39 protein-coding genes are annotated in these 43,865 nt (G+C 45.4%); 10 read left to right on the top strand and 29 right to left on the bottom strand.

Annotation, left to right across the window (positions count from 1 at the left end):
- A partial coding sequence (gene rlmM, locus R7E42_RS22600) for a 23S rRNA (cytidine(2498)-2'-O)-methyltransferase RlmM (RefSeq protein ID WP_318073011.1) occupies window positions 1–1,017 on the top strand: 1,017 nt, incomplete at its 5' end.
- Window positions 1,018–1,125: 108 nt separating this feature from the next.
- On the opposite strand, the gene xni is transcribed toward rlmM, so the two are convergent.
- From xni to queF, 5 genes are all read right to left on the bottom strand, one after another.
- Complete coding sequence (gene xni, locus R7E42_RS22595) at window positions 1,126–1,908, bottom strand: flap endonuclease Xni (RefSeq protein ID WP_005381982.1); 783 nt, start codon at window positions 1,906–1,908, stop codon at window positions 1,126–1,128.
- 58 nt (window positions 1,909–1,966) lie between these two features.
- Complete coding sequence (gene ppnN / locus R7E42_RS22590) at window positions 1,967–3,343, bottom strand: nucleotide 5'-monophosphate nucleosidase PpnN (protein ID WP_005383611.1); 1,377 nt, start codon at window positions 3,341–3,343, stop codon at window positions 1,967–1,969.
- Between the two features lie 291 nt (window positions 3,344–3,634).
- Entirely contained in the window at window positions 3,635–5,200 is a 1,566-nt protein-coding gene (locus tag R7E42_RS22585; protein ID WP_005381978.1) for a sensor domain-containing diguanylate cyclase, read from the bottom strand.
- A gap of 98 nt (window positions 5,201–5,298) precedes the next feature.
- Complete coding sequence (locus tag R7E42_RS22580) at window positions 5,299–7,581, bottom strand: tetratricopeptide repeat protein (protein ID WP_318073010.1); 2,283 nt, start codon at window positions 7,579–7,581, stop codon at window positions 5,299–5,301.
- A gap of 164 nt (window positions 7,582–7,745) precedes the next feature.
- Window positions 7,746–8,591 (bottom strand): NADPH-dependent 7-cyano-7-deazaguanine reductase QueF, encoded by an 846-nt coding sequence (queF, locus tag R7E42_RS22575; protein ID WP_213970754.1) that lies wholly within the window; start codon window positions 8,589–8,591, stop codon window positions 7,746–7,748.
- A gap of 108 nt (window positions 8,592–8,699) precedes the next feature.
- Here queF and syd point away from each other — a divergent pair, with 108 nt between their 5' ends.
- On the top strand, window positions 8,700–9,245 hold the full coding sequence (gene syd, locus R7E42_RS22570; protein ID WP_239932062.1) for a SecY-interacting protein: 546 nt from the start codon (window positions 8,700–8,702) through the stop codon (window positions 9,243–9,245).
- Between the two features lie 2 nt (window positions 9,246–9,247).
- Complete coding sequence (locus R7E42_RS22565) at window positions 9,248–10,024, top strand: Zn-ribbon-containing protein (protein WP_005383605.1); 777 nt, start codon at window positions 9,248–9,250, stop codon at window positions 10,022–10,024.
- Window positions 10,025–10,150: 126 nt separating this feature from the next.
- On the opposite strand, the gene R7E42_RS22560 is transcribed toward R7E42_RS22565, so the two are convergent.
- From R7E42_RS22560 to metN, 3 genes are read right to left on the bottom strand one after another with little or no spacing between them, the layout of a single operon-like run.
- Window positions 10,151–10,960 (bottom strand): MetQ/NlpA family lipoprotein, encoded by an 810-nt coding sequence (locus R7E42_RS22560; protein ID WP_005381966.1) that lies wholly within the window; start codon window positions 10,958–10,960, stop codon window positions 10,151–10,153.
- Window positions 10,961–10,992: 32 nt separating this feature from the next.
- Complete coding sequence (locus R7E42_RS22555) at window positions 10,993–11,670, bottom strand: methionine ABC transporter permease (RefSeq protein WP_005383604.1); 678 nt, start codon at window positions 11,668–11,670, stop codon at window positions 10,993–10,995.
- The gene (metN, locus tag R7E42_RS22550; RefSeq protein WP_318073009.1) at window positions 11,660–12,694 is read right to left on the bottom strand and encodes a methionine ABC transporter ATP-binding protein MetN; all 1,035 of its coding nucleotides are present in this window, start codon (window positions 12,692–12,694) and stop codon (window positions 11,660–11,662) included. Before metN ends, R7E42_RS22555 begins: the two co-directional genes overlap by 11 nt.
- Before the next feature lie 341 nt (window positions 12,695–13,035).
- Between metN and gmhB the strand changes: the two genes are divergently transcribed.
- The 4 genes from gmhB to treC all read left to right on the top strand — a co-directional run bounded on the left by gmhB (window position 13,036) and on the right by treC (window position 17,983).
- Window positions 13,036–13,587: a D-glycero-beta-D-manno-heptose 1,7-bisphosphate 7-phosphatase gene (gmhB, locus tag R7E42_RS22545; protein ID WP_005381961.1), complete on the top strand. Its 552-nt coding sequence runs from the start codon at window positions 13,036–13,038 to the stop codon at window positions 13,585–13,587.
- 74 nt (window positions 13,588–13,661) lie between these two features.
- The gene (gene treR / locus R7E42_RS22540) at window positions 13,662–14,609 is read left to right on the top strand and encodes a trehalose operon repressor TreR (protein ID WP_213987433.1); all 948 of its coding nucleotides are present in this window, start codon (window positions 13,662–13,664) and stop codon (window positions 14,607–14,609) included.
- Window positions 14,610–14,785: 176 nt separating this feature from the next.
- Window positions 14,786–16,210: a PTS trehalose transporter subunit IIBC gene (gene treB / locus R7E42_RS22535; protein ID WP_005381959.1), complete on the top strand. Its 1,425-nt coding sequence runs from the start codon at window positions 14,786–14,788 to the stop codon at window positions 16,208–16,210.
- Window positions 16,211–16,297: 87 nt separating this feature from the next.
- Window positions 16,298–17,983: an alpha,alpha-phosphotrehalase gene (gene treC, locus R7E42_RS22530; RefSeq protein ID WP_262638939.1), complete on the top strand. Its 1,686-nt coding sequence runs from the start codon at window positions 16,298–16,300 to the stop codon at window positions 17,981–17,983.
- Window positions 17,984–18,071: 88 nt separating this feature from the next.
- On the opposite strand, the gene R7E42_RS22525 is transcribed toward treC, so the two are convergent.
- The 3 genes from R7E42_RS22525 to R7E42_RS22515 form a co-directional block, all read right to left on the bottom strand.
- Window positions 18,072–18,971 (bottom strand): hypothetical protein, encoded by a 900-nt coding sequence (locus R7E42_RS22525; protein ID WP_318073007.1) that lies wholly within the window; start codon window positions 18,969–18,971, stop codon window positions 18,072–18,074.
- Window positions 18,972–19,102: 131 nt separating this feature from the next.
- On the bottom strand, window positions 19,103–20,623 hold the full coding sequence (locus R7E42_RS22520) for a transcriptional regulator (RefSeq protein ID WP_318073006.1): 1,521 nt from the start codon (window positions 20,621–20,623) through the stop codon (window positions 19,103–19,105).
- Window positions 20,624–20,713: 90 nt separating this feature from the next.
- Window positions 20,714–21,316, bottom strand: a complete 603-nt coding sequence (locus tag R7E42_RS22515) for a YitT family protein (RefSeq protein ID WP_017635671.1) — start codon at window positions 21,314–21,316, stop codon at window positions 20,714–20,716.
- A gap of 347 nt (window positions 21,317–21,663) precedes the next feature.
- Here R7E42_RS22515 and glyA point away from each other — a divergent pair, with 347 nt between their 5' ends.
- Window positions 21,664–22,914: a serine hydroxymethyltransferase gene (glyA, locus tag R7E42_RS22510; protein WP_318073005.1), complete on the top strand. Its 1,251-nt coding sequence runs from the start codon at window positions 21,664–21,666 to the stop codon at window positions 22,912–22,914.
- A gap of 447 nt (window positions 22,915–23,361) precedes the next feature.
- Here the strand turns inward: glyA and lipA are convergent, their stop codons facing one another.
- From lipA to leuS, 12 genes are all read right to left on the bottom strand, one after another.
- Window positions 23,362–24,327 (bottom strand): lipoyl synthase, encoded by a 966-nt coding sequence (lipA, locus tag R7E42_RS22505; protein ID WP_005391329.1) that lies wholly within the window; start codon window positions 24,325–24,327, stop codon window positions 23,362–23,364.
- The gene (gene lipB / locus R7E42_RS22500) at window positions 24,324–24,986 is read right to left on the bottom strand and encodes a lipoyl(octanoyl) transferase LipB (RefSeq protein ID WP_005384137.1); all 663 of its coding nucleotides are present in this window, start codon (window positions 24,984–24,986) and stop codon (window positions 24,324–24,326) included. The genes lipA and lipB overlap by 4 nt, the downstream gene beginning before the upstream one ends.
- 176 nt (window positions 24,987–25,162) lie before the next feature.
- Window positions 25,163–25,441 (bottom strand): DUF493 family protein YbeD, encoded by a 279-nt coding sequence (gene ybeD / locus R7E42_RS22495; protein ID WP_005384135.1) that lies wholly within the window; start codon window positions 25,439–25,441, stop codon window positions 25,163–25,165.
- Window positions 25,442–25,580: 139 nt separating this feature from the next.
- Entirely contained in the window at window positions 25,581–26,759 is a 1,179-nt protein-coding gene (locus R7E42_RS22490) for a serine hydrolase (RefSeq protein WP_318073004.1), read from the bottom strand.
- Between the two features lie 91 nt (window positions 26,760–26,850).
- On the bottom strand, window positions 26,851–27,654 hold the full coding sequence (locus tag R7E42_RS22485; RefSeq protein ID WP_017635670.1) for a septal ring lytic transglycosylase RlpA family protein: 804 nt from the start codon (window positions 27,652–27,654) through the stop codon (window positions 26,851–26,853).
- 2 nt (window positions 27,655–27,656) lie between these two features.
- The gene (rodA, locus tag R7E42_RS22480; RefSeq protein WP_005373004.1) at window positions 27,657–28,778 is read right to left on the bottom strand and encodes a rod shape-determining protein RodA; all 1,122 of its coding nucleotides are present in this window, start codon (window positions 28,776–28,778) and stop codon (window positions 27,657–27,659) included.
- Window positions 28,778–30,694, bottom strand: coding sequence for a penicillin-binding protein 2 (mrdA, locus tag R7E42_RS22475; RefSeq protein WP_262653806.1), 1,917 nt, complete (start codon window positions 30,692–30,694; stop codon window positions 28,778–28,780). Before mrdA ends, rodA begins: the two co-directional genes overlap by 1 nt.
- A gap of 29 nt (window positions 30,695–30,723) precedes the next feature.
- The gene (rlmH, locus tag R7E42_RS22470) at window positions 30,724–31,194 is read right to left on the bottom strand and encodes a 23S rRNA (pseudouridine(1915)-N(3))-methyltransferase RlmH (RefSeq protein ID WP_017821762.1); all 471 of its coding nucleotides are present in this window, start codon (window positions 31,192–31,194) and stop codon (window positions 30,724–30,726) included.
- A gap of 4 nt (window positions 31,195–31,198) precedes the next feature.
- Window positions 31,199–31,516 carry a ribosome silencing factor gene (gene rsfS, locus R7E42_RS22465; protein ID WP_005373015.1) on the bottom strand — a complete coding sequence of 106 codons (318 nt, stop codon included), beginning with the start codon at window positions 31,514–31,516 and terminating at the stop codon, window positions 31,199–31,201.
- 88 nt (window positions 31,517–31,604) lie between these two features.
- A complete protein-coding gene (holA, locus tag R7E42_RS22460; RefSeq protein WP_033905862.1) occupies window positions 31,605–32,624 on the bottom strand; it encodes a DNA polymerase III subunit delta in 1,020 nt (339 codons plus the stop codon).
- Window positions 32,625–32,629: 5 nt separating this feature from the next.
- A complete protein-coding gene (lptE, locus tag R7E42_RS22455; protein ID WP_005384122.1) occupies window positions 32,630–33,169 on the bottom strand; it encodes an LPS assembly lipoprotein LptE in 540 nt (179 codons plus the stop codon).
- A gap of 152 nt (window positions 33,170–33,321) precedes the next feature.
- The gene (gene leuS, locus R7E42_RS22450; protein WP_005391313.1) at window positions 33,322–35,895 is read right to left on the bottom strand and encodes a leucine--tRNA ligase; all 2,574 of its coding nucleotides are present in this window, start codon (window positions 35,893–35,895) and stop codon (window positions 33,322–33,324) included.
- Between the two features lie 153 nt (window positions 35,896–36,048).
- Here leuS and R7E42_RS22445 point away from each other — a divergent pair, with 153 nt between their 5' ends.
- Window positions 36,049–36,519: a zinc ribbon-containing protein gene (locus R7E42_RS22445; protein WP_005373024.1), complete on the top strand. Its 471-nt coding sequence runs from the start codon at window positions 36,049–36,051 to the stop codon at window positions 36,517–36,519.
- Window positions 36,520–36,603: 84 nt separating this feature from the next.
- Here R7E42_RS22445 and lnt read toward each other — a convergent pair whose 3' ends face one another.
- The 5 genes from lnt to miaB all read right to left on the bottom strand — a co-directional run bounded on the left by lnt (window position 36,604) and on the right by miaB (window position 42,221).
- The gene (gene lnt / locus R7E42_RS22440; protein WP_318073003.1) at window positions 36,604–38,121 is read right to left on the bottom strand and encodes an apolipoprotein N-acyltransferase; all 1,518 of its coding nucleotides are present in this window, start codon (window positions 38,119–38,121) and stop codon (window positions 36,604–36,606) included.
- Window positions 38,122–38,153: 32 nt separating this feature from the next.
- Window positions 38,154–39,053, bottom strand: a complete 900-nt coding sequence (gene corC / locus R7E42_RS22435; RefSeq protein ID WP_005384118.1) for a CNNM family magnesium/cobalt transport protein CorC — start codon at window positions 39,051–39,053, stop codon at window positions 38,154–38,156.
- Between the two features lie 105 nt (window positions 39,054–39,158).
- A complete protein-coding gene (gene ybeY, locus R7E42_RS22430) occupies window positions 39,159–39,623 on the bottom strand; it encodes an rRNA maturation RNase YbeY (RefSeq protein WP_005373030.1) in 465 nt (154 codons plus the stop codon).
- Window positions 39,624–39,625: 2 nt separating this feature from the next.
- Entirely contained in the window at window positions 39,626–40,723 is a 1,098-nt protein-coding gene (locus tag R7E42_RS22425) for a PhoH family protein (RefSeq protein WP_005373033.1), read from the bottom strand.
- A 73-nt stretch (window positions 40,724–40,796) separates the two neighbouring features.
- Complete coding sequence (gene miaB / locus R7E42_RS22420; RefSeq protein WP_005373038.1) at window positions 40,797–42,221, bottom strand: tRNA (N6-isopentenyl adenosine(37)-C2)-methylthiotransferase MiaB; 1,425 nt, start codon at window positions 42,219–42,221, stop codon at window positions 40,797–40,799.
- 257 nt (window positions 42,222–42,478) lie between these two features.
- Here miaB and R7E42_RS22415 point away from each other — a divergent pair, with 257 nt between their 5' ends.
- Complete coding sequence (locus R7E42_RS22415) at window positions 42,479–43,657, top strand: 2-octaprenyl-3-methyl-6-methoxy-1,4-benzoquinol hydroxylase (RefSeq protein ID WP_256913803.1); 1,179 nt, start codon at window positions 42,479–42,481, stop codon at window positions 43,655–43,657.
- Between the two features lie 4 nt (window positions 43,658–43,661).
- On the opposite strand, the gene R7E42_RS22410 is transcribed toward R7E42_RS22415, so the two are convergent.
- Window positions 43,662–43,865, bottom strand: a 204-nt coding sequence (locus tag R7E42_RS22410; RefSeq protein ID WP_318070995.1) for a hypothetical protein, incomplete at its 5' end; no start/stop codon positions are given.

The following is a 43,865-nucleotide window of genomic DNA, read 5'->3' as shown; positions in this document are numbered from 1 at the left end:
CAGTTGGAAGTGTATGGCTTCCCTCGTGTGAAGAGAAACTCAGGTTATGTTGTCTTCGAGTGTTACCAAGATGGAGATGCCGACAAACTTGCGAGAGGTTTAGACTTTAAGTCTTTAATTTTTGCTCGACAAATGTTTGCGGTAGCAGCTGAGTTTCAATCGTTGCCAAGTGATGACCGCATTAGTCCAATTTTGAATGAACTAGCAGACATTGAAGCATTCCCTCGTTGTGGTGATTTGAGAATTGAAACGCCAGATACAAATGAAGCGAAAGAGCTACTGAAATTCTGCCGTAAGTTTACCGTCCCAATGCGTCAAGCGTTGCGCGGCAAAGGCTTAATGCTGAACAAAGATAACGCGAAAAAACCAGTACTGCACATTTGCTTTGTTGAGCCTGGCCACTGTTACGTTGGTTACTCTTACACTGACAACAACTCACAGTTCTTCATGGGTATCCCTCGCCTTAAATTCCCAGCAGACGCTCCAAGTCGTTCAACACTTAAACTGGAAGAAGCATTTCATGTCTTTATTCCACGTGAAGAGTGGGATGAGCGTTTGGCACCAGGTATGTGGGGTGTGGATTTAGGTGCATGTCCAGGCGGTTGGACGTACCAATTAGTGAAGCGCTCAATGTTCGTTCACTGCGTTGATAACGGCATGATGGCAGACAGTTTGATGGAAACTGGCCAGATCAAGCACCATATGGTGGATGGTTTTAAGTTCGAACCAGACCGCAAGAACGTAACATGGATTGTTTGTGACATGGTGGAAAAGCCAGCTCGTGTTGCTCACCTGATGGGACAGTGGCTGTTAAAAGGTTGGGCAAAAGAGGCCATCTTTAACCTTAAGCTGCCAATGAAAGGGCGTTATGACGAAGTGCTGCAAGACCTTGAAAATCTGAAGCAGTTCCTCATTGATAATAAGGTAAAGTTCAAGCTACAAGCTAAACATTTGTATCATGATCGTGAAGAAATCACGATTCATATCCAATGTCTGTCGAATATTTCACCTTACTAACTTTATTCCCCGAGTCTTTTGGGAATAGTGATTAGAATAGAAAAAGCGCCTTCAAATGGCGCTTTTTTAATATCTGAGGGTTTCATGGTGTGAAACTACCATCGGGCACTACTCCGCTTTGTTTGGCCCTAAAAAGCGAATATCTTGCAAGTTAAAGCCTAGTTCTATATCGCACTTTAAAGCGGCGACGCGTTTACATAAACGAGCAGACTCAATGTGCTCATCCAATTTTTTACGGTATTTCGGTACGAGATCTTCACTAGCGTAGGCAGCTTCAATACTCTCAAACTGAGTGAGAATCTCTTTCGCTGCTTTCGGGCCAATTCCAGGTACGCCCGGAACCTGGCTAGAGCTTATCCCTGTTAATCCCCAGTAATCCGCTAGTTGACTTGGTTTTACGCCGAACTCTTTTTCGATAAATGGTTCATCTAACCAACGATGTTGGAAATAATCACGGATTTGTAGGGTAGGGGAAAGTAGCTGGCAGTAACCTTTGTCAGTCGAAACGATGGTGACTTTTTCACCATGGCTGGCCACTTTCGTTGCGAGTGTAGCAACCAAATCATCTGCTTCATCGCCTTCAGACAGCAATGAATCAATACCTTGCTCCCACCACGCTTGTTGAATCGCATCTAACCCTTGCAGTAGTGGCAGAGGCATTGGTTTTCGGTTTTGCTTATAGTCAGGGAGAATTTCAGCGCGCCAACCTCTGTCTTGTTCGTGGTGATCAAAAACTGCGATGATGTGTGTCGGGTTGGCCTCTGACAGAATGCGAGTGAGGGTTCTTTGCGTTGTGGTTATGGTTCTTGCTATGTCGGTTGGATCTGGTTGTGCTGAGTGCACTCGGCGGATCAGGTTTAGGGCATCAATGATAACAAGATGAATAGACATAATGACTTAGCAATAAAAAAGGGGCGTAATGCCCCTAGTGTAACGAATGCTAGCCTGACTATCGACCACCAATTTCCGGGTGAGCGATTCGATAACACGGTTCGTAGTCTGAACCGCCAGGTAATTTCATTCGGTGCTGTTCGACAAAGTCTTTTAGCAACTTATCGAGTTTTTTCATGAGGACTGCGTCGCCATGAATGGTGAAAGGCCCTCTACGTTCTATTTCTCGAATGCCTTCAGCCTTTACGTTACCTGCCACTATGCCAGAGAAGGCTTGACGCAAGTTGGCCGCTAAAACTTGCGGTTCTTGATCTAGGCTTAAATCCAATTGTTCCATCGACTCATGAGTAGGCTCGAATGGCAGTTGGAAGTTTGGCTCAATTTTCAATGACCAGTTAAAGCTGTACGCATCGCCTTTCTCTTTTCGGTGAAGGCGTACCGAGTCCATGGAGCGTTTCATAATACGAGCGACTTCTGCCGGGTCGTCAATGATGATCTCGTAGTGCTTTTGCCCTTCCTCACCAAGTGTGTCGCGAATGAACTCATCAATAGAGCGGAAGTACTCTTCACTCTCTTTTGGTCCTGTTAATACGATAGGCATTGGCTGATCGGCGTTATCCGGGTGCATCATGATGCCAAGAATGTACAGTAGCTCTTCCGCTGTGCCCGGGCCACCTGGGAAAATAACGATACCATGAGCCATACGGACGAAGGCTTCCAAGCGCTTTTCGATGTCGGGCATGATGACCAGTTCATTTACTATTGGGTTTGGTGGCTCGGCCGCAATAATCGAGGGCTCGGTTAAACCAAGATAACGTTGCTGAGTATAACGTTGCTTTGCGTGCCCAATCGCTGCACCTTTCATCGGCCCTTCCATTGCGCCAGGGCCGCAACCTGTACAGATGTTAAGTTCACGCAGGCCCAGTTCGTTACCCACTTCACGTGTGTACTGATACTCCACTCCATTGATAGAGTGACCACCCCAACATACGACAAGATTCGGTGCGATACCTGGAGTTAATGCTCTGGCATTACGAAGAATGCCGAACACGAGGTTCGTAATGTGAATTGGGTTAGTAAGGTTGAGCCGCTGGGCGTCTGCCAAATGCATGTTTACGTAAACGATATCACGCAATACGGAGAACAGATGCTCTTGGATACCTTTAATTATTTCGCCGTCAACAAAAGCGTGCTCTGGCGGATTAGTCAGTTCAAGCTTAATACCACGCTCACGACGCACGACGTTGACATCAAACGATTGGTATTTATCGAGCAGTTCTTTCGAGTTATCGGTATGGCTACCGGAGTTCAACACCGCTAATGTGCAATTACGGTACAGCTGATAAAGTTCACTCGAGGCTGTGTTCTTTAAGCGCTCTACTTCTAGTTGAGATAGCAAGTCCATGCTACCAGCGGGGCTTATATGGGTAATCATAACGCCTCCTTGTGTTGCATTAATTTGAGGGAAAGTACCAACTTACCTTTTTGGTGTTATACGTATGGTTTGATGAAAGGTAGTTGGCCGATTTGGTTTTATGGTTATCAACTCCCAAGCAACCTCAAGATGATACATTTGCCTTTTATAAATACATCATCTTGAAGTGACTTGGGTTTTTACAGCTTAGCAGACTAAAAGGGAAGAAATGTGATAACTCGTTGAAAATGGGTGGTTATAAAGCGTAGATTGCACCAAATTTGGTTTGTTTGCTCGCTTTTTGTACGAATCTTAGCTCCAGTTAAGCTGGTTTGTTCCACGTTTTTTAGCGTCCGCAAGCATCTTGCCAAGACGATCGAGCACATACTCTGGCGTATCGGACTCTTTGAAAGACGTCGATACAGCAGCTAAGGTAATCATGATATTTTGCTCACGGAACTTAAAGGGTAATTGGCTAATATCACGCTGGATATGCTTAATCAGATCCAGTGTGTATTCTTCAGATTGTTCCGGGACGAGTAGAATAAACTCCTCGCCACCAAAGCGAGCTACTGTTTCCGTTTCTGATACGCGCTTGTTAATAGTACGAGCGATGATCTTCAGCGCTTTATCGCCAGCCGTATAACCATAGCTATCATTCACCGCTTTGAAGTTGTCTACATCAAATAGCACAACACGAAGGTTTTGCTGAGAGCGAATCCAACGGCGATACTCTAGCTCTAGTCGATCGTTAAATGCAGTGCGGTTATAAACTTTAGTCAGCGGGTCGAGCAACATACGCTGAGCTTGGTCATCTAAGCGTCGACGATAATCTTGCGTAGTTTCAAATACCGCTTCGAGTTGGTTCTTACTGTAACTCAACCGTTCTTGCAGCGCTTGCTCTCGCTCTTCCGTCATTTTCAGTCGCTCTGTCAGCGACGCCATTTTTTCGAGAAGAGGCGTGATTTCTTTTTTCACAACCGCGATATCTTGAGCTTGATTAAGTGACTTTTGGCTTAATTCAACCAAGCTGTTCATTTCTGTGTTGAGCTCTTGGCGGTGTTCAAAGTAGGTATGATGCTGGTCGACGTTCTGATGAACGGTTTTTAGGTTACTTGCGAGAGAAGTGTTCAGCTGATCAAGGAATTGGCTAGACGCCTCGCGCTCGAACTTTGTTGCTTCGACAACCAATTTCAGCGTTGAGAGCGTAAGCTCAATGAGAGACTCGGCACTCACGCCAAGGAGCAACTTAGCGCGAATATCCAGCAATCTATCGCCTGATTCTCCTTCGAAATCCAGCTCTGTAATAGTATGTTGGAGGTCGCTGGCTAAGCACTCAAGCTGAGATCTGTCGGGATTGTTTTCAAATTCACTAAGATGTAGACGTGAATTAGACGTGATGATTTTCAGAGCGCGTTCGTAAATACTCAGTAGCTTAGTGGCTTGATCAGCTTTATTGCTGGCGTGAACTTCAGAGAAACTCATCAGGTTCCGTAGTTCACGTTTTAACTGCGCAGGTAAGCCAGTGACACGTTGCAGTGTTTCACCACTGTGCTTGATTTGTTCGTCAAGGTAACCGTTCTGTTTATCCATCGTCTTCGACTGCTGTTTGAGCATCCTCTCTAATACCGCTAAACGCGGGATAAGAGTGCTGATATCTTTTTGATGTTGCAGCTCTTGTTGGATTTCAAATAGGTAGTTGGATACCTGAGTATTCGAACCCTGGCAAGCTGAAGACAATGATGCCACAACGCGTTTAAGAACTTGTTGTTCACGTTTGAATTTGAGTGAAGTATCACGATGAGTCAGTCTGAGTTGGTCAAGTTGACAACTCAGCTGATGCAGCTGCGACTGAATATCGGATTCCAAGATTCCCATGAAGTGACTACGGTTAAGTCCATGTACTACTGACAATTATCTGATAATAACAAAAAACTTTATAGCGTCATTAGTTATTACGTTCAACAGGCGTTTAATTATCCATTTTTTAATATTTTCTTGATGTCGTCCTCATTCTTGTAGGACGAATGGATCTTGATCAGGCCTTGGCTAATGGCATGTTGACAGGCAGTTCTTATGTTACCTGTTGCAAAGCTAGCAGCAGGCGCATTATCGATGGCTTTTAAGAACACCCAGTGGCTTTGCTTATCCTTCAAGCTGACTTCTCGTGCGATGTGAGTAGCAAGCAATAACAGATCGAGTAATTCCTCATCGTTAATTGCAGTGTAGGCTCGGGGTAAGAACGGATAATCGCTGATGCCCATACGAATAATACGATTGACGTTGTGCTGCTGTGCGAACTCATCCACCCAAGTCTGGAATTTTTCGAACATGACTTCGGCAGAAGCATCACGGTCAGCGTTCGGTTCTATGTAGAGTAAGTTCGCATCTGAGAAATGGTAAAGACGCGACGGTTTTTCTATTTTTTCCGCAAGGAAGTCGCCAAATGCCCGTTCTAGTTCTAGACCTGCCTTATAGCCGTTATGGACGTACATGCTTCGTAAGAATGGCAAATCGATCATAACAAAGCGTAGGCGATCATTAAGTGGTTCGTGGATCAATTCACCCATTTGCCATTGCTCGAAAGTTTCGCTCGACTTTTTCAATGAGCGAGAAAGCTTAACATTCAGCATACGCAAGTTACGTAAACGAGAGCGAGAGTGGGTGAAGAGGTCGTTACGCAGTTTTTCGATTTCACTTGCTTGGCGCTGCATAATGACACCGCGGCGCATAATGAACAAAAACATGACCAATACAGTAATAAACAATGCAAATGAGATTTTCTGGAATTTACGATGCTCTCTTTCCACTTGCTCTAAGCGTTCTGATTGACCGATGTAATGGATGGTTTGTTCGGCAAATTCTTTTTGCTGACGGAACGCATCTTCACTGATTTGGTTAAGCTGCTTTTGTTCTAGACGAACGAGGTTGGTGTATTTTTTATAAGCTTGCAGAGAAAGTTTGTATTCGCCTGCCTGCTCGTAACCCAACCCAAGTAAACGGTATGACTGCTGCTTAATGAAGTTGTTATTTTTAGGTGACTTTTCAGCAAGCGCTAACGCCAGCTTTGCATTAGTAATGACGTCTTTACTGTCATTTTGATGATAAGCCAGACCTGACTGAAGCAGGGCAGCCTTTGCTTCAAGCTTAGGAATATTGGTGTATTCTAAAAGCTCTTTAGAGCGGTCTAAGTACTGCTCTGCTAGCGCGTAGTTATAGAGTTGTAGGTAGGTAGCCGCCAAGCTTAAGCGAATTTTAATGATTCTATTGATGTTCTTACTGGTACTTTCATGGTCAAGCACGTTGAAGTAATGCACTAATGCAAGGTTAAACTTACCCTGATAAAAGTAGATGTCGCCCATTTGCTCTAGGACGTCCGCTAGGATCGGAGAGCTAGGGTAAGAGTCATAAAAATCTGCGGCTTGAGATAAGTATTCGATCGCTTTGTCGTACACTCGTCGCTCCTGGAAGAGCCTAGCCAAAAGGCGATTCACTTTTGCTAATCTTGCACCACTGTTACTTTCAATAGATTGCCAATAACCGTATAGCAGTTCTGACAAAGCCAAATTGTACTTCTTGCTATTGAGGTAAAACTCGCCGACGGCAGTGTAGTAGTCGATCAAGGCTAACTCAGAGCGGCTATCGTCAAGCATGGTCTTTGCTTCAGAGTACAAGTTTTCCGCTTTAATGATATCGCCACTATGTGAAGCGAGGAGTGCTCTTTGCATCACTAGTCGGTAGCGAACGCTGTCGGTGCGTTGTAATACGGCATCGGCTTCATCGAGCTGTTGTTCAATTTGGTTAAGCGTGTCTTCCGCTTTTGAGTAGTTTTCGTCGTACATCCAAATCATTTGGTTGCGCATCAGCTGGAGATCTAAGTCCATGTACGGCAATTGATATTCTTGCGCTAAGCGTTCCGCTTTATTTAGGTGCTCGATAGCCGAACGAACATTACCCATGGCGTAATCTGCCTGAGCGATAATCTTGTGCGCTTCGATGGTGCTGCTTGGTGTGCGAACGCTACGATCTGTTTCGTCGCGAGACATGGCTGAAGGGCTGTCACTTTCTTTGCGTTCTGTTAGTTCACGCTGTGACAAATAGTTGGTTGCCGCTTGTTTTGCTTGTGATGGCTCTATTTCCGCCAATTGTTGTGCTTCGTTGAGTAACGCGGACGATAAAATGGTAGCATGAAGTGGCTGTACAAACAGCAAGCAAAGAAAGCCAATCAACTTGAATAGACGCGAACTGTCCCAAAACATCCTTTCGTTCCCTCGAACTGTTTTTAGATATGGCGATAACGGCGAAAAGCCTCAATTAGCCGTTTAAATGCGGGTTGAAGCCATTTGATATAGTAACATGCCTGGACAATAAAAACGTCCGGCAACCCTTTAGATTGCCGAACTTATTTCTGTTGCCTATGCGCTTACTGACGAGCCATACGGTGATTGTGAGCTGGCTTATCTTGTTCCGTTGAGCGGTAAGGGTTGATATCCAAGCCTCCACGGCGCGTATAGCGGGCAAATACGGTCAGTTTGCTAGGTTGGCAGTATTTCATTAGATCCGTAAAAATACGCTCTACACACTGCTCGTGGAACTCATTGTGCTCGCGGAAAGACACTAAGTAACGTAACAGCTTCTCACGATCTATTTTTGCGCCTTGGTAGCGAATTTCTACACTGCCCCAGTCAGGTTGGTTAGTGATCAAACAGTTTGATTTCAATAGGTGGCTATGTAGCACCTCTTCTACTTGTACTTCACCTGCTGCACCTTCAAGCAAATCGGCATCAAAATCGTAACTGGTGATGTGAATGTCTTGGTCATCAATACATTCACCGTCCATTGTCACGATAGGTTGATTGGTATAGTGGGTCACTGGATTCACCTCAACCAGCACCTTTTCACCTGAGCATTCAGACAGGTCTTGTGTTAAACGCTCAGTCACTTCTTCCCAGCTTGCAAAGCGGGTTTGGTTATAGCTGTTTAAGTACAGTTTGAAAGACTTCGATTCAATCAAGTTTGCGCTGGTGGCTGGAATGTATACTTCGCCAACGGCCACTTGTGGTAAACCTTTACTATTTAACCAAGACAGTTCATACAGCGTCCAAATGTCGTGCCCCATGAAAGGCAGAGTATCGCCTAACTGAAGGTCATCTCGGTTCAGGCTGCGAGGGACTGGTTGCAGCAAGCTTGGGTCATACTGGTTCGCATACTCGGTCGTTTTACCTAGTGTTAGGCCAGCAAGCTCTTTAGCGTCAGAATATTTGCTCATACTTTGTGGTCGTTTTCGATTAGAATGGCGAGAATTTTACTGAATCCGCTGGTCAATTGCCATCCGGCAAGTACGGCTATCTGATAAATAAGGAATGAGGAGACCTTCATGACCCAAAACGTTACTCAGGCGCTACAAGAGTTCAGCCTGCGCTACCAACAAGCTTGGCAAGCTAAGCACAATGAGTTGCCAAGCAGTGAAGAGCTTGCAGAGCTTGTTTCTCCTTGTGTCGAAGAGAAGCGTGATGGAAAGGTGCTTTGGAAAGCGGTCGCACGTGATGAAATGGCCGATTTCACCAATGTGGAAAATGCGATTGAGTTGTCACTGCAAGATGATGTTAAAGCCTTTTATGGTTCTCAATACTGCTCTGATATGGAGGCAACTTGGCAAGGTAATTCGTTGACGCTGCTGCAAGTGTGGAGCGATGACGATTTCGTGCGCCTACAAGAAAATATTCTTGGTCATTTGGTGACGCAGCGCCGCTTGAAACTTAAACCAACAGTATTTATCGCAGCGACAGATGAGGAAATGGATGTGATTTCTATTTGTAACCTCACTGGCAATGTGATTCTAGAGCGTTTGGGCACCTCTAAACGTGATGTATTGGCAGATTCATTGGTTGAGTTCTTGAATAAGTTAGAGGCTGCCGTCTAAGTATGTATGTTGTTGAGTTGCAGTTTGAGTGTTTTGATAACACCACCGTCAGCGCGGTAGACAAAGCCATTAATGGCTTGATGGATGCTCTGCGTTACAACGGCCAAGTATTGGGTCGTGAATTTCCGATAGTGATGGGAGAAGGTGAATTTTTCGTTCGTGTTGTTTGCCCAGAACAAGACAGCTTGCATCCACGTTATCACTCAGATTTCGTCAAAGTGTGCATGAACCGTTTGTCGGATGCGTCTTTGCTTGCTCCGAAAATGCGTATGCTGGGGCGTGATTTGAATTCAGAACAAGCAGCCGAAGAAGAGACACCTAGCTGGCAAGTGTTGTACACGACTTATGTTCATACGTGTTCGCCTTTGCGAAGTGGTGAAACCCTGTTGCCAATTCCTTTGTATCGTAATGAGCCAACACTTAATGGAGACCATAAAGCCGTCATTAAGTGGCAGACTGAGTGGCAAGCGTGTGATGAAATCCAAATGGCAGGGGGCTGCCGAGCGGAACATGCGGCGCTCCACGAAATTTGCGATGTGGATAGTGTGCTGTTTCGCCGAGGTTGGGACTTACGTGGCCGTATCGAATACATCACGAAGATCCCTACGTACTATTACCAGTATCGTGTCGGTGGTCAGTCGCTGGAGAGCGAGAAAGCGCGCAAGTGTCCAAAATGCGATGGCGAGTGGCTACTCGATGAGCCACTACATGACATATTTCATTTTAAGTGTGATGACTGCCGAATCGTGTCGAATATCTCTTGGGACCATCTTAAGTAGCGAATTGAAGCTACTTAAATGGGTAGATAGACAAATAGAAAGGGCTGATGTTTTCACATCAGCCCTTTTGTGTTTAGAACGTTTATGTTTAGAACGTTGTTTTCAGTCATGTTTTGAAAAGTGGGATTACCAACCTTTCACAACACCGCCTTTGAACAGTTCTTTTGCCGCTTCGTAAACTTCTTCCGTTTGGTAAGCTTTTACGAAGTTTTGTACGTTTTGCGCATTAACATTTTCTTCGCGAGCGACAATTAGGTTTACGTATGGTGAGTCTTTATCTTCAACGAACACGCCGTCACGCTCTGGCGATAGGTCGATAGAGCTTGCGTAAGTGGTGTTGATGATAGATAGCGTTACGTCATCCAATGAACGCGGAAGCTGTGGAGCTTCTAGTTCAATGATTTCGATATTTTTAGGGTTGCCTACGATGTCACGTACTGTAGCGAGTAGACCAACGCCATCACGTAGCGTAATCAAACCTTGTTGCTCAAGAAGCAGTAGTGAGCGACCTAGGTTAGTTGGGTCGTTTGGTACTGCGATGCGTGCGCCATCTTGAATTTCATCAATTGATTTTACTTGCTTTGAGTAACCAGCAATAGGGTAAACGAATGAGTTACCCGCGATAGCCAGTTTGTAGCCGCGGTCTTTCACTTGTTGGTCTAGGTATGGTTTGTGCTGGAACGCATTCGCGTCTACTGAACCATCATCCAGAGCGGCGTTTGGTGTTACGTAATCGGTAAATGTTACTAGCTCAACGTCTAGGTTGTATTTCTCTTTTGCTACTTTAGCGGCAACTTCGGCTACTTGTGCTTCAGCACCAGCAATAACGCCAACTTTTACTTTGTTTACGTCTACTTCTTTGTCGCCGCAACCCGCTAGAGCAAGAGCAGAGGCGGCCGTTGCTACAGTCAAAAGACCTTTAAGGCTAAATTTCATCTTTATCTCCTTATAATTTGTATTTTTGATACTTATCTGTGGTCTACACGGCGCACCACTGCGTCACCGATAGACTGAATAATCTGTACTAGAACAATCAACATCACGACAGTCACGGCCATGATAGTTACATCGTAGCGGTGGAAACCGTAACGAATGGCTACGTCACCTAGGCCGCCGCCGCCTACCGTACCCGCCATAGCTGAGTAGCTAACGAGAGTGACCAAGGTAATCGTTACTGAGTTAACAATAGTCGGCATTGCTTCAGGTAGTAGAACTTTTGTGATGATCTGTGTTGGAGTCGCCCCCATTGACTGCGCTGCTTCCACCAAGCCTGTCGGTACTTCTAATAAAGCACCTTCAATAAGACGAGCGACAAAAGGAATGGCGCCAATAGTCAGTGGGACGATTGCTGCGGTTGTGCCGATAAAGGTTCCAACTAGCATTTTTGTCACTGGAATAATCGCAACCATCAGTACGAGGAATGGCACTGAGCGACCAATGTTAACGATAGCGCCTAAGCCGCTATTTAGTTTGGTGTTTTCAAGTAGGCCGCCTTTTTTAGTAATATGGAGGATTACGCCTAATGGAATACCCACAGCAAAGCCGACTAATCCGGCAACCGCAACCATGTAAAGCGTTTCCCACGTTGCACCTAAAAGTAGTTTGCTGTTTAAACTCAGCCATTCAGAAATCGTATTAAAGGACATAACCAAGTACCTCTACTTTTACGTTGTGCTTACGCAGGTATTCAAGAGCTGCGTTGTCATCTTCTTCGTTACCAAATAGCTCTGCGACCATCATGCCGAATTTCACGCCACCAGCGTAATCAAGGTCGGAACTCAAAATACTCACATCAATATTGTATTTACGAGAAATTTGCGACATTAACGGTGCATCGACGGTTGCGCCAGTAAACTCTAAGCGAACCAACGGGTAGCTGCCATCAACACGCTCTGCTTGCAGACGTGCTTGGTAATCTTCAGGAATGGAAAGATCCAGCGTTGAGCGAATGAATTGGTGCGCCAGCTCTGTCTTAGGGTGCGCAAAAATATCGCCAACGGTGCCTTTTTCCACCAGCTCACCACCACCGATGATTGCTACTTCGTGACAGATGCTTTTTACGACTTCCATTTCGTGAGTGATAAGTAAAATCGTGATGTTGAGTTTGCGGTTGATCTCTTTCAATAACTCAAGGATAGATTGAGTTGTTGCCGGATCTAGTGCGCTAGTGGCCTCATCACAAAGCAGCACGCTAGGATCGGATGCCAATGCACGAGCAATTGCCACACGCTGTTTTTGGCCGCCACTTAAGTTAGATGGGTAGCTCTCGTGTTTGTCGGCTAAGCCTACAAGCTTTAGCAACTCAGTTACTTTTGTTGTGATTTGCGATTTGTCTTTACCTGCCAGTTCTAGTGGCAGTGCTACATTATCAAACACAGTACGAGACGAAAGCAGGTTAAAGTGCTGGAAGATCATGCCAATGTTACGGCGTGTTTCGACTAGTTGTTTTTTATTGAGTTTGGTTAGATCTACACCATCAACGATGATGGAACCAGAAGTCGGTGCTTCTAGCATGTTGACACAGCGGATCAGCGTACTTTTACCAGCACCTGATGAACCGATAACACCAAAGATGGTGCCTTTGTCGATGTGTAGGTTAATGTCTTTCAGGGCAAGGATCTCCTTACTGCCTTGGTAGAACACTTTATTGACGTTTTTTATTTCTATCATGTTTCAACCTGCCCAAAGATACGGGGAACTTCGCTGTCAAAAACGGCCTTTGACAGAACTTAATGTTGAGCTTTATCTCAATTTTCAGTTGATGCTATGGGTTAAGCAGAATGAAGTCAATAGATATTTTTACGTCTAGACGTCTAAATGTATGGATGTTCTGTTTTGAAGCGAAGATGTATAGATAACAAGCAGGAGGTAGACGGCGGGGCACCCTCAGATTTACCGATTCTTGCCCAACAAATCAACTGTTTTGTCGAGGCCTAGAATGAATTAGATAGTGTTGAAGTTTATAAGGTATGTAATAATCTGATTAAACCGAGTTAATAGAGAAATACGTTTTGGCAAAACCTGCTGTTTTTATCGATCGTGATGGCGTGATAAACGTTGACCACGGCTACGTTCATGACGAACATGATTTTGAGTACATTGATGGTGTATTTGAAGCGACGAAAGCGCTAAAAGATAAAGGCTACCTTCTAGTGTTAGTGACGAATCAATCGGGCATCGCACGCGGTAAATTCAGTGAAGACCGTTTCTTGTCTCTGACTCAATGGATGGATTGGAACTTTGCTGATAATGGTGTTGAGTTCGATGGTATCTATTACTGTCCACATCATCCAGAACATGGCATTGGCGAGTACAAGCAAGATTGTGAGTGCCGTAAGCCAAAACCAGGCATGTTCATTTCTGCGCGTGACTTCTTGAAGATCGACATGGAGAAATCTGTGATGATCGGCGATAAAGCTGAAGACATGATGGCAGCAGAAGCGGCAGGCGTTGGCACTAAGATTTTGGTTCGCACTGGTAAGCCAGTAACGGAACAGGGCGAAGCCATTGCAACGGTAGTATTAGATAGCATTGCAGATGTGCCTGCGTACTTAAACAAGTAATCTTCATTACTGACTGAGATAAGGGAAGCCACTGCTTCCCTTTTGTTTGATTCCTTCTTTTAGTCTGAACACTTATGAGCAAAAAACTCACCATTCTTGATATCGCAAAATTGGCAGGCGTGGGCAAATCGACAGTAAGCCGTGTGCTTACTAACGATCCAAAAGTGAAACCCCAAACGCGAGAGAAGGTTGAGCAAATCATTCGTGAATCTGGTTATGTGCCGTCCAAATCTGCGCAATCAATGCGTGGCGGCCGCCAAAAAGTTATTGGGGTTATCATCTCCCGTTTAGATTCACCATCAGAAAATCGCGCCGTTGGTACAATGCTCAATGCTTTGTATTCCGCTGGTTATGATGCGGTGATCATGGAGAGCCAATTCGATCGCGATAAAACCAATGAACATTTGGATGTGCTTAAACGTCGCAACGTCGATGGGGTGATCGTGTTTGGCTTTACTGGATGTGATGAGCGAGCATTGGCGGAGTGGGGGAATCGTATCGTCGTGATCGCGATGGACACGCAAATGGTTTCTTCGATCAACTACGACAACCAAGGTGTGATAGACATGGCTTTGTCTCATCTTGAGCAGCAATCTTTATCTCGCATTGCTTATATTGGTGTTGACCCTGAAGACAAAACCACTGGCTTAGCTCGTCTAAATGCTTATAAAGCTTGGTGTCAACGCAAACAAATTACACCTTGTTTCCAGACGGGTAAGTTGAGCCATGAAAGTGCTTATCAGTTGGTAGACAAAGTCCTTCAATCTGACACTCAGGCCATCGTGTGCGCCAGTGACACCATCGCGTTGGGCGTGATTAAGCGTCTTCAAGAGTTAGGACGTGAAGACGTGGTTGTGACAGGTGTTGGAGGTAATGAATTGCTCTCTTTCCTTTTCCCTAAAGTATTTAGTGTCGACCCAGGTTATACCCTTGCAGGTGAGAAGTCCGCTAACATGCTGATCAATCAATTAAATGGCGATGAGGAAGTGGTTCACTTTACTCAACAGCCTATCGTTTATTGACCCACACTAAAACGATCTGCTCTAAAATTATACTGTGATCACTCTCAATTAATGGGACTGTTCCCATTTTGTTTTTTGCCTTCGGATGGCAATATTAAAATCAAGAAATGGGAATGTTCCCATTTATAAAAACAAAATGATGAATCGAATGTATCCAATACAGGGTGGACAAAGTTATGAGTAAGATTGCGCGTAAAGACGTGGAGCGTCTTATTGAGCTGGTCGGGGGGCCGGACAATATTGCCAGTGTAAGTCACTGTTTAACTCGCTTGCGTTTTGTTCTAAATGATACGGACAAAGCAGATACGAAACAGTTAGAAGCATTACCGATGGTGAAGGGCTGTTTTACCAACGCAGGCCAGTTCCAAGTGGTTATCGGTACTGAAGTGGATGAAGTTTACAAGGTACTGATCGGACTGACGGGTAAAAGTGAAGCCAGCAAAGACGAAGCGAAGAACGCTGCTCGTCAAAACATGAATATCGTTGAGCGTGGTATTTCCCACCTTGCAGAAATCTTTGTACCACTGCTACCAGCGATCATCACCGGTGGTCTGATCCTTGGTTTCCGTAACGTGATTGGCGACATCAAGATGTTTGATGGTCAAACGCTAACGGAAATCAGCCAGTTTTGGGCAACGGTACACTCTTTCTTATGGCTGATTGGTGAGGCGATCTTCTTCTTCCTACCGGTTGGCGTGTGTTGGTCGACAGTGAAAAAGCTCGGCGGTACTCCGATTCTGGGTATCACGCTTGGTGTGACATTGGTTTCTCCGCAGTTGATGAACGCCTACCTGATTGGTAAGCAAGTACCCGAAGTGTGGGACTTTGGCTTATTCGCCATCGAGAAAGTGGGCTACCAAGCGCAAGTGATTCCGGCAATGCTCGCTGGTATGGCACTGGCGTTTATTGAAACCAACTTAAAACGCATCATTCCGTCTTACCTTTACCTAGTGGTTGTGCCGTTTGTCTCTATCATCGTGTCTGTGATTCTTGCGCACTCTATTATTGGTCCATTCGGCCGTATGTTGGGTGACGGCGTTGCTTTCGCAGCAAAAGCAGCCATGACGGGTGACTTCGCAATGATTGGCTCAACCATCTTCGGCTTCCTATACGCGCCATTGGTCATTACTGGTATTCACCACACTACCAACGCGGTAGACCTTCAACTGATGCAAGAGCTAGGCGGTACGCCAATTTGGCCTCTGATTGCACTTTCAAACATTGCTCAAGCGTCTGCGGTCGTCGGCATCATTATCATCAGTAAAAAACACGGCGAGCGTGATATCTCAGTGCCTGCGGCTATCTCTGCTTACCTTGGCGTGACTGAACCGGCGATGTACGGCATCAACTTGAAATACAAGTTCCCAATGCTGAGCGCGATGATCGGTAGTGCGTGTGCTGCTGCTATTTGTGGTAGTGCGGGCGTAATGGCGAACGGTATCGGTGTGGGCGGTTTGCCGGGCATCTTGTCTATCCAACCGCAGTTCTGGGGCATTTTTGCTTTGGCTATGTTAGTCGCAATGCTGGTACCTGCTGCATTAACGTTAATTCTTTATAAGCGTGCACAAGCCAAAGGTGAGCTTGAGCCTGCAAACGCGTAATTCTATTTGAGGCAGTGACTTGGCTGCCTCCTCCTATTTTTCTTTTCAAATTTTAAGTTTCCGATTACTGGTAAGTGAGTGTTAGAAATGGCTATGACCAAGCATGATGAGAGCTGGTGGAAAACCGCAACCATCTATCAAATTTACCCAAAAAGTTTTTGTGACAGTGGCAGTAAAGGCACGGGCGACATCAAAGGGATCATTTCTAAGCTGGATTATCTTAAGCATCTTGGTGTGGATGCGATTTGGCTGACGCCGGTTTACCAATCGCCAATGATCGACAACGGTTATGACATCTCCGATTACTACTCGATCAATCCACAGTTCGGCACTATGGAAGATTTCGATACTTTGCTAGCAGAAGCGCATCAGTTGGGCATTCGTATCATCATGGACATTGTAGTGAACCACACGTCGACAGAACACAAGTGGTTCCAATCCGCACTGGGTGATAAAAACAGCCCATACCGTGATTACTACATCTGGAAAGATCCGGTAGATGGTGCTGAACCAAACAACTGGCAATCAAAGTTTGGTGGCAACGCTTGGGCGCTGGATGAAAAAACAGGCCAGTACTATTTGCACCTTTTTGCTAAAGAGCAAGCGGACTTAAACTGGGAAAACCCAGTAGTGCGTGAAGAAGTGAAAGAAGTCATCAGCTTCTGGGCAGAAAAAGGAGTGGATGGTTTCCGTCTCGACGTTATCAACCTGATTTCCAAGCAGCAAGATTTTCCAAGTGATGATATTGGTGATGGTCGCCGCTTCTACACCGACGGCCCACGCGTGCACGAATACCTTCAAGAGATTAGCGAATCTGTGTTTCAAAAATACGGCAGCGTGACGGTGGGTGAAATGTCTTCCACCACACTAGAGCACTGCCAGCAATATTCTTCGCTAGACGGCAAAGAGCTATCCATGGTGTTCAACTTCCATCATCTGAAAGTCGATTATCCAAATGGTGAAAAATGGACCAAAGCGCCGTTTGATTTCATTCAGTTAAAACAGATCTTCAATCATTGGCAAACGGGCTTAAATGGCAAAGGGTGGGGGGCGCTGTTCTGGTGTAACCACGACCAGCCACGCGTTGTGAGCCGATTAGGTAACGACGAGCAATACCGTGTTGAATCTGCCAAGATGCTTGCTGCATCAGTGCACATGATGCAAGGCACACCTTATGTTTACCAGGGGGAAGAGATCGGCATGACCAACCCGGGTTATACCGAAATCAGCCAATATCGTGATGTTGAAAGTACTAACATGTACGACATCATGGTCAACCGTGATGGTGTATCTCATGACTATATGATGGCGATCTTGGCACAGAAGTCGCGTGATAACTCACGTACACCAATGCAATGGAACAGTGCAAAACACGCGGGCTTTACTGAGGGCACGCCGTGGCTTGAAGTGGCGCAGAATTACTCTGAAATCAATGCTGAAGCTGCGGTTGCCGATTTGAACTCGGTGTTCTACTTTTACAAGCGTCTGATTGAACTGCGTAAACAGGTTCCAGTCATCACCGATGGCCGTTACGAGGACCTGCTGCCAGAGCACAAACGTATTTTCGCTTACGCTCGTCAGAACGATAAGCAAACGCTTCTGTGTATCAATAACTACTACGCTGAAGAGGTGGAATGCGTTCTGCCAGAACGTTTTGATATGAGTAAGGCGAAAAACTTGCTATCTAACTATCAAAACTCAGCGAGCGCAGTCGCGTCAAACCATCAAGTGTTACGACCTTACGAAACTCGTATTTTATTGATAGAAGAATAAACTCGGGTGTCATCACCCCTAAGATTGATGTTCGAGATGAAGGCTTTGGTGTGCTCCCCAAAGCCTTCTTTTATTGAGATATCCTAGCTTATTTTGTTTCAATCGCTGTTAGCTGCACTTTCTCTTCGTTGATTTTTACTTGTTGTACTTTTAGCAGTTCAATTTGTTCAATCAGACCTAAGCTCGGATTAAACCAACGTTCTGCCGAAGTGGCGAACTCCATTGAGTCCATGTCATCACAGTTTAGGTTGTAGATGTTCTCTTCCATCAGGTATGCCGCTTCAATTTTCTTGCCTGAGATCGAGAACGCTTTACGCACGCCAGTCTCTCGGATTTGCTGTTGCCAAACCACTTGGCAAGATGCTGTCATAGGAAGGTTTTGTACCCACTCATGCTCTTCAAAACGGTCTAGAAGGTTGTGAACTGCGTAGCCTGTAAGAGTGGTTTGCAGAGACATAGTTTCTTCACCGATGTCAATATTCGGGCTTTTCTCTTTTACGTCGTCACCGTTTAGGCGGAAAATCGGACCGCTGTGCATAAGCATGGCAATAAACTGATGACCAATGAAATAAGCGTCAGTGATTTCATGGAGTGCACCATCTGATCCTGCAAAGTAAAGCGTATTGCTCTCTTCGTCGTCGTTGTACTGCTCGTCTGAATAGTAGAACTGTTCGGCGCCGTAGTTCACCAAGTCATTAACCAACTGGACCATTGCCTCGCTGTTTGGGATTTGTGCCAATGCTGCCAATATTTGCTCGCGACCCATCGCTTGGAAGCTCAGTTTCATGTCGCCTTCTGGTTGGCCATCCAAGCTAAATGCGTAGTTTAGCTGTGTGCTTGGCGTGGGAGCGAAGATTGAGTTGTGAATCGAGACGTCGAAACTTTCTTGAGGCACTTTGTTTGGATTCGCACTGCCAGAAGACGAACCTCCGCCACAGCCGTAAAGAGCCAGAGTTGCTGTTGCGATAAGCGTCATTTTGTTTAGCATGGTTTACATTCCTGATTGATAAGGCCGCTTCATGTTGGGCCGTTGCTTGAATGCGAGCATGCTAAGTTCAGTGAGAGAAAAAGGGCAAAAAACAAAAGATAACAGGGGTTAATGAAAGCTTAATTTTATATTTAGGTCTTTGTTTTATTTGGGGTTATTTCGTTGGCTACGTTAGTGCAATACTCGTTAATGAGCGCTTTCCATCGGCTTATGATTTCTTGATCGGTCACACTAACACGCAACGTTTTCCACGGTTGGAGGCAAGTCTCTTTTGATTCAGATTGAGAAAGACGCTCAAACAAGGTTTCGGAAGGTAAAACGCGCAGCAGCGCCACCAGTGATTCCATGTAGTTGAGACGGAACTGTTCAAGTTTGTTCTGCTTATAAGCAATGTGAGACACAAAGGTATAAATCAGTGCGTTTTGGATACGTGAGTCGCCATCTGGTGTCGTTAACAGAGCTTTTGCCCTGTCTAAGTTACCTAATTTGAAATGCAATAGACCTAACCAGAGGCTCAGCTCATCTGGCAAAACATCAAACGACGATTGTACTTGAGTTAAATACGCTTCCAGCTTTTGATGTTCGTGCTCGTATAAGGCGAGATGTCTTGCCGTTGTTATAGCCGCAAACTCATCAGATTGTCGGAGAGGTTGGCTAGAAAAGGCATTCTCGAATAACATTTTTTTGTGAAGATCCGAAAGCTGCCACGTACTTGCCGAAGGTGCAGGCAGATTGAAGTATTGCGCGACATCCGAGTGCATTTGGAAAATATCCGATTGTAGGTCAGATAAACGCAGTGTGTACTCATTGCGAAACGCCAGCTTGCCCGTCGCAGGATAAATAAGGTTCATCTGCGCTTTCAAGATGCCTTGCTCTGCGCCGTCTTTTAACTCGATATTGAGCTCGTAGTCGCTGGTCTGCATGTTTCGTGCGCCAGGGAAATATGGCGTATGACCGATAGGATCAAGAAAGTAACTGGGAGCATCTTGGTTGGCGATGTCGGTGTATGGATATTCGACCTGTTGTTGCAGCAAGATGGCTTTGACCAGTATGCGGTATTTTCGCGCCTGAGAGCCAATTGAATCGACACGGTTGAGTAGTAGCTCGACTTTGGGAATCAGTAGTTGATGACGCGTTTGTTGTGTTGAGATTTCTTGGCGTTGCCATAACAAGCTTGCGAGCGTCATGCTACATACCGCAAGTATGGCACATAAGCTGTAAGCGAAAATCAGCTTGAAGTTCTTATTACTCGCCACCTGGGTTGAGATAACGCGCCGATGGTTTTTCGCTGGTGGCACTAAACGAATATTGGCAGGGTTAAGAAAGTAGCCTTTGCGGGGGTAAGTGACTAAAAGCTTAGCGGCATCGTATTCGGGTAAGTACTGCTGTAGCAGGGCACGTAAGGTGCTAATGCGGTTCGTGAGCACATTCTTAGAGATGAACTTGCTCTGCCAAATGGTTTCAATAATGGTGTCAGCAGAGAGTGGGTGGCCAACGCTTGTTAACAGCAGTTCTAATAATTCAATGGTGCGAGGTTCAAGATCAATCGCGATAACATCTTGATGAAGGGTCTGTGTCTTCGGGTTATAGATCAGCTCTCCAATCGCAATATAACTGTGAGTCTGTTTAGCTTGTTGCAGAAAGTCGCGCATACCGTACCGATCTATTTGGAAATCGCGAAGTATTATATAGCGATTGGAGCGCGAAATCTTATAAATCGCGCTTCAATCATTATCAAAAATTTATGAACCGTAGGTCACGGAATAGCGGTGCGGTTTGTGGTTCATCGCTAACACGAGATTGAGTGCAAACGCCCCCAAAATTGAAAGGCCAATCACTTCTGGTGTGACAAAGAAGAATGAAGCAAACAGGATACATGCATCGATTGCCATTTGGCTTTTGCCAACTGAAATGCCAAATTTGTCTTGGATAAACAAACACAGCACGTTAAAGCCACCCAAGCTGGAGCGATGTCGGAATAGGATCAGCATACCGAGCCCCATTAAAAGCCCGCCTGCGACGGCGCAATAAACTTCATTTACCGATTCGAGCGAGATTAGCAAATAAAGATGATCGGCAAAGATAGAAACCAACGCGCCAGAAATGGCACTATTAATGGCGAAATGACGGCCGAAGCGTTTCCATGCTAGTAAGTAAAAAGGACTGTTTGCTAAAAAGTACAGCACACCAAAGGTAAAAGGTGTAAATTGGCTAATAAGCAGAGCCAATCCAGTCGTGCCTCCCGTTAGAAGGTTAGCGGATTGGAGAAAGAAAACGCCTTGAGCTACTAAAAAGGTACCCGTGAGAATCGCTATCCAGTCTTCTTTTAATGAGTGTTTTTCCATCAATGTTGCAGTCATTAGTGATAAATAAGGCGTGCATAGTAGTAAAAAGATGATCTTTTCGGTAGCTAGAGGGTAAAATTTACGGTAAACCTATGTAATTGCTGTTTTACAGGGTGTAAAGCACAAATTTGACAGGCAATAGATTGTCGTTATGCGATTGCAATGCTGGCATGATAAACATTGCTTGTCATCATGAAAAAACTGCATGAGAAAAATTGTAAATTTCTCTTTATGACCTAAATCAAATTATGTAGAATGCGCGCCATTAGGGTGACGAAAACGTTTGCGTCGGGTCATTCAACAGTTTTTTTGCAACTTTCAGTACTAATCTGAGTCAGGAGATACAGATGCTTAAGCGTGATATGAACATCGCAGATTACGATGCGGAACTGTTCGCAGCTATCCAGGAAGAAACTCTTCGCCAGGAAGAACACATTGAACTTATCGCTTCTGAAAACTACACAAGCCCACGTGTAATGGAAGCGCAAGGTTCTCAGCTAACGAACAAATACGCTGAAGGCTACCCAGGTAAGCGTTACTACGGCGGTTGTGAGTACGTAGATAAAGCTGAAGCACTAGCAATTGAGCGTGCATGCCAACTATTTGGTTGTGAGTACGCTAACGTACAGCCTCACTCAGGTTCTCAAGCAAACAGCGCAGTTTACATGGCGCTTCTTAACCCTGGCGATACAGTTTTAGGCATGAGCCTAGCACACGGTGGTCACCTAACTCACGGTTCACCAGTAAACTTCTCGGGTAAGCACTACAACGTTATCCCTTACGGTATCGATGAAGCTGGTCAAATCAACTACGATGAGATGGAACAGCTAGCACTTGAACACAAACCTAAGATGATCATCGGTGGTTTCTCTGCTTACTCGCAAATCGTTGATTGGAAACGCATGCGTGAAATCGCTGACAAAGCAGGTGCTTACTTATTTGTTGATATGGCGCACGTAGCGGGTCTTATCGCCGCCGGTGAATACCCAACACCAGTACCGCATGCTCACGTGGTAACAACAACGACGCACAAAACACTAGCAGGTCCTCGCGGTGGTCTTATCTTGTCAAATGCTGGCGAAGATATGTACAAGAAACTGAACTCAGCAGTGTTCCCTGGTGGTCAAGGTGGCCCTCTAATGCACGTTATCGCTGGTAAAGCAGTAGCGTTCAAAGAAGCGATGGAGCCAGAGTTCAAAGCTTATCAAGCTAGCGTAGTGAAAAACGCAAAAGCAATGGTTGGTCAGTTCCAAGAGCGTGGCTACAAAATCGTATCTAACGGTACAGAAAACCACTTGTTCCTTGTTGACCTAATCGACAAAGATATCACTGGTAAAGACGCAGACGCGGCACTAGGTGCAGCAAACATCACTGTAAACAAGAACTCAGTACCAAATGACCCACGCAGCCCATTCGTAACGTCTGGTATTCGTGTAGGTACGCCAGCGATCACTCGCCGTGGCTTCACTGAAGAAGATGCAAAAGAGCTAGCAAACTGGATGTGTGACGTTCTAGATAACATCGGCAACGAAGAAGTTATCGAAGCGACTAAACAGAAAGTGCTAGAAATTTGTAAGCGTCTACCAGTTTACGCATAACTGCTTTTCATCGAGTGAGTCGATTTCGGTGTCGAACATACTCATTTGCTCGCGCAAACTCCGTGTGTTCTTCTAGAACTCGACTCATCTATTTTGAACGTTGATATACTAAAGGTCCTCAATTGAGGGCCTTTTTGTTTGTCTGGCGTTTGGAATGAGATATAGCGAGAGTGTGTGATAAGGGGATGGCTACCAACACTGTCCCTTTTCAATATATCGAAACCACGTCATTCCGACGAGCCTAGGCGAGATCAGGAATCTTGTTAAGGCACACTCTTTTACTCAGAGTTTCCCTAAAAATCATCAGTACTCTGAAAACTGATTCTGAATCACGCTCGTTCCTCGCTGTTCAGAATGACGGTGGTAGAGTGGCTTTTTATCATCATTTGCCAGATACAAAAAAGGTTGGCACTGAGCCAACCTTTTCTCTTCAAAACAAGCGAGAGCTTATTTAATCTCGATACCTTGAGCTTGCATATCGGCATGGTAAGAAGAGCGCACAAATGGACCACACGCTGCATGCGTGAAGCCAAGTTCTAGTGCAACTTCTTTTAGCTCGTCAAACTCAGATGGTGGAACGTAACGTTCTACTGGCAAGTGGTGACGGCTTGGCGCTAAATACTGGCCTAGAGTCAGCATCGTTACGCCGTGTGCGCGTAGATCTTTCAGTACTTCGATGATTTCTTCTTTGGTTTCACCAAGACCCATCATCAAACCAGACTTGGTCGGTACATCGGGATGCTGCTCTTTGAACTTCTTAAGAAGCTCAAGTGACCATTTATAGTTCGCACCTGGGCGAGCTTTACGGTAAAGACGTGGCGCTGTTTCTAAGTTGTGGTTGAAGACATCTGGCGGATTGTCTTTCATTAGATCAAGCGCTACATCCATGCGACCACGGAAGTCAGGAACCAGTGTTTCAATCTTAATATGCGGGTTTAACGCACGGATCTCGCGGTTACAATCGGCAAAGTGCTGTGCACCGCCGTCACGCAGATCGTCACGGTCAACAGAAGTGATTACTACGTATTTCAGCTTCATATCGGCAATGGTTTTCGCCAGTTTTTGAGGCTCTTCTGCTTCCGGTGGTAATGGGCGGCCATGAGCAACGTCACAGAAAGGACAACGACGAGTACAAATAGCACCTAAGATCATGAAGGTTGCTGTACCGTGGTTAAAACATTCCGCTAGGTTCGGGCAAGATGCTTCTTCACATACGGAGTGAAGCTTATTCTTACGCATCGCCGCTTTGATGTCTTGAATTCGTTGGCTGTCGGCTGGTAGCTTGATCTTCATCCAATCAGGCTTACGTAGCACTTCTTTCTGCTCTGTAGGCATGTTCTTTACGGGAATCAATGCCATTTTATCGGCGTCACGATATTTAACGCCTTTTTCCATCTGGATTGGTTTGCTCATGCTTTATTACCTTGAGAAGGTGCTTCTGTGCTGAATTCTACTTGCTCATAATCGAGCAAAGTAACGAGTTCTTCTATTAATTGTTTTTCTACGGCTTCTACATTGTCTGGGCCGCCAAATTGGCTGACCTGAACCATTTCCATACCTTCATAACCACAAGGGTTAATACGCAGAAACGGTGTTAAATCCATATTTACGTTCAAGGCTAAACCATGAAACGAGCATCCTTTACGAATGCGTAAACCGAGAGAGCATATTTTCTTACCGGCAACGTAGACACCTGGTGCGTCAGGTCGCGCGGCTGAGTCAATATTGTATGCTTTTAGCGTGTTGATCACGAGGTTCTCGATTGTGGTAACGAGATCTCGTACACCTAATTTTTTGCGGCGTAGGTTGATCAAGAAGTAGGCGACCAACTGACCAGGGCCATGATACGTAACCTGGCCTCCGCGATCACTTTGTACAACAGGAATATCGCCAGTGTTAATCAAGTGCTCAGCTTTACCTGCCTGTCCTTGCGTAAATACTGGGTTATGTTCTACCAACCAGACTTCATCACGGGTTTCTTCTGTGCGTTGGTCGGTGAACTCATGCATCGCCTTCCATACAGGCTCATAGTCTTGGCGGCCAAGTCGTTTTACAACAAGTTGGTGTTGCATGGGAATTCCTGTTGCTAATATATAAAGTTTTTGGATTATAAACCGGATAACCCTGATGCTCTACCGCTGCGTAACAGATTTTTAACTGAAAGCGATGTAAAGTCTCGTTATCTCTTTGATAAATAAAAAGAAAGCAGCCAAGGCTGCTTTCAAAAAAAATTTAATATATCAAAAAATTATAGAACCATGCGTACGATGTCAATTTCACCTAACTCTTTGTACAGTGTCTCAACTTGCTCGATAGAGGTTGCAGTAATGTTGATTGACACAGAGTGGTAGTTGCCCTTAGCACTTGGTTTAACGGTCGGGCTGTAGTCACCTGGAGCATGGCGCTGAATAACTTCAAGAACAAGCTCTGGAAGTTCAGGCTTTGCATGACCCATTACCTTGTAAGTAAATGAACAAGGGAACTCAAGCAGGTCTTTTAATTTTGCATCAGAGTTGATGGTTAGCATATCGATAACTCCAGTAGATATTCGTTGCGGTGCGAAATAGTACAGTCAAATTAGGGGGAACTCAAGACGAGGAGCTCAAACTTAAAAAGCCGCCCATTCAGGCGGCTTTGCGAATAAGTTTGCTACTCTAATGTTCTTTTTAGAAGAAGCTCTTGAATAACAATACGATGTAATCCCACATGCGGCTAAATAGACTACCTTGCTCTACGGTTTCTAGTGCCATTAGTGGGTATTCGGCAATATCTTCACCATCGATCTGATAGTATAGCTTACCAACTACATCACCTTTATTAATTGGGGCTTCTAGCTCTTTTTCAAGGACGAAGCTTGCTTTTAGGTTTTTCGCTTCACCACGCGGTAGTGTTACGTAAGTATCTTGGTCAAGACCCAGTGCTACGGTGTCTTTGTTACCCATCCACACTTTTTCTTCTACGAACGTTTCACCTGCTTTGTGCGGTGCCACTGTTTCGAAGAAACGGAAGCCGTAGCTTAGCAGCTTTTTACTTTCTGACTTACGAGCATTGGCATCTTTAGTACCCATAACGACCGCAACCAAGCGCATTTGATCTTCAGTTGCTGAACTTACTAGGCTGTAACCCGCATTACTTGTGTGACCCGTTTTGATACCGTCAACGTTCATGCTCTTATCCCAAAGTAGACCGTTACGGTTGTATTGGGTGATGCCGTTGTAAGTAAATTTCTTCTCTGAGTACACTCGGTACTCATTTGGTACGTCACGGATAAGTGCTTTACCCAGCAGAGCCATGTCGTATGGTGTTGAGTACAACTCTGCGTTATCTAAGCCATGAACGTTGGCAAAGTGCGAGTTAGTCATACCCAATGTGTTGGCCCAAGCGTTCATTAGGTCAACAAACGCATCTTCTGAACCTGCAATATGTTCTGCCATCGCAACACAGGCATCGTTACCTGACTGGACGATGATACCTCGGTTCAGGTCACGTACTTTAACTGTTGTGCCTACTTCAATGAACATCTTTGATGAATCAGGGAAGTTTTTCGCCCACGCATTTTTACTGATGGTGACATCATCATCTTCTGAGATATTACCACGCGCTAGCTCTTGGCCGATTACATAGCTGGTCATCATCTTAGTCAGACTAGCTGGAGACAATTTTGTGTTCATCTCTTTCTCTGCCAGTACTTTACCTGAATGGTAATCCATCAGCACGTAGCCCTTCGCCGCGATTTGAGGGGCATCTGGAACAACGATAGGTGATGCAAGAGCAGATTGAGCGAAAGTTGCAGAAAGGGCAACCGAAGAAACGAGAATAGATTTCACAAACTTATTTTTATTCATGGTAATTCAAATTTTTGGGTTAACTGCAGACATCTTATCAGAATCCCTAGTTATGTAAGAGGGGGATCAAAGAGAAATTCATGACACGAGGTCATTTGGCAGTGTTGTGTTTTTTAATAAATGCAGACGAATAGCCGAGCAACTTTACTTTATCTAATGTGGCTTGCGTCAGGGAATAGTCAGTAAATGGCCCTAACAACAAGCGATAAGACTCTTTCGCACTCTCTAGGAAAGTTTCTGTATCCAATTTTTGACCAAGCTCGGTACCTAAAGTTCGCGCGCGTTCTTCATTTTTTGATGATGCCACTTGAATAACGTACCTAGGGTGCGCTTCTAATGACTTTTTGTCCGTGGGCTGATTGATACTGATCACTTCAATTTCCACGTTCGCTGTGCCTGTTTTTATGACATCTAACTTGTGCGCGGCGGCATAGCTTAAATCAATGATACGGCCATCGTGAAAAGGACCTCGGTCATTAACTCGTACTATGGTGGTTTTGCCGTTGTCAGTATTGGTAACTTTTACGTAACTTGGTAACGGCAGCGTTTTATGCGCTGCCGTCATTGAGTACATGTCATAGATTTCGCCATTAGAAGTCAAATGACCTTGGAATTTTTTCCCATACCAAGATGCGCGGCCTTTTTCTTTAAAGCCTTTCGCATTGCGAACTATTTTGTAGTCTTTGCCTCGCAAGTGGTAATCTTTGTTCCCACCTAGGCTGTACGGTTCATATTTAGGATGCGCATCCTCGATGTGTTCGACTGAAAGCGGTGTATCCGGTGCAACATCGGATTCGAGTTCGTAACGGCCTTCTTGTTCTTTTTGGCTAGTTGATGAACAGCCTGCCAAAATAAGAGCAGAGAAAACCAAGGAATATAAAGCGCGTTTTTGCATGTCTAGGTCGCCTTAGAGAATGCTTTTCGGTGCGTATGAATCGACATCAGAATACCAAAACCAGCCATCAAGGTTACCATTGATGTGCCGCCATAACTGATGAGTGGCAACGGTACACCTACTACAGGTAGGATGCCACTTACCATGCCAATATTTACAAAAATATACACGAAGAAGCTGAGTACAATACTGCCTGCCATCATTCGTCCAAATGCGGTTTGCGCTTGGCTGGCGAGATATAAACCTCGTCCAATAATAAATAGATAGATGGCTAAAAGGCAAAGGAAGCCAATCATACCCCATTCTTCAGCAATTACTGCAAAGATAAAGTCAGTGTGTCGTTCAGGAAGAAATTCTAGTTGTGACTGCGTACCTTGCAACCAACCTTTGCCGGAAATACCGCCGGAGCCAATCGCAATTTTACTCTGAATAATGTGGTAGCCCGCTCCTAGCGGATCAGACTCCGGGTTAAATAGAGTACGAACTCGCACTTTTTGATACTCTCGCATCAAGAAAAACCACAGAATTGGAATGAAACCACCTAATGCAATCGCAGCACCAGCGATGATTTTCCAGCTAATGCCGGCGAGGAAGATAACAAAAATACCGGAAGCGGCGATCAGGATCGAGGTACCTAAGTCAGGCTGCTTTGCAATGAGAATGGTTGGTAAGCAGACCATAATCAGTGCAACAATGAGTGTTTTTAGCGTTGGTGGAAGGGGCTGTCTACCGACATAGCGAGCCACCATTAATGGCACTGCGAGCTTCAATAGCTCTGACGGTTGAAAGCGCACAAAACCGAGGTTAAGCCAACGCTGCGCGCCTTTCGATGCTTCACCGAAAAACAGCACGCCGAAAAGCAGTATAACGCCACCAACGAACATCAAAGGTGCCAAGCTTTCGTAAGTTCGTGGAGAAAGCTGTGCAAGGACGAGCATCACAACGAGTGAAAGCACCATTCGCATGGCTTGGCGATCCATCATCAGTAAACTTTGGCCACTGGCGCTGTACATGATCACCAGGCCAAACCCCATCAGGGCCAGTATGCCAAGTAGGAGTGGTAAGTCGATATGGAAGCGTTCAAACAGGGCGCGATTTTTACCTGTAGAGGGATCCATCTTCATTACTGTTTTACCTCTTTCTTCGCATTGTTTTCAGGCTCAATTTCTTCTGGACCAAGAACGACTCGGTCAAAAATTTTCCTTACTACTGGGGCACCGTTACTAGAACCACCACCGGCATTTTCTAGTACTACAGTGACGACCACTTTAGGATCATCAAATGGTGCAAAGCCAGTAAATAACGCATGGTCACGTAAGTGCTCGGCGATCTCATCGGCGTTGTACTCTTCGTTTTCACCCAGACCGAAGACCTGTGCAGTACCTGATTTACCCGCTGTTTCATAATTCATTTTGTAGAATGAGCGACGAGCTGTTCCGCGCGTGCCATGGTTTACCCGACGCATGCCTTCTTTCGCCATATCCCAGTACTTTTTAGGCACATTCTTGATTGGTGGGTAAGTCACGTATTCTGTCGTTTTTTGCTCTTCGAAGTCGTTACCATTTTCTATCGTCGCTTTGAGCAAGTGAGGTGCGATCACTTCTCCCTCGTTTACTAATACGGCGGTTGCTTTGGCGATTTGCATTGGTGTTGCTGTCCAATATCCTTGGCCGATACCCACAGGGATCGTATCACCTTTATACCATGGGGTTTTATGGCGAGACATTTTCCAGTCACGAGTCGGCATATTCGCCTTACTTTCTTCGTAGATATCGATGCCAGTGTAATCACCAAAGCCGAACATCATCATCCAATTCGAAATACGGTCAATACCCATGTCATAAGCGATTTGATAGTAGAAGGTATCAACAGACTCTTCGATCGACTTAATGATATCGACGCGTCCGTGTCCCCAACGTAACCAGTCACGGAATGGGCGAGTGTTGGAGTTTGGTATGCGCCAATAACCTGGATCATTTCGCGTAGTGTTCGGTGTGACGACACCTTCTTGTAGCGCGGCTACCGCCATAAATGGTTTGATGGTAGACGCGGGTGGATAAATGCCAAGTGTGGTTCGGTTGACCAAGGGACGGTTTTTATCGTTCAAAAGGGCGCGATAGTCTTTACCTGAGATTCCGTGCACGAACGAGTTAGGATCGTAGCTAGGGCTCGAAACCATAGCCAGTACACCATTGTCTCTAGGATCGATTACTACAGCACTGCCTCGGCGGCCGTCCAATAATTGGTGTACGTACAACTGCAAGTTGATATCAAGGTTTAAAACGATGTCTTTTCCGGGTACAGGTGGAACGTACTTTAAGGTACGGATTACTCGGCCGCGGCTGTTTACCTCGACTTCTTGATATCCGGCTGTACCGTGTAAGAGGTCTTCGTAGTATTTTTCAATACCCAGCTTACCAATGTCGCGAGTGGCTTGATAGTTTGCGTCTTTTTCTTCTCGGATCAGGCGCTGCATGTCGCGATCATTGATTCGAGAAACGTAACCAATCACGTGGGTTAAGACTTCGCTGAAAGGGTAGTAGCGCTTTAAGGTCGCACTTATTTCCACACCCGGAAAGCGGTACTGATTGACGGAGAATACCGCTACTTGTTTTTCGTTCAGTTGGGTCAGCAGTGGGACCGATTTAAATCGACGAGTCCGTTTACGCTCGTGGTGGAAACGTTCAATCTGGTCTGGTGTAATTTCCAGAATAGTTTGTAATTCTTGGATGGTTGCATCAATGTCTTTAATTTTTTCTGGGGTCAGTTCTAAGTTAAAGACGGGACGGTTCTCTGCCAGTAAAACGCCATTTCGGTCATAAATTAGACCTCGGTTAGGCGCGATAGGCACTACTTTGATGCGGTTATCGTTCGAGCGGGTTTGATAGTCTTGAAACTGGTTCACCTGAATGTTGTACATGTTGGCAACCAGAGCTCCCATCAAGACAACAATGCCGATAAAAGCAACAATAGCGCGGCTGGCAAACAGACGCGCTTCGGCTTGATAATCTCGGATTTGACTGCGGCGTTTACGAATCATTAACGCTTGGCTCTAAAGTTAAACAACGATTATTCGCGATGATAAGGGTGGTTAGCGGTGATGCTCCACGCTCGGTACAAGCTTTCTGCCATTACGATACGCACTAGAGGGTGGGGTAGCGTTAAGGCAGACAATGACCAGCTTTGGTCTGCTGCAGCTTTGCATGCAGGAGCGAGTCCTTCGGGACCGCCGATTAATATTGATACATCACGGCCATCTAATTTCCAAGCTTCTAACTGCTCAGCGAGTTGAGGAGTGTCCCATTTTTTACCTGGGATATCTAACGTGACGATACGGTTGCCTTTTGGTACCGCAGCGAGCATCGCTTCCCCTTCTTTTTGCAGGATGCGAGCGATATCGGCATTTTTTCCGCGTTTGCCAGCAGAGATTTCAATCAACTCCAACGGCATATCATGCGGGAAACGGCGACGATATTCTTGAAAGCCTTCCTCAACCCATTTTGGCATTTTTGTACCAACAGCAATTAGTTGAATTTTCAAAAGATTAACCCCAGAGTTTTTCTAGCTGGTAGAGTTCGCGGTGCTCTTCTTGCATCACGTGAAGCATGGCGTCGCCCATATCAAGGACTACCCATTCACCTTCGTTTTCACCTTCCATTCCTAGTGGCTCAAGACCGGCTTTTTTCACCTCTGTTGCAACATGGTCAGCGATGGATGAAACGTGGCGTTTGGATGTACCAGTACAGATGATCATGTAATCTGTCACGCTTGATTTATCTTCCACATTTAGGACGATAATGTCTTCCGCTTTCATGTCGTCGGCTTTATCAGCTAAAAAGTCTTTCAGTTCTTCGCGAAGCACTCGGTTTTCCTCGGTTTGTCTCTTATCTCTACAGTGTTTTACATTCTTGCTTGCAAAACAGGTCGCGCACTATATCACGCTTTGATTTTTAAATTGCCAGCTTAATATCAGGAGAGCAGGTTTCTAAGCTCAACTGATGAATAGTTGGCCATACAGACTCGTCATACTGAGTTTTGGCTTTTATCTCGGCTTGAGCCAACAAGGAGAGCAATGCACAAATACGACTCGCTGATAAGCGGGTCAGTGCTGCGTTATAGAGTGGACGCTTGTTTTGCCAAACTCGATATTTCTCAAATACCTGGTTCATTCCCATTTGACTTAAGTCTTGATGCATATTTAAAAGTTGGCTCAACTCTTTTTGTACACTTCGAATCAAGATCACGGTCTCAACCCCTTCCGCCTCAAGTTGGCGAAGAATACGTTGTGCACGGTTTGCTTTACCTGCCAGTAAGGCGTCGATCCAGTTAAAGGTAGTGAAGTGATTATGGCGACTTAGGGCTTCCTCTAAACGTATGATGGTCAGCTCACCATCCGGGTAGAGTAGGGCCAATTTCTCTAAGCTTTGTGTCAATGCAAATAGGTTACCTTCATGCCATTGAGCCAACATTTGCAGTGATTGCTGATCGGGTTTTAGTCCCAACGTGCGGCAACGTGTCTGAATGAACATAGGTAGGCGTTGAAGGTCTGGCGACAAGCAGCTTACCCAATCGCCTTTTGAGCTTAATGCTTTAAACCATTTCGCATTTTCTTGGGCTTTGGTCAGTTTGCTACCAACAATGACGAGCATGATGTCATCATGAAGCATATCACACAGTGTTTGCAGCTCTTTGCTGACGGCGGTTGTCACGCCACTTTCAGGAATTTCAAGCTCAATCAATTGACGGTTTGAAAACAGACTCATCGCTTGGAAACAGTCGTAAACTTGGTTCCAGTCGATGCTAGCATCCACAGCAAAACGGTGTTTTTCCTCAAAACCTTGTTGAAACGCTGCCTTTTGGATTGCTTGGCGGCTTTCTTGAATCAGTAACGGCTCATTACCAAAGATTAAGTAAACCTGTTTAACTTGTTTAGTTAAATGATCCGTTAGCTTATCGGCATAAATTCGCATAGTGACTAAGAGTTTTTGTTCGCTGGCTCAGAGATTTGTCCTGCTTCATATTCGGCACGAATACGGCCCAACTGGCGCATCATCTGTTTTGCAGCTTGCAAGCGCATCTCGTCTTCAATTACGTCACGCTCAACAGATTTTGCAAGTGCGGTCAACGGGTTGTCTAGGTAGTTGCGGTTTACTGTTGTCGTAAAGTTTTTAGAACCATAGCCAGGAATTGTCACACGGTATTTTACTACGTATGTCAGCTCTTTTTCTGCTGCACGGCTATTTTGATAAAGCGATAGTGTACGCTCATCGATTGTCGCTTCCGTCAAATGAAGGTTGGGTACCGTCGATGATGGTTGAACAAGTTCAACTTTGTTCAGTTCGAGTTGAGAGCGAACATAGCGAGTTAATTCACTGTATTCATCGTAGCTGGAGAAAGACATAGTGTGCAGCTCTTCCGGTACGGAATACTCGCCGCGAAGGTGAAAACCACAGGCAGAAAGAAGCCCCGCTAATACCAATACCACTGGTAGTTTAATCAAAGAGAAAAAGCGCATTGATTGTATTCATCCTAAATTGAAGGGGTTATTTACCTTAAACCACTCATGTGAATGGTTTGAGGTAAATAAACAGGGTAGAAAACTACCCTGTTTAATGACTCTTGGTTAACAAATAAGTTCGCTAAACAGAGACAAATTGACAGCTGCGATTAGTTTGCAACAATGTTCAGCAGTTTACCTGGAACGTAAATGACTTTACGAATAGTCAGGCCATCAGTGAACTTAACCACGTTTTCGTCGTTTAGACCAAGCTGTTCGATATCGTCTTTAGAGATATCCGCTGGGACTGTTAGCTTCGCACGTAGCTTACCGTTAACTTGAACAACGATGGTTTTTTCGTCTTCAACTAGCGCTTTTTCGTCAAACGTCGGCCATGCCGCGTTATCAATGTCTGTTTCACCTAGTGCTGCCCATAGCTCGTATGAGATATGCGGAGTGATAGGGTAAAGCATGACAACAATAGCTTTCAGTGCTTCGTCAAGGATTGCACGATCTTGCGCAGATTCTTGAGGCGCTTTCGCTAGTTTGTTCATCAGCTCCATGATCGCTGCGATCGCGGTGTTGAATGTTTGACGACGAGCGATATCGTCCGTCACTTTCGCGATAGTTTTGTGAACGTCGCGGCGAAGTGCTTTTTGATCACCAGAAAGCGCTGCGGTATCTACTGCTTCTGCTGCGCCTTTCGCTGTGTGCTCTTTCACTAGTTTCCAAACACGTTTTAGGAAGCGGTTCGCACCTTCTACGCCAGACTCTTGCCATTCAAGTGTCATGTCCGCTGGAGACGCGAACATCATGAATAGACGTACTGTGTCAGCGCCGTACTTGTCTACCATTTCTTGAGGGTCGATACCGTTGTTCTTAGACTTAGACATCTTGATCATGCCTGAGTGCGTTACATCACGACCTTCAGTGTCTTTAGCAGAAGTAATGCGGCCTTTACCATCACGTTCAACGGCTACGTCTGTTGGAGCTACCCACTCTTTGCCGCCTTTCTCGTTCTCGAAGTAGAACGCATCAGCCAGTACCATGCCTTGACACAGTAGTTGCTTGAACGGTTCGTCAGACGTTACGTAACCCGCATCGCGCAGTAGTTTGTGGAAGAAGCGTGAGTACAGTAGGTGCATACAAGCGTGCTCGATACCACCGATGTACTGATCTACTGGTAGCCAGTAGTTTGCTTTTTCTGGGTCTAGGATGTCGTCCGCTTGTGGTGAACAGTAACGCGCGTAGTACCAAGAAGATTCCATGAACGTATCGAACGTATCTGTCTCACGTAGAGCAGGTTCGCCGTTAAAGGTTGTCTTCGCCCACTCTTTGTCTGCTTTGATTGGGCTCGTTACGCCGTCCATTACCACGTCTTCTGGAAGAATCACTGGTAGTTGGTCAGCAGGTACTGGGTGAACTTCACCGTCTTCAGTCGTTACCATTGGGATTGGTGCGCCCCAGTAACGTTGACGAGATACACCCCAGTCGCGTAGACGGAAGTTTACAGTCTTAGTGCCTTTGCCCTCTGCTTCTAGCTTCGCTGCAATTGCATCGAACGCCGCTTGGAATTCTAGGCCATCGAATTCACCTGAATCGAACAGTACACCTTTCTCTGTATATGCCGCTTCAGAGATGTCTAGCTCGCTGCCATCAGCAGGCTTGATAACTGGCACGATGTCTAGACCGTACTTCGTTGCGAACTCGTAGTCACGTTGGTCGTGTGCAGGTACAGCCATTACCGCGCCTGTACCGTAGTCCATCAGTACGAAGTTTGCTACGTATACTGGTACTTCGCGGCCGTTCAATGGATGAATAGCAGTAAGGCCAGTTGCCATACCTTTCTTCTCCATTGTCGCTAGCTCAGCTTCTGCAACCTTGTTGTTCTTACATTCGTCGATAAACGCTGCAAGCTCTGGATTGTTCTCTGCTGCAAGAGCTGCAAGAGGGTGGCCGGCTGCGATACCCACGTAAGTCACACCCATTAGCGTATCTGGACGTGTTGTGTAAACTTCTAGGTCTTGTTGACCCTTAACTTCAAACTTCAGTTCAACACCTTCAGAACGACCAATCCAGTTGCGCTGCATGGTTTTTACCATTTCAGGCCAACCTTCAAGCTTATCTAGGTCGTCTAGTAGCTCTTGAGCGTACTCAGTGATTTTGATGAACCATTGAGGGATTTCTTTTTGCTCTACAGGCGTATCACAACGCCAGCAACAACCGTCTTCAACCTGCTCGTTTGCAAGAACAGTTTGGTCGTTAGGACACCAGTTAACAGAAGAAGTCTTTTTGTAAACTAAACCTTTCTCGTAAAGTTTAGTGAAGAACTCTTGTTCCCAGCGGTAGTACTCCGGTGTACATGTTGCGAATTCACGGTTCCAATCGTAACCAAAGCCTAGAAGCTTAAGTTGGTTCTTCATGTATTCGATGTTTTCGTAAGTCCAAGGTGCTGGCGCAGTTTTGTTTTTTACTGCTGCGTTTTCTGCAGGTAGACCGAATGCGTCCCAACCGATTGGTTGCATCACGTTTTTGCCTTGTAGGCGTTGGAAACGAGATACTACATCACCGATAGTGTAGTTGCGCACGTGACCCATGTGTAGTCGACCACTTGGGTATGGGAACATGGACAGACAGTAGAATTTTTCTTTATTTGGGTCTTCACTTACAACAAAGGTTTTGTTGTCATCCCAGTGCTTTTGAACTTTTTGTTCAATATCTTGTGGGTTGTATTGTTCTTGCATCGATGGTATCCGTTATCTTGGAATTTGTGAGTTCGGTTAGAACAGACTTAAATAGATCGTCATAGAATACCTAAAGCTAGGGATCACAACAATAGCCAATCTGTACCCATGCGCCCTTAAGTGACGCAGGTAGGAGAAAGATGGAGGTCAGTTATGCCTAAACGTAAAACAGGTTATGAGGAAATGCTCGAGGATGTGATTGAAACCTTGAAGCACAGTCCGGAAGAAGTTAACAAAGCGATTGAGACGTCGGGCAAAGTGGTGGATGCTGCTAATGACTTGACCAAAGATGAATTGGCTTTAATCAAAGCGTACCTTAAAGCAGACTTAAAAGAGTTTTCAGAGAGTTACGAGGATAGCAAAAGCGGTCCGTTTTACTTAACGATTGCGGATTCGATATGGCAAGGGCTGTTAGAGATTACAGACCGAACTAAAGTTGAGTGGGTTGAGTTGTTCGATGACTTAGAGCATCAAGGGCTATATGAAGCAGGAGAGGTGATAGGCTTAGGAACTTTAGTCTGTGATGAGTGTGGTCACAAGACAACGTATAACCACCCAACAGTAATCATTCCGTGTATTAAGTGTGGTCACAAAGGCTTTACTCGTCAGTCATTAAAGCCATAAATGGCGAGTAACGACTGTATAATGCAATGAATAAAAAAGAGGCTTAGTCGCCTCTTTTTTGTCTTTTCTACTTTCAAGCTGTTATCAGCTCTGTTTTCTTCTTAAACCGAAAGCCAGCGCTAAACTTAACCCTACCCAAATATACAATGGCCAAGTACCAACGATTCGATATGGCGTTTTCCCATCGGTTGGGGTGAGCTCTGCGCGCAGTACTGCAGTTTCAAACTGCGGAACTTGCTCAACGATTTTACCCTTGTGATCGGTTACCGCTGTTAATCCATTGTTAGTCGAGCGGATGAGCGGTTTGCCCAACTCTAAGGCACGCATACGGGCGATCTCCATATGCTGAAGAGGGCCGATAGAGTGACCAAACCATGCATCGTTTGAAAGCGTTAGAATGAAGTCTGTTTCGTCAGTCACATTTTGACGCACTTGCTCATTAAAGATGATCTCATAGCAAAGCGCTGGTGCCATGTGCATGCCATTCGCAACGATGTTTGGCTGCACAAAAGCCCCACGGCTAAACGATGACATCGGTAGGTTAAAGAATGGCGCTAATGGGCGCAAAATATCTTCAAATGGTACAAACTCACCAAACGGTAGTAGGTGATGCTTATGGTAACGTTCGCTTAAATCGAAGCTGTAGTCACCGTATGGTGTGATGCCGAGGGACAGAATACTGTTGTAGAACTGTCGATCTTCAGCTTGATTGACGACACCGGTGATGATTGCGCTGTTATTCATTTTTGCAGCGCTGTCGATATTGCTCAAAAATGAAGGCACTTCAATTTCAAAAGCGGGAATTGCTGCTTCTGGCCAAACGATAATGTCAGCGTCCCAGTTTTCACGAGTTAAGTCAGCGTATTTCATGATGGTTGGCCAGCGTTGACTTGGTAGCCACTTTAGGTTCTGGTCTACGTTACCTTGAATCAGCGCGAGCTTAGTCGTGTCTTCTGGTCGGGGTGTTACCCAATCGTAGTTGCGAATCCCAAAGCCAGTACTGAGTAGTACCGCAGGGATAATCACCATCAGCCACTGCTTATGAATCCATGCGTAGGCTAACGCCCCTGCGCTGATAAGGATAAATAGAGTAAGCAGTTCTACGCCGCCAATTGGTGCAAAGCTTGCGAGTGGAGCATCTATCTGGCTATAGCCTAGCCATAACCAAGGGAAGCCAGTCATCACCCAACCACGTAACCAATCACTGATCAGCCATAAAGCAGGTGCAGCGAGAAGTGCTTTTGTGAGCGTAAATTGAGGAAACAGCTTGTTGTTGAGCCAAGCAAATAAGCCTGAATAAACAGCCAAGTAGGCAACAAGCAAGCCCATTAAAAATAAATTGGCAATGAGCGGCATACCGCCAAAACCGGAGATACTGACGTAAACCCAGCTAACGCCAGTTGCAAATTGACCTAACCCCCAAGCATAACCAACCCATAGTGCGCGTTTCGGAGTTTGGTTAGCAAGAAGAATCAGTAGAATTGCTGGGCTAAGAATGGCAATAGGCCACAGCTGGTAAGGAGCGAAAGCGAGTGTAGTAGAGGCGCCAACAAAAGCGGCCACTAAGGGCCGCTTAAGGCGATGAAAGAGTTCATTCATCATTGTAATTTCTGAGATTCCCAATGGGTATCGCGTTACTCTTGAGTGGCTTCAACCAGGGTTTCTTCGTCTGGGATCGTCACTTGGAGTTGAATGACACGACGGTTATCGGCAGCGGTGACTTTGAAGTTGTAGCCTTCAATTTCAACCAGTTCACCACGAGAAGGTAAGTGACCAAAGGCAGTCATGACCATACCACCAACGGTATCAACTTCCTCATCGCTGAAGTTGGTTCCGAATGTCTCATTAAACTCTTCGATGGTTGTCAGCGCTCTGACAGCAAACGTATGCTTGCTCAGCTTACGAATGTCCGTCTCTTCACTTTCATCGAATTCATCTTCAATATCCCCGACGATTTCCTCAAGGATATCTTCAATGGTTACAAGACCAGAAACACCACCGAATTCATCGACAACAATGGCCATATGATAACGTTCTTCACGGAATTCTTTCAGCAGTCGATCAACGCGTTTACTTTCCGGTACTACAACCGCTGGTCGAATGACTTCTTCGATATCAAATGGATTGCTGCCTGAGCCTAAGTATTTAAGTAAGTCCTTCGCTAGAAGTATGCCTTCCACATGGTCTTTATCTTCGCTGATCACAGGGTAGCGAGAGTGTTGAGCATCGGTAATCAAAGCAACCAAGGTATCAAGGTCGTGAGTACGCTCAACGGTAACCATTTGCGAACGCGGGATCATAATGTCACGCACACGCATTTCGGAGATTTCCATAACACCTTCAAGCATATCGCGAGTGTCATGGTCAATCAGGTCGTTAACTTCAGAGTCGCGGATAACATCCACAAGCTCTTGGCGATCTTTTGGTTCGCCCTGAAATAGTTGACCTAGACGTTCAAAGAAGGACTTTCTACTCGGACCTTCTGCCTTTTCTTTCTTATCTTCGTTAGAAGAGGGAGAATTATCTTCGTTCATTGTTTCTCAATTAAGTAACGCTATCAGAAGTGTGATAGCACACATAGAGAGGCGAACACGAGAGTCATTTAGGTGGTTCGCCTTTCCCTGTCGAGTGGCCAATAGCTACTCTTTTTCAGCAATGTAAGGATCTTCATAACCCATACCTTGCATGATTTCGGTTTCGAGGGACTCCATCTCTTCGGCTTCGTCATCCTCTATATGATCATAACCTAGCAGATGCAAGCTGCCATGTACAACCATATGCGCCCAATGTGCTAGCAGAGGCTTGCTCTGTTCAACCGCCTCTTTTTCAACAACTTGGCGGCAAATAATCAAATCACCAAGTAAATCTATTTCCATACCAGGAGGTGCTTCAAATGGAAACGACAACACATTAGTTGGTTTATCTTTGCCGCGATACTCATGGTTGAGCGTATGACTTTCTTGTTCATCAACAATACGAATGGTGACTTCGGCTTGTGGCTGGAAGAGAGGAATGGTCTTATCTAGCCACAATTGGAAATCTTGCTGCGAAGGCAGACCTTCTTCATTTTCGACTGCCAGTTGCAGATCAAGTTCAATCGCCATGATTATTCCTTAGTTGAAGCAACTTGTGCATTCAATTCGGCTTTTGCTGCTTCTAGTAACTTCGCATCGCGTTCTTCACGACGGCGTTTCTCGAACTCTTTACGCTCTTTCTGGTCTTGTGCTTCCCACTTCTCGTACGCGTTAACGATACGAGCAACCACAGGGTGACGTACAACGTCGTCGGCTAAGAAGAAGTTAAAGCTGATGTCGTCAACTTCGCTTAGTACTTCAATAGCATGACGAAGACCCGATTTCGCACCACGAGGTAAGTCAATCTGCGTGACATCACCAGTGATAACCGCGCGAGAGTTAAAACCAATACGCGTTAGGAACATCTTCATCTGTTCAACTGTGGTGTTCTGACTCTCATCAAGAATGATAAAGGCGTCGTTTAGAGTACGACCACGCATGTAAGCAAGAGGGGCAACCTCAATCACGTTACGTTCAATCAGCTTCTCTACGCGCTCAAAGCCCAGCATTTCAAATAGAGCGTCGTATAGCGGACGTAGGTATGGGTCGACTTTCTGGCTTAAATCACCAGGCAGGAAGCCCAATTTCTCACCAGCTTCAACCGCTGGACGAGTAAGTAGAATACGACGGATCTCTTGGCGCTCTAGTGCGTCAACAGCTGCTGCTACAGCAAGGTAGGTTTTACCTGTACCAGCCGGGCCAATACCAAAAGAAATATCATGCGTGACCATGTTAACCAAGTACTGCGCTTGGTTTGGCGTACGTGGTTTGATCACACCTTTCTTGGTTTTGACGAAGACTTCTTTACCATGCTCGATGTTAGACTCAGTATTCTGCTCAAGAACACCAGACTCTTTGATCGCTAGATGGATTTGCTCAGGCTCAATATCTGGGATCTCACCTCGTACAGGTGCGGTATCAACATATAGAGTTTTCAGGATATCCAGCGCAGCTGATGCGGTATGAGGTTTACCGACAATCGTAAAGTGGTCACTACGGTGGTTAATTTCAACGCCTAGACGACGTTCTAAATGCTTGATGTTGTCATCGAATGGACCGCACAGGCTAGCTAGTCGGCGGTTGTCTGAAGGTTCTAGGTTAATTTCTAGAGTTACGATTTTATTGCTCAATGTTGCCTCTCATTTTTTGCCACTTAGTGAGAGCCTGATAACGACCAGGCTCTCTATGGCTATTTATACGAGCTTACGGCGTAAAAGTAGCTACACCCAGCTCATCTTCGCGACGTGTTTTCGCCATCATCTGCGTTGGGGAAATCACACTACGAAGATCCATGTCTTTTTCAGTACGTACTAGCTCACCACGCAGTGAGTTTGCAAATACGTCTACGATCTTCACATCAACGAACTGACCAATTAGGTCTGCACTACCTTCAAAGTTTACTACACGGTTGTTTTCTGTACGAGCGCGTAGTTCCATTAGGTTTTTCTTCGAAGGACCTTCAACTAGAACACGTTGTTCTGTGCCAAGCATTAAGCGAGAGTAACGCATCGCTTGAGCATTGATAGTTTGCTGTAGTTCGTAAAGGCGCTCTTTCTTCACTTGTTCTGACACATCACAAGGGTAATCCGCTGCTGGCGTACCTGGACGTGGAGAGAAAATAAAGCTGAAGCTCATGTCAAAGTCTACATCTTTGATTAGCTTCATGGTGTCTTGGAAGTCTTTGTCTGTCTCACCAGGGAAACCAACAATAAAGTCTGAACTGATTTGAATATCAGGACGAGCTTTACGCAGTTTACGGATGATCGATTTGTATTCGATAGCGGTGTGAGGGCGTTTCATCATCGTTAGGATACGGTCACTACCACTTTGCACAGGTAAGTGCAGGAAGCTCACAAGTTCTGGCGTATCTTCGTATACTGCGATGATGTCGTCTGTGAATTCTAACGGGTGGCTCGTCGTGAAACGAATACGGTCGATACCATCGATAGACGCAACCAAACGAAGCAGTTCTGCAAATGAACAGATCTCACCATCGTGCATAGGACCACGGTACGCGTTTACGTTTTGACCCAGAAGGTTTACTTCACGTACGCCTTGTTCAGCAAGTTGGGCGATTTCGAACAGTACGTCATCCATTGGACGGCTTACTTCTTCACCACGAGTGTACGGTACGACACAGTAAGTACAGTACTTAGAGCAGCCTTCCATAATAGAAACGAATGCTGTCGCACCTTCAGCGCGAGGTTCAGGTAGGCGGTCGAATTTTTCGATCTCTGGGAACGAAATGTCCATAACTGGTGCATCATCGGACTGAGATTGTTTGATCATCTCAGGTAGGCGGTGCAAAGTTTGTGGGCCAAAAATAACGTCAACGTATGGTGCACGTTCACGAATATGGTCACCTTCTTGCGTTGCTACACAACCACCTACACCGATAACTACGCCAGGTTTTTTATCTTTTAGTGTTTTCCAGCGGCCTAGCTGGTGGAAAACTTTCTCTTGCGCTTTTTCACGGATCGAACAGGTGTTAAGTAGAAGTACGTCTGCTTCCTCTGGCTCTTCCGTCAGCTCGTAGCCGTTTGCAGCATTAAGCAGGTCGGCCATTTTTGATGAATCGTATTCGTTCATCTGGCAGCCCCAGGTTTTAATTAGCAGTTTCTTACTCATCTCACTTTCGCTCGTTCAGTTGTACTTAAATCGGAGAGCTATTGCTCAAATTATAGCCGCCATCACGGCGGTAAGCGGCGTATTGTACTGCTTTAAAAAGCACCTGACTAGTGATCTAGCTAATTCTCTGCAAAGCCTGATGAAATCTAGTTTTTCGCCCTATGCTGAACAAGGTTTTTTGTTAAACAATTTTGTAAATGTAGCCATGGAAAGTACAATAAAAAACGCCAATTAATCAGCACGATGAAGAGTGAAAAATGAACAAGTATGACATCGCCGTGATCGGTGGCGGTATGGTCGGGGCAGCCGTCGCTGTTGGATTTGCCAAGCAGGGCAGAAGCGTTGTCTTGGTCGAAGGTACAAAACCTAAAGTTTTTGATGCCGCTCAGGCGATGGATATTCGTGTATCTGCAATCTCGCACCAGTCGGTGGAGTTACTTGATTCACTCGGAGCATGGTCAGAGATCAAGAGCATGCGAGTTTGTCCTTATCGGCGCTTAGAAACTTGGGAGCACCCAGAGTGCCGTACTCGTTTTCACTCTGATGAATTGTCATTGGATCAGCTAGGTTACATCGTTGAAAACCGCCTAATCCAATTAGGTCTTTGGCAAGTCTTCTCTCAGTATGAAAATCTAACCGTGATGTGTCCTGAGCGATTAAAAGCCATTGAGTTTGCAGATGTAAATCTTGTGACACTAGAAAGTGGGGCGCAGTTTGAAGCTAACTGGGTGATTGGTGCTGATGGTGCAAACTCTAAAGTTCGTCAATTGGCTGGAATTGGTGTAACTGCGTGGGATTACCGACAACACTGCATGTTGATTAATGTGAAAACAGAATTGCCTCAGCAAGATATTACTTGGCAACAATTTACACCTTCAGGCCCACGTTCATTTTTACCTCTGTGCTCTTTGAGTAACGACGATGGTCAAGTAGTAGGCCAAGGTTCTTTGGTTTGGTATGACTCGCCTAAACGTATTAAACAACTGTGTGCGATGGGTAAACCTCAACTAAGAGAAGAAATTTTACGTCATTTCCCTGCTGAATTAGGCGATATTGAAGTTTTACAGTTTGGCTCATTCCCACTCACTCGTCGTCATGCGCAAAGCTACTCAAGCAAAAATTGCGTGTTAGTGGGTGACTCTGCTCATACGATCAACCCGCTTGCAGGGCAAGGGGTAAACTTAGGCTTCAAAGATGTAGACGTTCTCCTTTCGGTAACAGAACACCAAGAAAAGCTGGAAGATACCTTACTCGCGAAATACGAACGCGCACGTCGACCTGACAACTTACTCATGCAGACGGGCATGGACTTTTTCTATAAAGGTTTTAGCAACGATCTTGGGCCATTGAAGTTCGTACGTAATGCTGCATTGAAGCTTGCTGAAAACTCAGGGCCAATTAAGGCTCAAGTACTGAAATACGCGTTAGGTATGTAGTAAGCTACTCTAATCTCAGATAGAAAAAAAGCGAGCCATGAGCTCGCTTTTTTAATTCGGCAAATCTAATGATTTCCCGAGTCCAGAACCAAAAAAAGAAAAAACCCAGCAAAGTCATGCTGGGTTTTCCGATAATGGTGCGGAAGGAGAGACTTGAACTCTCACACCTTGCGGCGCCAGAACCTAAATCTGGTGCGTCTACCAATTC

This window comes from Vibrio sp. Vb1337 (assembly GCF_033338715.1).
In the GTDB taxonomy this organism is placed as follows: Bacteria; Pseudomonadota; Gammaproteobacteria; order Enterobacterales; family Vibrionaceae; genus Vibrio; species Vibrio alginolyticus.
The sequence above is the reverse complement of the archived record's forward strand: the minus strand, read 5'-3'. Positions and strand labels throughout refer to the sequence as shown.

Coding starts and splice junctions, on each gene's coding strand:
- R7E42_RS22490 (WP_318073004.1), bottom strand. CDS start 26,759: ATGAATAAAAATAAGTTTGTGAAATCTATTCTCGTTTCTTCGGTTGCC.
- lnt (WP_318073003.1), bottom strand. CDS start 38,121: ATGATGAATGAACTCTTTCATCGCCTTAAGCGGCCCTTAGTGGCCGCT.
- glyA (WP_318073005.1), top strand. CDS start 21,664: ATGCTTAAGCGTGATATGAACATCGCAGATTACGATGCGGAACTGTTC.
- R7E42_RS22485 (WP_017635670.1), bottom strand. CDS start 27,654: ATGCAAAAACGCGCTTTATATTCCTTGGTTTTCTCTGCTCTTATTTTG.
- R7E42_RS22565 (WP_005383605.1), top strand. CDS start 9,248: ATGTATGTTGTTGAGTTGCAGTTTGAGTGTTTTGATAACACCACCGTC.
- R7E42_RS22560 (WP_005381966.1), bottom strand. CDS start 10,960: ATGAAATTTAGCCTTAAAGGTCTTTTGACTGTAGCAACGGCCGCCTCT.
- treC (WP_262638939.1), top strand. CDS start 16,298: ATGGCTATGACCAAGCATGATGAGAGCTGGTGGAAAACCGCAACCATC.
- R7E42_RS22580 (WP_318073010.1), bottom strand. CDS start 7,581: ATGTTTTGGGACAGTTCGCGTCTATTCAAGTTGATTGGCTTTCTTTGC.
- ybeY (WP_005373030.1), bottom strand. CDS start 39,623: ATGGCGATTGAACTTGATCTGCAACTGGCAGTCGAAAATGAAGAAGGT.
- ppnN (WP_005383611.1), bottom strand. CDS start 3,343: ATGATTACCCATATAAGCCCCGCTGGTAGCATGGACTTGCTATCTCAA.
- mrdA (WP_262653806.1), bottom strand. CDS start 30,694: ATGATTCGTAAACGCCGCAGTCAAATCCGAGATTATCAAGCCGAAGCG.
- R7E42_RS22525 (WP_318073007.1), bottom strand. CDS start 18,971: ATGCTAAACAAAATGACGCTTATCGCAACAGCAACTCTGGCTCTTTAC.
- corC (WP_005384118.1), bottom strand. CDS start 39,053: ATGAACGAAGATAATTCTCCCTCTTCTAACGAAGATAAGAAAGAAAAG.
- R7E42_RS22585 (WP_005381978.1), bottom strand. CDS start 5,200: ATGGGAATCTTGGAATCCGATATTCAGTCGCAGCTGCATCAGCTGAGT.
- queF (WP_213970754.1), bottom strand. CDS start 8,591: ATGAGCAAATATTCTGACGCTAAAGAGCTTGCTGGCCTAACACTAGGT.
- ybeD (WP_005384135.1), bottom strand. CDS start 25,441: ATGCTAACCATCAACTCTGATGCAAAATTAAAAGACCTGCTTGAGTTC.
- leuS (WP_005391313.1), bottom strand. CDS start 35,895: ATGCAAGAACAATACAACCCACAAGATATTGAACAAAAAGTTCAAAAG.
- R7E42_RS22415 (WP_256913803.1), top strand. CDS start 42,479: ATGAACAAGTATGACATCGCCGTGATCGGTGGCGGTATGGTCGGGGCA.
- treB (WP_005381959.1), top strand. CDS start 14,786: ATGAGTAAGATTGCGCGTAAAGACGTGGAGCGTCTTATTGAGCTGGTC.
- miaB (WP_005373038.1), bottom strand. CDS start 42,221: ATGAGTAAGAAACTGCTAATTAAAACCTGGGGCTGCCAGATGAACGAA.
- xni (WP_005381982.1), bottom strand. CDS start 1,908: ATGTCTATTCATCTTGTTATCATTGATGCCCTAAACCTGATCCGCCGA.
- R7E42_RS22445 (WP_005373024.1), top strand. CDS start 36,049: ATGCCTAAACGTAAAACAGGTTATGAGGAAATGCTCGAGGATGTGATT.
- rodA (WP_005373004.1), bottom strand. CDS start 28,778: ATGAAGATGGATCCCTCTACAGGTAAAAATCGCGCCCTGTTTGAACGC.
- R7E42_RS22515 (WP_017635671.1), bottom strand. CDS start 21,316: ATGGAAAAACACTCATTAAAAGAAGACTGGATAGCGATTCTCACGGGT.
- R7E42_RS22520 (WP_318073006.1), bottom strand. CDS start 20,623: ATGCGCGACTTTCTGCAACAAGCTAAACAGACTCACAGTTATATTGCG.
- treR (WP_213987433.1), top strand. CDS start 13,662: ATGAGCAAAAAACTCACCATTCTTGATATCGCAAAATTGGCAGGCGTG.
- lptE (WP_005384122.1), bottom strand. CDS start 33,169: ATGCGCTTTTTCTCTTTGATTAAACTACCAGTGGTATTGGTATTAGCG.
- lipB (WP_005384137.1), bottom strand. CDS start 24,986: ATGCAACACCAACTTGTTGTAAAACGACTTGGCCGCCAAGACTATGAG.
- R7E42_RS22555 (WP_005383604.1), bottom strand. CDS start 11,670: ATGTCCTTTAATACGATTTCTGAATGGCTGAGTTTAAACAGCAAACTA.
- metN (WP_318073009.1), bottom strand. CDS start 12,694: ATGATAGAAATAAAAAACGTCAATAAAGTGTTCTACCAAGGCAGTAAG.
- syd (WP_239932062.1), top strand. CDS start 8,700: ATGACCCAAAACGTTACTCAGGCGCTACAAGAGTTCAGCCTGCGCTAC.
- holA (WP_033905862.1), bottom strand. CDS start 32,624: ATGCGAATTTATGCCGATAAGCTAACGGATCATTTAACTAAACAAGTT.
- lipA (WP_005391329.1), bottom strand. CDS start 24,327: ATGAGCAAACCAATCCAGATGGAAAAAGGCGTTAAATATCGTGACGCC.